The sequence below is a fragment of the Brachybacterium phenoliresistens genome (genome assembly GCF_000576425.1).
Classification (GTDB): Bacteria; Actinomycetota; Actinomycetes; order Actinomycetales; family Dermabacteraceae; genus Brachybacterium; species Brachybacterium phenoliresistens.
Genome location: NZ_KK070000.1, coordinates 1 through 56,988, shown reverse-complemented (window position 1 = coordinate 56,988; position 56,988 = coordinate 1). Strand labels below are relative to the sequence as shown.

The window sequence follows — 56,988 nt, the reverse complement described above, 5'->3', positions numbered from 1 at the left end:
CCCAGACGGCCGCATCGGGCCGGAGCGCGGTGACCTCGGCGAGCAGCCGGCGGCCGATGCCGCGGCGCCGGTGCGGGGGATCGACCATCCCCTGCACGGTGCCGTCGGCGAGCACGCTGGCATAGCCCAGCACAGCGCCGGGGTCCTCTGCCTCGGCGCCCTCGGCGGGGACCAGCAGGTGGCGCGGGCCGGCGGAGGGGTCGGCGGGGGCGGCGGCCAGGGCGAGGCGGGCGGCCTCGTCCAGGGGGCTCACGCCGTCGGCCTGGGCGCAGGCGTCCAGCAGACGCCCGATCCCGCGCCGAGCGGCAGGAGTCAGCCGGTCCGTGGTGATCATCCCGAGGGGTCCTTCCGAGGCGGTCGAGCGGGCGCGGGGCGGGGCGCGCTGCGCCGAAGGACGCGCAACGGCTCGTAGACTGCCCACTGTAGCGCTCGCGCAGGCCCCTTCGGACGCCGTGCCCGAGCTGTCCGCCCGCGACCCCCTGGAGGCCCTATGACCGCGCCGGAGCGGGCTCCCCTGGGGGCCGCCCTGGCCCTGCTGCTGACCGTGACGTCCCTCGCGGGCCCCCATGCGCCGGGGCTGATCGCGGTCGCGGTCGGCGCCATGGCGATCATGGTCGCCGCGGGGTGGACGGAGCTGCTCGAGCTGCCCGACGCCCTCGGCTCACGGGTGGTGATCGCGGCCACGGGAGTGGTCGGCGCCGCGCTGACGCTGCTGGGCACCGACCGCCCCAGCCCCCTGCAGGGGGTGGCGGTGGTCGCCGCCGTCGGCCTGCTCGCGGCGTTCGTGCAGCAGATGCTGCGCCGCGAGCGGCGGGCGCTGACCCTCTCGCTCACCGGGACCGTCAGCGGCTCCCTTCTCGTCGCGCTGTCGTGCTGCTGGACCCTGGCCTCCTCCGAATCGGCGGGCGCCCCGGCGGCGGGCCTGGTCACGGCTGCGGGCGCGGGCCTGGCCGTCGCCCTGCTGATCGAGGAGACCCCGCTGCCCGGCCTGCTGCGCCTGCCGCTGTCGATGCTGGCATCGGCCGCGGTCACCGGCGTGGTCGCGGCGGAGCTGGGCGCGAGCGTCCTGCCCGTGGGGGCGGCCCTCGGGCTGCTGGTCGCCTTCGGCGCCGGCGGCGTGCACCAGCTGCTGGGATCGATCCTCGTCGCCCGGGAGCCCACCGCCTCCCTCGCCGTCGCCGCCGCACCCGTGGCCACCACCGGCGTGGTGGTGCTGATGGCGGTGCGGATCCTCGGCTGAGACCCCGCCGGGCCCCTGCCGCGGCGCCGCCCGCGGCACGCCCGCCGGGCCTGCCGCGTCTGTAGACTGGCGGCCATGACTGCACTCTCGCTGTTCTTCCTGACCCTGGTGGTCCTCGTCGGCCTCGGCACCGCCGCCTTCGCTGTCCTGGTCCTCGCCCGCCTGTTCGATCGCTGATCGGGAGGCCGCGCCTGTGCCCATCGTCCTGGACCCCTCCCTCCCGGAGCCGCTCTACCCCCTGGCCTGGCTGGTCGGCCGGTGGCAGGGCTTCGGCGCCATCCAGCTGAGCGAGGAGGACGGCACCCCCGGCTCCCGCCGCATCGAGCAGGAGCTTCGGGCCGAGCCGACCCCCGAGGGCACCCTCTCCTGGACCGCCCGCACGGAGATGGTCGACACCGCTGCCCCCCTGCCGCCGACGAGCGCCTTCTCCCGGGAGGACGCCCCGGCCCCCGCGGCGCCGACCGGCACCGGGCAGCGCACCCTGCTGGCGAAGGAGCGCGGGATCTGGCGCGTCCTGGATCCGCTGCCCGGGCAGGATCTCGAGGCCGCGCGCGCGGCCAAGCCCGGAGACCCGGCCGGGATCATCTCCTACGGCCTCGAGGCGAGCATCGAGCGCGAGGACGGCCACGAGGTCTGGATCGGCGAGCTGCGCGGCCCGCGCATCCAGCTGGCCCTGCGCACCTCCCCCGATGCCCGCGCGGCGGACGGCTCGATCGCGGCCACCCGCATGTTCGGCTACGTCGGCGGGCGCCTCATGTGGCTGTGGGAGCGGGCCACGGACCCGGCCGCCCCCACCGAGCTCGCGCCCTACCTCTCGGTGGAGCTCGATCGTGTCTGAGCGCGCCCCGCTGCTGCGCCACGGCGCGATCCTCGCCGACGGGGCCGATGCCGCCGTCCCCGCCCACTACGGCGAGCTGCTGCGCGAGCAGCGGCGCCTGCTGGGGGGCCGCGCCGTGGTGGACCTCGGCCAGCTCGAGCTGCTGGAGATCTCCGGGCCCGACGCCATGACCTGGCTGACCACCGTCACCTCGCAGGTCCTCACCGGCCGCGAGGTCGGCGAGAGCACCGCCCTCGCCGTGCTGTCCCCGCAGGGCCGCGTCGAGCACCTGGCATCGGCCGCGATCACCGGGCCGGACGCCGCGCTGCTGATCACCGACCCCGGGCATCGCGCCGGGCTGCGCCGCTACCTGGAGATGATGCGCTTCGCCGCCCGGGTGGAGATCACCGACCGGGACGACCTGCGGGTCCTCGGCGGGGTGCGCCGCGCCGACGAGATCCCGGCCCTGGTCGAGCTGGGCCTGCCCGAGGCCGCGGCCGTGTGGACGGACCCGTGGCCCGCCGTCGCCCCCGGCGGCGTCGCCTATGGCCCCGACCCGGAGGACCCGGCCGGCTGGGTGCTCACGGTCCTCCCGGCCGAGGCGCTCGCCGCTCTTCCCTGGCACCGGGACGTCCTGGCCGGGATGCATGCGGCCGAGGCGCTGCGCATCGCGGACCATCGGCCGCGCCATGCCACCGAGGTCGACGAGCGCAGCATCCCCCACGAGCTCGACCTGCTGCGCACCGCCGTGCACACCGCGAAGGGCTGCTACCGCGGCCAGGAGACGGTCGCGAAGGTCCTCAACCTGGGCCAGCCCCCGCGCCGCCTGGTCATGCTGCACCTGGACGGCTCGCAGGACGTCCCTGCCGCCGCCGGCGGCCCGGTGCATCTCGGCGGCCCCGAGGGCAAGCTCGTGGGCACCGTCACCAGCGCCGCCGTGCACGTGGACCTGGGCCCCATCGCCCTGGCCGTGGTGCGCCGCGCCGTGCCGGTGGACGCCCCGCTGAGCGTGGGCGTCACCGTCGGCGACGAGCACGGCCAGCAGCAGCTCTGGCTCGACGCCTCCCAGGAGCCGATCGTGCTCGAGCGCGAGCACGGCGCCCGCCCGCAGACGCCCCGCCTCTGACCGCCCCCTCGCGCCGCCGCCGCAGGTCCTCCGCATCTGCACAGGGCGTGCACGGGCCTCGCGCGTCCTCGCCACCCCGAGCGCGCCGGCGCCTGCCAGAATGGAGTCATGACGGCGAGCGCAGGACAGGGCAGGGCATGGAGCGAGCAGCGCGCGGAGGTGCTCGCCACCCAGGAGCGCGCCCTGGCCGCCGCCCGCCGCGAGGAGCATGAGAAGGCCACCGCCCTGATCCGCGAGGCCATCGGCCGCTTCCGGGCCGCCGGGATCGATCCGGTGCCTCTGCGGGCCCTGCCCTACAAGGGCGGCGGCAGCATCCGCACGCAGCTGCAGGGCTGGTACCTCAAGCACGACCGCTCCGTCGCGGTGGACACCGAGGCCCGCTACTACATCCTGCGCGTGGACGGCGGGCTCCGCTCCCGCCTGCGCGGCGCGACTCCGGATCCCGTGGACGCGCCGATGGTCGTGGGCCGCGGCGGCCGCGACGGCGAGTCCTTCGATCTTCCCGAGCTGCTGCAGATGCGGCTCGAGGACCCGGTGCGCCCGTGAGCACCGGCCCGATCCCCGCCGATCGCCCCTCGCTGCCCCGCCGGGCCGCCGATGCGCTGGCCGGGCGGGTGCGCGCCGGCGTGGGCCGCGGCCGCAAGGACTGGCTGATCATCCTGCGCGCCGCCTTCGCCGCCTCGATCGCCTACATGGTCGCCGGGCTGCTGTGGGGCCACCAGTTCCCGTTCTTCGCCTCCATCGCCGCGTTCGTGATCATCGGCTTCTCGGCCGATGCGAAGATCCGCAAGGTGATGGAGATGTCCTGCGGCGTGATGATGGGCGTGCTCCTGGGCGAGCTCGCCCACGTCACCATCGGCGCCGGCACCTGGCAGATCTTCGTGGTCATCTTCTGCGCCGGGATGCTGGCCCGACTGCTGGACTCCGGGGTCATGTTCGGCATCCAGACCTCGATCCAGTCGCTGCTGGTAATGATCATGCCCGCGACGCCGACGATGACCCCCGGCGGGCGGATCCTCGACGCGATCACGGGCGTGAGCATCGCGATCCTCGTGCATCTGCTGCTGTCGGGGGACCCGCGGCGTATCCAGCGCCGCGCCGCGGAGGTCTTCTTCCAGGAGCTCGACGACGCCCTGGTCGCCCTGGCCCTGGCCGCGCGCACCGGCAGCGCCGAGGTGGCCCGCGCGGCACTGGTCAGCGTGCGCAAGAACTCCCAGAAGCACACCGACGAGTGGCGCCTGGCCAACGACGCCGCCAACGAGATGGCGACCTTCTCCCCCACCGGTCTGCGCCATGCGGCCGATGTCCGACGCATGCAGCAGCTGCTGGTCGGCTCGGACCGCGCCATGCGCAACGTCCGCGTGATCGCCCGGCGGGAGGTCGAGTTCCTCTCGGTGGTCGACGGCGCCCCGCATGCCCGGCTGGCCGATGCCCTGCTCGCGGGGCGCGACGCCGTGACCGCGATCCGCGACGGGATCGAGTCGGACGTCGACTTCACCGCCGCCCGCCGCCGGCTGCGCCTGTTCACCTCGTACCTGACCCCCGAGACGCTGCTGCTCAGCGACGAGGGCGTGCGGCCGGGCCGCGCCGGGCACTTCGAGGGCGTGACCCTGGTGATCCAGCTGCGCTCGCTGGCGATCGACCTGCTCGAGGCGACGGGGCTGCCGCACAAGGACGCCAAGCAGTTCCTGCCCAGCCTGCTGGTGGCCGCCGACGGCGACACCGTCGGCCCCCGCCCGATGACCCGGGAGATGCAGGCGGTCGAGCCGCCGGCCACCACCGAGGCCCTCGAGCTGCTGATCGCCGACCGCTCCGACCCCGACCGCCGCCGCTGAGGGCCGCGCGGTCCTCGCGCAGACCCAGCAGGCCCGCGAGCCGCCCCGGCCGGCAGGTCCAGGAGGTGCCCCGGCGGGCCGGTGCGGGCGGTGCCCCGCCGGGCCGGTCCAGGAGCCGCCCGGACGCGAGGACTATCCTGAGTCGCATGATCTTCGCCGTGCAGCAGTGGATTTTCGCCGTGCTGGCCCTCGCCCTGTTCGTGGCGGAGCTGTGGGCCTTCGTCAACGCGGTGCGATACCGGCCCGATGCGTATCTCGCCGCGAGCAAGCGCACCAAGAACTTCTGGATGCTGCTGACCGGGCTGGCGGTGCTGCTGGGCTTCCTCTCCCTGCCCTGGCCCATCGGGGGCGGCGGCGGGACCATGCTGTTCATGATCGGCGGGATCGTCATCGCCGGGGTGTTCCTCGCCGACGTGCTGCCGGCCCTGCGCGCCGTGATGGGCCGCGCCCGCAACAACCGCTACTGACCCCGGCCCTCCCGCCGAGGCGCCGCCGGCGCCCCATCGGGACGCCGCCGGACGGCCGAAGGGCCCCGCCGGGATCGCGGACGATCCGGGCGGGGCCCTTCGGGGGTCGCGGCCGCGTCAGGACGGGCCGTGCCGGGAGAGCAGGTCTCAGGCCTTGGTGCCGGCCGAGCGCAGGTTCTCGCAGGCCTCGACGACGCGCTTCGCCATGCCGGCCTCGGCGAGCTTGCCCCAGGCGCGGGGGTCGTAGGCCTTCTTGTTGCCCACCTCGCCGTCGACCTTGAGGACGCCGTCGTAGTTGGTGAAGAAGTGGCCGGCCGCCGGACGCGAGAACGCGTACTGGGTGTCGGTGTCGATGTTCATCTTGATGACGCCGTTGTCGACGGCCTCGCGGATCTCCTCGAGGGTCGAGCCGGAGCCGCCGTGCATGACGAGGTCGAACGGCATGTCCTTGCCGTACTTCTCGCCGACGGTCTTCTGGATGTCGAGCAGGATCGACGGGGTGAGCTTCACGTTGCCCGGCTTGTAGACGCCGTGCACGTTGCCGAAGGTGAGAGCCGTGATGTAGCGGCCCTTCTCGCCCAGGCCGAGCTTCTCGGCGGTCTTCAGGCCGTCCTCGGGGGTCGAGAAGAGCTTGTCCTCGTCGACGTCCGCCTCGTAGCCGTCCTCCTCGCCGCCGACGACGCCGACCTCGATCTCGAGGATCTTCTTGGCGGCGACGGACTTCTCGAGCAGCTTCTCGGCGATCTCGAGGTTCTCGTCGACCGGAACGGCGGAGCCGTCCCACATGTGGGACTGGAACAGCGGGTCCAGGCCCTTCTTCACGCGGTTCTCGAGGTCCCACTCGATGAGGGGCTCGACCCAGCTGGCCAGGTTCTCCTTGGCGCAGTGGTCGGTGTGCAGCGCGATGGTGACGCCGTAGTCCTTGGCGACCTCGGTGACGAACTGCGCCAGGGCGATCGAACCGGAGACGCGGTTCTTCACGGTCGAGCCGGAGAGGTACTCGGCGCCGCCCACGGAGACCTGGATGATTCCGTCGGACTCCGCCTCGGCGAAGCCGCGCAGCGCCGCGATGGCGGTCTGCGACGACGACACGTTCACCGCGGGGTAGGCGAACTTGCCGGCCTTCGCGCGGTCGATCATCTCGCCGTACTGATCAGGGGTTGCGATGGGCATGGATGCTCCTTGCACGCAGGGTCACGGTCTGTGGGCGCTCGGGAGCTCCCACGCGAGCCCGATTCTCTCATGGTCCGGGCCGAGGGCAGCGAGGCGTCCCCGCCCTCGGGACGCCGCCCCGGCCCGGCCGCGCGATGCCTCCCTGACCTGCACGGATTCTGCCGGGGCCGGGGCTCTGCTCAGGGCCGCGGTCCGGACCCGTGGGCGAGGACCCAGGTGTGCATGGCGATCGCGGCCGCGGCCGCGACGTTCAGGGAGCGGGTCGAGCCGTACTGGGTGATGGCCAGGACGTCGCGGCAGGCGTCCAGCAGGGCCGGGCTGATGCCGGGGCCCTCCTGGCCGAACACGAGCACGGCCCGCTGCGGCAGCACCGCCGTCTCCAGGGGGACCGAGCCGGGCACGTTGTCGATGCCGATCAGCACCCGGTCCTCGGCTCGCGCCCAGGCGACGAGATCGGCGACGTCGGGGTGGTGCATCTCGTGCTGGTAGCGGTCGGTGACCATGGCTCCGCGCCGGTTCCAGCGGCGCCGCCCGACGATGTGGAAGGCCTCCACCGCGAAGGCGTTCGCGGTGCGGACGATGGAGCCGATGTTCGCGTCGTGCTCGAGGTTCTCGATGGCCACGTGCAGGCCGTGCCGGCTGCGGTCGAGGTCCGCGATGATCGCCTCGCGCCGCCAGTACCGGTAGCGGTCCACCACGTTGCGGTGATCGCCCGCCGCGAGCAGGGCGGGGTCCAGCCGCGGGTCCTCGGGCCAGGGCTCCGGGTGCGGGCCGACGCCGACGGGACGGCCGTGCCGCGCCTCGGGCCCGTCGGGCGCGCTCGCCGCCGCATCATCGTTCGCGGTCATGGTCCGTCATCGCCTCCAGCTCGTCGGCATCGGGGTCGGGCAGTCCGGCGGCGCGGCGGCGCCGCTCCCGGCGCAGCAGCTGCACGAACCACCACCCGACCAGCAGCGCCACGATCGCGTAGACGACCGTGGAGACCGCGTCGGTGTACGGCTCGATGACGTGCCAGTTGCTGCCCAGGGTGTACCCGAGGGTGAGGAACAGAGTGTTCCAGAGGGAGCTCCCGGCCGCGGTGAGCAGGGTGAAGCGGCCGATGGGCATCGCGTACAGGCCCGCGGGGATCGACACCAGCGAGCGCACGCCCGGCACCATGCGGCCGAAGAAGATCCCCTTGGTCCCGTGCCGGTCCATCCAGCCGACCGTCCGGTCGTAATCCTCGACGTGCACCAGCGGGAGGCGGACGACGAGGCGGCGCAGCCGCACCGGGCCGAGCGCGCGGCCCAGCCCGTACAGCAGCCATGCCCCGCTCACGGAGCCCAGCAGGGAGAAGGCCAGCATCCCGAGGAAGGAATGGTGCGGCCCGGCGGCCGCGACCCCGGCCAGCGGCAGGATCACCTCGGACGGGATCGGGGGGAAGACGTTCTCGAGGAAGATCAGCAGCGCCACCCCGAGCCCGCCGAAGCGCTCCATCGTGCTGACCGCCCAGTCGACGATGTTCATCGGCCCCTTCCCGCCGATCCTTCCGAGAACCCGCGTCGCAGCACATCGTAGGGCGGGCCCCTCCGAGGAGCCTCCAGGCACGCCCTGTGCCCCTGCCGGGGCGGCGCTACTGTGTGGCCATGACCTTCAACCCGAATGCGGAGATCCGCTCCGACAACGTCTCGAGCTCGGGCGGCGGGGGCGGGATGCTGGGCGGGGGCCGCGGCCCCCGCGGGAGGATCGCGCTGGGCGGCGGCGGAGGCTGCCTGCTGCTGATCATCGTGATCATCTACGCGCTCGCGGGCGGGAACCCGCTGGAGCTGCTGGGCGGCACCACCACGGGGCAGGAGCAGCCGGTGACGGGCGAGGCGCTCGCGGGCTGCGAGACCGGCGAGGACGCCAACCGGCGCGACGACTGCCTGGTCCAGGCGACCATCGAGTCCGCGGACTCGTTCTGGTCCCAGGCCGCGCCCGCGGCGGGGATCGACTTCTCGGAGCCGCGCGGCACGCTGTACCCCGGCCAGGTGCAGACGGGCTGCGGTCCCGCCACCAGCGCGGTGGGGCCCTTCTACTGCCCGGCCGATGCGACCATCTACATCGACGCCAGCTTCTTCGAGGAGCTGGAGTCCCGGTACGGGGCCTCGGGCGGCCAGCTGTCCAAGATGTACGTGGTCGCCCACGAGTACGGGCACCACATCCAGAACCTCGACGGCACCATGTCCCGCATCGACCGCAGCGGCACCGGCCCGCAGTCCGACGGGGTGCGCCTGGAGCTGCAGGCCGACTGCTACGCGGGCCTGTGGACGCGGCACGCCACCAGCACCGTGGACGAGAACGGCACCGCCATGCTCGCCCCGCTCACGCGCCAGGACATCGAGGACGCCCTGTCCGGGGCGAGCGCGGTGGGCGACGACCACATCCAGGGGGAGGTCGCCGGCGGCGAGGTCAACCCCGACTCCTGGACCCACGGCTCCTCCGAGCAGCGCCGCACCTGGTTCCTGCGGGGCTACGAGGAGGGCACCTACCAGGCCTGCGACACCTTCTCGGAGGCGGAGGTCTGAGGCCCCAGGGCTCCGCGCGCCCGAGGCGCCGCGCGGCGATCCCGGTCGACCCGCGGCGCGGCGCCTTCCCGGGCACGGTGCCCGGGCGCGCGGCTCAGAGGCCCAGCTCGTCCAGCTCGTAGGCGTACAGGTAGCGCAGCCCCGCGCTCTCGACGGCCTCGCGGGAGGCCTCGGAGCGGTGGACGATCACGGCGACCGCGTCGATCCGGGCGCCCGCCTCGCGCAGCGCCTCGACGGCGGTCAGCACGCTGCCGCCGGTGGTGGAGGTGTCCTCGACGGCGACCACGCGGCGGCCGGTGACGTCCGGGCCCTCGATGCGGCGCTGCAGTCCGTGCGCCTTCTGCTCCTTGCGCACGACGAAGGCGTCGATCCCCAGACCGGCGGCGGCGCTCGCATGCATCACGGCGGTGGCGACCGGGTCCGCGCCGAGGGTCAGGCCGCCGACGGCCTCGACCCCGGGGACCAGGCCCGCCTCGCGCAGCACGTCCAGCATGACCGTGCCCACCAGCGGCGAGGCCTCGTGGTGGAGGGTGATGCGGCGCAGGTCGACGTAGTAGTCGGCCTCCGCGCCGGAGGAGAGTGTGACCTTCCCGCGCACGACGGCGAGGTCACGGATGAGCTGGAGCAGGCGGTCGCGAGCGGCGGTGTCGGTCATGGCCCCAGGGTAGCGGCCATGCCCCGCCTCGGCCTCCTGCGCCCGCGGCCGCCGGCTCACTCCTCGCTCTGCTGCCAGGGGGCGTGCAGATCGCGCCGGGAGGCGCGGCGGCGGGCCCGGGAGACCTTCTTCTCGATCAGCCGCTGCTGCCAGCGCGGCGAGGCCAGGCGCCGCATCAGGCTGCGCGGCGCGATGCGGGAGAACTCCCCGGCGGTGCGGTACTTCACCGAGGGGATCGAGATGACCTGGCCCTTCGCCGTGTCCTTGAGCGCCTGCTCGACGACATAGGGCGCCTTCAGCCAGGTCACGCGCGGCAGCCCTTCGACGTTCATGCAGGCCCGTTCGTGGAACTCGGTCTGGACGAACCCGGGCAGCAGCGCGGTCGCGGTCACGCCCGTGCCCTTGAGCTCGGTCGCGAGGGACTCGGTGAACACGGTCACCCAGCTCTTCGAGGCGGCATAGGGGCCGGTGGCCGTGTAACCGGCGAGCGAGGACACGTTGAGGATCGCCCCGCGGCGTCGCTGGACCATGACCCGGGCCGCCGCATGGGAGAGCACCAGCACGGCGCGCATGAGCGTGTCCATCTGCCGCTCGTGGTCCTCGACCGGGACCTCGAGGAAGGTGCCGCGCAGCCCGTAGCCGGCGTTGTTCACCAGCAGGTCGATGGGGTCGACGGGATCGGTCAGGCGCCGGGCCACGGCGTCCAGGCGGCGCCGGTCGGAGAGATCGGCCGCGAGCACGTCGACCTCCACGGAGTGGACGTCGCGGATCTGCGCCGCGATCGCGTGCAGGCGGCCCTCGTTGCGCGCCACGAGGACGAGGTCGTGGCCGGTCCCGGCGAGCTGCCAGGCGAACTCCAGGCCCAGGCCTGCGGTGGAGCCGGTGACCAATGCGCGCGTCATAGGCCGATCGTACGGCGAGCCGGGCATCTGCGCAGGTGCCCTTCACGGACCCTTCACCCGGGGCCGGCGTCGGTGCGCGCCGTTAGGATCGGGAGCATGCGAATCGCCACGTGGAACATCAACTCCCTGCGCGCCCGGACCGAACGCGTCGTCGCGTTCCTGGATCGCCACCAGGTCGACGTCCTGGCCCTGCAGGAGATCAAGGCGAAGCCGGCGCAGCTGGTCCTGGATCCCCTCCTCGAGGCCGGGTACGAGGTCGCCGCCCATGGCCTGAACCAGTGGAACGGGGTCGCGCTCATCTCCCGGGTCGGGCTGGCCGACGTGCGCCGGGAGCTGCCGGCGGTGCCGACCTGGCCGGAGGAGCCCGGAGGCGTGGTCGAGGCCCGCGCGATCAGCGCGGTGGTGGGCGACGGCCTGCGGATCTGGTCGCTGTACGTGCCCAACGGCCGGGAGATCGATCACCCCCACTACGCCTACAAGCTGCGCTGGCTGGAGGCCCTGCGCGCGGAGGGCGCGCGGGAGCTCGCGCAGGACCCCGCCGCGCGGGCGGTCCTGTGCGGCGACTTCAACGTGGCCCCGCAGGACGAGGACGTCTGGTCGATGGAGTTCTTCGAGGGCCGGACCCACGTCACCGAGCCCGAGCGCGCGGCCTTCCGCGCCGTGGTCGAGGCCGGCTACGCCGATCTGGTGCGCCCGGAGCACCCCGGCCCCGGCGTCTACACCTACTGGGACTACCAGGCGCTGCGCTTCCCCAAGAAGGAGGGCATGCGCATCGACTTCCTGCTGGGCTCCCCGGCCGTGCAGGCCGCGACGACCGGGTCGTTCATCGACCGCGAGGAGCGCAAGGGCAAGGGCGCCTCCGACCACGCGCCGGTCGTCGTCGACGTCGACCTCTGAGGACCTTCCCGCGCACAGGTGCGGCCCGCTCTCCGCGACGTGCGGGGGCGGGCCGTCCGCGTCCGGCGCCACCTCGCCGGGCTCCGGCGCCGCGGTCCTCCCACGGCGCCGCCTCGACGCGGTCGGGACCCGGGATCAGGCGTGCACCTGTTCTGCTGTCGAGGAGCTGTCGGCTCCCCGCAGCGGGTCCGTGTCGTGGACCGTCCGCACGTGGGTTCCGAGCCCCTTCCGCGTCGATGTGAGGTACACCATACTCCCGGCGTCGGCCGTCGACAAGAGCCTCTGACCTGCACGGACGCCCCGTCGATCCGCAGCGGCCGGGGCGGCTGGGCCGCTGTTCCTCCCCAGCGCCGACTTCTCCCCAGAACGGCCGCGGCCGATGCGCCGGCACGCGTCCCGCGCCCACGATGTGGCGCATGGCAGCTCCTCCCGCAGACCTCCGCACCCCCGATGTCCGGCGCCCGCCCTCCCGCTTCCCCGCCGTGCGCGGCCCCGCCGTGCCGGCCCCGGCTCCGGCCCCCGCGGACGGCGCCGACCCGGTCCGCGCGCCCGCCGTCCCGTCGGCCGCGGGGGCGGCGAGGACGACGGGGGGCTCGAGGGCCGAGGCCGAGGCGACCGCCCCGCGCGACCGCGCCCGGTCCGCGCCGCGGGTGCTGTGGTGCGGGGACGACCAGGGGCTGCGCGGCCTCGTGGGCGATCACGTGGCCGCCGCCGGCGGCATCCTCGCACCGCAGACGGAGGCCGACGCTCCCCCGGCACCCGGCTCGGGCAGGGCGGACCTCGTCATCGGCACCGTCCCGGGGCTCGCCCGGCGCTCCCCTGCCGCGTCCCGGTCCCGCGAGAGCGCCCCGACGCTGATCGCGGTCACCGGCGAGGCCCCGCTGGACGACGAGGAGTGGCGCCTCTGCCTCCGTCTCGGCGTGGAGGCGGTGGTGCGGCTGCCGCAGGAGTCGGGACAGCTGCTGGACCTGCTGGGGCAGGCGCTGCGCCCGCGCGGCGGCGCGCTCGTGCTGGGCGTGGCCGGAGGCTGCGGCGGCGCCGGCGCCAGCTCCCTGGCGGCCCGCCTCGCCGGAGCCTGGGCGCGGCGCGGCACGCCGACCGTGCTGGTGGATGCCGATCCCCTGGGCGGCGGCCTGGATCTGCTGGTGGAGGCGCCGGCCTCGCGCGGCGGCGCCTGGGAGGACGTGGGCCGCCTGGACGCCCAGGACGGAGCCCAGCTGCGCGAGGGCCTGCCGGTGGTCGACGGCGTGCACCTGCTCACCGCCCGGGCCGGGGGCGCTCCGAGCCCGGAACGGACCGCGGCCGCGCTGGCCGCCCTGGCCCCGCTGGACGGCGTCGTGGTCGCCGATCTCGCCCCCGGCCACGTGCCGGCCGCCCTCGCGCACCTGGACCGCCTCGCGCTGGTCGTCCCTGCCGCGGAGCACGCGGTGCGGGCCGCCGCCCGGCGCCTGGCCGGCTGGGACGGCGCCCGCGGCCGCTGCGAGCTGGTGGTGCGCCGATCGCGCGGGCCGCTGCGCCCCGGGGACGTCTCCGCCGACCTCGGGCTGCCGCTGGCCGGGCATTTCGCCGACTCCTCCCCGCAGCTGGTCCCGCTGCTGGACGTGCGCCGCCGTGGCGCCGACAAGCTGTGCGCGCAGCTGGCGCGGCGCTGGCAGGAGACGTCGCGATGGACGAGCTGATCCGGCGGGTCCGCGACGATCTGGTGCGCTCGCCGGGGCCCGTGGACGTGCCGCGCGTGGCGCGGCTGCTGCGCGACGCCGGGCAGGTCGTCGGGGCCGCCGAGCTGCTGCGCACCACCGCGATGCTGCGCGACCACGTGCACGGCCTCGGCCCCCTGCAGGGTCTGCTCGGCCCCGGGGTCACGGACATCCTCGTCAACGGCGACGGCAGCGCCTGGGTCGACGCGGGCGAGGGCCTGCAGCGCAGCGAGATCGTGCTGAGCCCCGCGCAGGCCCGGGACGTGGCGGTGCGCCTGGCCACCCTCGGGGGCCGCCGCCTGGACGACGCGGTGCCGTTCGTGGACGCGCACCTTCCCGGCGGCGCGCGCCTGCACGCTGTGCTGCCGCCGCTGTCGACCGCCGGGACGCTCATCTCGCTGCGCCTCCCCGCGGCCCGCGCCTTCGACCTCGAGGGCCTCGAGCGCGCCGGGGCCTTCGATGCCCTGGGCCGGGAGGTCCTCGAGGCCGTGGTCGCGGCCAAGGTGGCGTTCGTCGTCTCGGGCGGCACGGGCAGCGGCAAGAGCACCGTCCTGGCGGCGATGCTCGCCCGCGTGCCCGCCCAGGAGCGGATCGTCATCGTCGAGGACGCGCAGGAGCTCGAGGTCGATCACCCGCATGCCGTGTCGCTGCAGTCCCGCCATCCCAACAGCGAGGGCGCGGGCGGGGTGGACCTGTCGGTGCTGGTGCGCCAGTGCCTGCGCATGCGCCCGGATCGGATCGTCCTGGGCGAGTGCCGCGGCGCCGAGGTGCGGGACCTGCTGCAGGCCCTGAACACGGGGCACGAGGGCGGCTGCGGGACGCTGCATGCGAACACCGCGGCGGACGTCCCTGCCCGGCTGGAGTCCCTCGGCGCCCTCGGCGGCCTGGACCCGCGGGCGCTCGCCGCGCAGGCCGCGAGCGCCCTGGACGTGGTCATCCACCTGGGGCGGCACGACGGGAGGCGTCGCCTCGAGCACATCGCCCTGCTGCATCGGGCCCGCGGCGGCGAGCTCACCACCACGCCGGCCCTGGACCTCGCCGGGGAGGCGCCGGCCGCCGGACCGGGCTGGGAGGAGCTGTCCGCCCGCCTGGCCCTGCCCGAGACGCTCACGACGGCGCGCAGCGCGGGACGGAGGGCCGCCCCGTGATCCCCGCTCTCGTGCTCGCCGCCCTCCTGGTGCTCCTGCTGTGGGTGTGCGCCGCCGCCCCCGCTCCGGTCGTGGCGCCGACGGCGGGGACCGCGCCGCCGCCGGGCCGGCGGGGCAGGTCCCGGCCGGATGCGCTGGACGTGGCCCGCATGGTCGAGCGCCTGGCGACGGTGCTCGGCAGCGGCGTCAGCATGTCCGAGGCCTGGTCGAGCGTCGCGCGGTCCCTCCCGCCCGGTGAGCTCGCGGAGTTCTCCCGCCGCCTCGCAGCGGGCTCCACCCCGCGCGCCGCAGCCGGTCCGGCGCTGCGCGGGCTCGGGGAGGTGGCCTCCCTGCAGGCGGCGCTCGACGTCTGCGCCCGCACCGGCGCGCCCGCCTCCGGGGTGCTGCTCTCCCTCGCCCAGGCGCTGCGCGACCTCCACGATGCCCAGCTGGCCCGGGGCTCCGCCTTCGCCGGGCCGCGCAGCACCGCCCGGATCCTGCTGGTGCTGCCGCTGGCGGGGATCGCCCTGGGCACGCTGATCGGGGTGGATCCCGTCGGCGTGCTGCTGGGGACCCCCTCCGGGAGGGCGCTGCTGGTGATCGGTTGCGCCCTGACGGCCGCGGGCTGGTGGTGGATGCACCGCCTGCTGCGGTCCGCCTCGGGACGTCCGCGGGTCGAGGTCGACCCCTCGGTCGTGCTCGAGCTGATCGCCGGGCCGCTGGTCGCCGGGGTCCCGCTGGCCGGTGCGGTCCGTGCCGTCGGCGAGGCGATCCACCCGACGGCCGCGGGCGCGCGCCTGTGCGCCTTCGCCGCGGCGCTGACCGCCGGGGTCGGCCCCGAGGCCGCCACCCGGGAGCTCGGGCCGAGCCTGGCGCCGCTGCGGGAGGCGGCGCTGCTGTCCCATGGATCCGGCGCGGACCTCGCACAGATCCTGCGCTCGAGCGCCGCCGACTCCCGCCGGATGCTCGCCCGCGGCGCCGAGGCCGCGGCCGCGCGGCTCGCCGTGCGCCTGGTGCTGCCCACCGGGCTCACCCTGCTGCCCGCCTTCGTGGTGCTCGGCATCATCCCCACGCTCAGCTCCCTGCTCGGCGGGGCCTTCGAGGGCGGGACGCTGCTCTCCGCCGGGCCCTGACCCGCACCCGAGACTCCCGGAGAGCTCTCCGGGCCGGGCGGCCGCTCCGGTCGCCCACCCCGCGGCGCTCGCGCCGCCCGACGAAAGGAACACCATGTCCATCACCCTCACCACCGTGCCGGAGCTCTCCTCCCCCGCGGACGAGCTCTCGCACTCCCTCGCCCCGGTCCCCGGCGAGAGCCCCGCAGCCCGCGGCTCCGAGGTTCCCGCGGGCCACGACGTCGACGGCCCCGCGGCCCGAGGCCCCGAGGCGACCACCGCCCAGGACGAGATCGAGGAGCCGTGGCTCCTGGACGCCCTGGCCGATGAGACCGGCGCCTCGACCGCGGAGTACGCCATCACCGTCCTGGCCGCCTGCGGCTTCGCCGCGGTGCTGGTCGTGCTGCTGAAGTCGGGAGAGGTCCGCGGCATGCTGATGAGCATCATCACCACCGCGCTCTCCCTGGGGCAGTGACCGGAACACCCCGGTCCGGCCGGCCCCGGTCCTCCTCGCTGCGGGAGGACCGGGGCTCCGCCACCGCCGAGACCGCGATCGTGCTCCCCGTGATCGTGGCGCTCGTCCTGGTCATCGCCGTGGCCGGGGTCGGACTGTCGCTGCAGGTGCGGCTCGAGGCAGCGGCACGGGCCGGGGCCCGCGAGCTGGCCCGCGGCGAGAGCCCCGGATCGGCCCGGGAGGCGGCGCAGCGGGTCGGCGGCGCGGACACGCAGGTGTCCATCGGCGGGGACGGGACGTGGGTGCGCGTCGAGACCAGCCGGACCCTGCACGGCCCAGCCGGCCTCCTGTCCGGGGCGCGCTGGACCCTGCGCGCCGATGCGGAGGCGCGCCGTGAGCCGCATCTGCTGGACGGCGCCGCGTTCGCGGTCGCCGGGTTCCCGGCGCGGCGACGGAGGGGACCGTGAGCGCGGAACGGCGCGGCGCCCGGGCCGCGATCGTCTCGGATCGCGGGTCGGCGCCCGCGGCCGTGATCGCCTGGGTCGGGATGGCCGTGACGATGCTCGGGGCGCTGTCGCTGCTGGGCCTGGGGGCGGCCGCGCAGGCGAGGGCGGACACCGCCGCGGACCTCGCCGCCCTGGCCGGGGCCGATGCGCTGGCCGCAGGATCGGGGGATCCGTGCCCGATCGCCGGCGAGGTCGCCCGGCGCAACGGCGCGCAGCTCGCGTCCTGCACCGTCGCCGGGAGGGACGTGATCATCGCGGTCGCGGTCGATGCCGGCGCCCTGCCGGCGGTCTCCGGCCGGGCCCGGGCCGGCCCCGCCCCGTCGTCGGGCCTGCCCCGATGAGCTGCGCAGCCGCCCGGGGGCGGCGGGCCGCGGTCAGTCCGTCCCGGCGGGCCGCAGCAGGTCCAGCAGCAGCGCGGCCCCCGCCTTGCTCAGGGGCTCGTTGCCGTTGCCGCACTTGGGCGAGACGACGCAGGCCGGGCAGCCGGATGCGCAGGGGCACTCCGCGATCATGTCGGCGGTGGCGCGCACCCAGGCCGCAGCGTCCTCGAAGCCGCGCTGGGCGAAGCCCGCCCCGCCCGGGGCGCCGTCGTAGACGAAGATCGTCGGCTCCCCGGTGTCCTCGTGCAGGGCCGTGGACACCCCGCCGATGTCCCATCGGTCGCAGGTCGCCAGCAGCGGGAGCATCGAGATCGCAGCGTGCTCGGCGGCGTGCAGCGCGCCGGGCAGCATCTCGCCGGAGAGCTCGTGGGCATCGGTCAGCGTCTGCGGCACCACCCACCACACGGCGCGGGTGGTCAGGGTCCGCGGCGGCAGGTCCAGGGGGTGCTGGGCGAGCACCGCCTGGGTGAACACGTCCCGCACCTGGTACCCGGTGACGTGGTCGGTGACGTCGACCGTGCCGAAGCACAGCGAGATGCCGCCGGCCCAGGGGATCTGCTGCTCGACCTGCCGCACCCGGATGCTGGAGGTCGACTGCGGGTGCGTGGAGTGGAGGGGGTCCTCGCGGTGGACGAAGGCGACGGCCTTCTCCACGTCGAGGTGGTCGACCACGAAGGTCCGCCCCTGGTGGAGGTAGACGGCGCCGTCGTGGACCTGGGTGTGCGCGCTCGCGGCATCGACCGTCCCCAGCAGCACCCCGCTGCCGGCGTCGACGATCCGGACCGGCTCGCCTCCGCTGCCGCGCAGGTCGGTGAGGTCGTGGGCGCTCTCGGTGAGGGTCCAGTACCAGCCTGCGGTCCGGTGCCGCAGCACGCCGCGCTGGGAGAGGGTCAGCAGCAGGTCCCGCGCCGTGGGCCCGAAGATGCCCTCGGTGCCGTCCCGGATGGGCAGCTCGGAGGCCGCGGCGCACAGGTGCGGGGTCATCACGTACGGGTTGGCGGGGTCGAACACGGCGGCCTCCACCTCCGTGCCGAACAGCGCCTCGGGATGGTGCACGACGTAGGTGTCCAGCGGGTCCTCCCGGGCGATCAGCACCGCCAGGGCGCCGCCGTCACCGTCCTGGCGCCGTCCGGCGCGCCCGGCTTGCTGCCACACCGAGGCCCGGGTCCCCGGCCAGCCGGCGATCATCACGGCGTCCAGTCCCGCCACGTCGATGCCCAGCTCGAGGGCGTTGGTGGAGGCCAGCGCCCGCAGCGCGCCCGAGCGCAGGGACTCCTCCAGGGCGCGCCGCTCGGAGGCGAGGTACCCGCCGCGGTAGGCGGCGATCCGTCCGGCCCGGTCGGCGAGCTCGGCCGAGGAGCGCTGCTGGGCCTGCTCGCCGAGCATCCGGCGCGCCCCGTCGGCGACGAGCTCCGCGCCGCGCCGGGACCGGGCGAACACGAGGGTCTGCACATCCCGCGCGACCAGGTCCGCCAGCAGCGACGCCGCCTCCGTGGTCGCCGAGCGGCGCAGCATCTCCTCCCGGTCGGCGTCCGCCTCCTCCCCATCCTGTGGATCGGGCTCCGCAGAGCCGGTCGCCGCGCCCGGGGATGCGGAGGCCCCGGCCGCGCCGGAGGGCTCGCCGGCCGGGTCGGTGCCCCGGCGGGCGCCGGGGGTGCGGGTGCCGGGCTCCCACAGCGCGAACGTGAGGCCCGCCCGGGGAGAGCCGTCCTCGGTGACGGCCTCGACGTCCGCGCCGATCAGCCGGGAGGCCGACAGCTCGGGGTTCGCGGTGGTCGCCGAGGCGAGGATGAAGGTCGGGTCCGCGCGGTAGTGCGCCGCGATGCGGCGCAGGCGGCGCATCACCATCGCCACGTGCGAGCCGAACACGCCGCGGTAGCTGTGGCACTCGTCGATCACCACGTAGCGCAGGGCGCGGAAGAAGTGCGCCCACTGCTCGTGGCCGGGGAGGATCCCGAAGTGGAGCATGTCGGGGTTGGTCAGCACGAAGGAGCCGTGGCGGCGGATCCATCGGCGCATCTCGGTGGGCGTGTCCCCGTCGAAGACCGCCACCCGGGCGTCGCGGATGCCCGCGCCGTCGGCCAGGGCGACGATGTTGGTCATCTGGTCCGCCGCGAGCGCCTTGGTCGGCGAGAGGTAGAGCACGCTCGCCCGGCGCTGCTCCGGATCGAGCTCGCGGGCGCCGATGGCGGTGAGCGCGGGCAGCAGGTACGCCAGCGACTTCCCCGAGGCGGTGGCGGTGGACAGCACCACGTGCCGGCCCTCGTGCGCGAGCCGCGCCGCCTGCTCCTGGTGGATCCACGGGGCATGGATGCCCTGGTCCGCGAGATGCTCGAGCAGCCGGGGGTCGGTCCAGTCGGGGAACCGGCCGGTGCGTCCCTCCCGCCGCGGAAGGTCCTCGACGTGGGTGATGCAGGAGCGGCGGGTCAGCGGCTCGGACAGATCGCGCAGCAGATCATGGGCCCTGCCTCGGCGCACCGTGTTCCTCGCTTCCCCGACGGATCCGCGCAGTCCCCTCACAGGGCCTCCCCGGGCGCCCCTCGGGCGCTGGGGCACAATCGTAGCCATGCCCACACCGCCGCCTGCGGCCCCGCCCCGCCCGCTCCCCCACCTGCTGCCCGCGCTGCGCTCCGACCTCCGCGCGGCCGACTACTCGGTGGCCCGTGCCGAGGAGGTCCTCGGGCCTGTCGCGGTGGGCGCCCTGCGCCGGGAGGACCCGGCGCCGGCGCGCCGCGTGCTCGCGGCGCGCACCGATGCGTTCTCGGTGCTCTATGCGCTGTTCACCCTCGGTGCCCGGCCTCCGCGGCCCGCGCTCGAGCAGGCGCTGCCCGCCCTCACGGTCGACGGGGCGATCGCCCTGGGCCTGGTGCGCGAGGAGGCGGACGGGACCGTCGCCGCGCAGGTGGACCTCTCCCCGTACGCCGCCTCCGACGACCTCGGCGAGATCCGCTGGTGGATCGCCTCGGACCTGTCCGAGCTCGCGACCGGTGCCCCGCTGCACCCCGACCATGTCCTCGGCGTCGGCGGCGCGTCCCTGACCCTGGCCCGGATCACCCCGCGACGCCGGGTCGACAGCGTGCTGGACCTGGGCTGCGGCGGAGGGATCCAGGCGATGCACGCCTCCCGGCACGCCCGCCGGGTGGTGGCCACCGACCTGTCCGCGCGCGCCCTCGCCTTCGCAGGATTCACCGCCGCGCTGAACGGGATCGAGATCGAGCTGCGCGAGGGCTCCCTGCTCGACCCCGTGGCCGGGGAGACCTTCGACCTCGTCGTCTCCAACCCGCCGTTCGTCATCACCCCGCGCGGCGAGGAGTCGGCGTACACCTACCGCGACGGGGGCCGTGCCGGGGACACGCTGCTCGCCGCCCTCCTGGAGGAGCTGCCCGCGCACCTGGCTCCCGGCGGCACCGCCGTCATGCTCGGCAACTGGGAGATCTCGACCGGCGCCGCCTGGGACGAGCACCCCCGCGCCTGGTTCGCCCCGGCGATCGCCGACGGCGTCCACGCCTGGGTCGTCCAGCGCGATCGCGAGGATCCCGCGGCCTACGCGGCCACCTGGGCCCGCGACGGCGGCGTGACCACCCGCGATGCCCGGTGGGAGCCGCTGATCGGTGCATGGCTGGACGACTTCGAGGCCCGGGACGTGGAGGGCATCGGCTTCGGCTACCTGCTGCTGCGCCGCCCGGCCCGGCCGACGACCGCCCGGCTGGTCGCCGAGGAGGTGCACGGCACCGGCAGCGGGACCCTCGGCGCGCACATGGGCGAGAGCCTGGACGCCCTGGAGCATCTGGCGGACCTCGGCGACGAGGAGCTCCTGGCCTCCCGTCCGGTGCGCGCCGAGGACGTCGTCGAGCGCCGCCACCTCACCCCCGGGGCCTGGGACCCGATGCTCATCGAGCTGGTCCAGGGCGGCGGGCTCGCCCGGGCGGTGCCCCTGTCGCAGACGCTCGCCGCGACGGTCGGCGCCTGCGACGGCACCCTCACCCTGGGCCAGATCATCTCCGCCGTGTGCGCGCTGACCGATGCCGACGAGGCGCAGGTGCGCGCGGAGGAGACCGGCCGGCTGCGCGAGCTGGTCCGCACCGGGATGCTGCAGCTGTGAGCGCCGTCCCGCCCTCGCCGGCCACGCCCGAGCTGCCGCCCTCGCCCTCCCCCGCCCCGGCCGACGCCCCGGCACCGGTCCCAGCCCCAGCCCCAGCCCCAGCCCCGGCCCCGGCCGACGCTCCCCCGCAGCCCGGACCGCCGTCGCCCGCCGCGCGCACCGGACGCGCCGGGCACGTCGTGCGGGCGGTGAGCGCGCTGCTGGCCGCCGTCGTCTGCGGGCTCGGGACCTGGCAGCTGGTCCGCTTCGCCGTCGGCACCGCGCGCGGGCAGCGCCTGGACCAGCTGATCCTCAGCGCCGCGCAGGCCGACGGCTCCTTCGTCGCGCAGCTCGTGTTCCCGGCGATCTCCACCGTGACCGTCCCGGTGATCATCGCGATCCTGCTGGCCGCGGGGGTGCTGTGCATCGCCCGGCGGCGGGTGGGGCTGCTCGCGCAGATCGCCGCGATGGTGATCGGCGCGAACCTCACCACCCAGGTCGTCAAGCATCTGCTGGTGCCCCGCGACGTCCTCGCCGAGGGCATCGAGGTCACCCCCAACTCCTTCCCCTCGGGGCACACCACCCTCGCCATGGCGGCGGCGGTCGCGATCGTGCTCGCCGTACCGGACCGGCTGCGGTCCCTGGCGGCCGTGCTCGCGGCGGGCTGGGCCGTCGGCGCCGGCGTGGGGACGATGGCCGAGGGCTGGCATCGGCCCAGCGACGTGGCCGGGGCCGTGCTCGTGGTGGGGGCATGGACCTTCCTCATGCTGGCGCTCGACGCCGCGGCCGCGGCGGCCGGCGGCCCCGCGGCCCCCGCGCGTCCGAGGGCGCGGGAGGGCGCCCCGGCCCGCCGCTCCGGAGCGGCCGGAGCCGTGCTGCTGATCGCCGTGGCGATCGTCGCCGTCGCCGGTGCGCTGCTGGCCGGCGCCGCGATCCCCACCCCGCTGCAGCTGGAGGACATCGCCCACCAGCGGACGGCCTATGCCGCCTCGATCCTCGCGATCCTCGCGGGCACCAGCGCTTTGGTCGGAACGGTGCTGGTGCTTCGGGTAGACCACACTTCTCGGTGAGGCCCGGCCCGGACCGTGTACCGTGATGGATCGCCGGGGCGATGGGCCCCGATCTTCCGGGGGATCCGCCGTGCGGCGCGAAGAACACCCCCGGTCCTGCCCTGGAAGGAAGTGTGATCGTGACTGGCGCACGGCATCTGGTGATCGTCGAGTCCCCCGCGAAGGCGAAGACCATCGGGCGGTATCTCGGGGATGACTTCGTCGTGGAGGCATCCGTCGGCCACATCCGGGACATCCCCGTCCCCCGGGACCTCCCGGCGGAGATGAAGAAGGGCCCCTTCGGCAAGTTCGGCGTCAACGTCGAGGAGGGGTTCGAGCCGTACTACGTCGTGGACCCCGACAAGAAGAAGAAGGTCGCCGAGCTCAAGAAGCTCCTCAAGGACGCCGACGCCCTCTACCTCGCCACCGATGAGGACCGCGAGGGCGAGGCCATCGCCTGGCATCTGCTGGAGACCCTCAAGCCGAAGAAGTCCCTGCCGGTGCACCGGATGGTCTTCCACGAGATCACCAAGGACGCGATCCAGCAGGCGCTGACGAACACGCGCGAGCTGGACACGAACCTCGTCGACGCGCAGGAGACCCGCCGCATCCTGGACCGCCTGGTGGGCTTCGAGCTCTCGCCGGTGCTGTGGCGCAAGATCCGTCCGAGCCTGTCCGCGGGCCGCGTGCAGTCCGTCGCCACCCGCCTGGTCGTCCAGCGCGAGCGCGAGCGCATGGCCTTCGTCGCCGCCGGCTACTGGGACGTGACCGGCACCTTCGCGACCGAGGAGGCCGAGGGCTCCGCCTTCACCGCCAAGATCACCACGGCCGACGGCGCACGGGTGGCCAGCGGATCGGACTTCGAGGACGACGGCACGCTGAAGACCCGCGCCAAGAACGCCGTCGTGCTCACCGAGGAGAGCACCCGCGAGCTCGTCGCGGCGCTCGAGGACTCCCCCGCGACCGTCACCTCGCTCGAGTCCAAGCCGTACACCCGCCGTCCGGCCCCGCCGTTCACGACCTCCTCGCTGCAGCAGGAGGCCTCGCGCAAGCTGCGCCTGGGCGCCCGTCAGGCGATGCGCGTGGCGCAGGGCCTGTACGAGAACGGCTACATCACCTATATGCGAACGGACTCGGTCGCCCTCTCGGGCGAGGCGATCCGGGCCTCCCGCGCCCAGGCCTCCGAGCTGTACGGGTCGCAGTTCGTGCCCGACAAGCCCCGCTACTACCAGAACAAGTCCCAGGGAGCGCAGGAGGCGCACGAGGCGATCCGCCCCGCGGGCGACACCTTCCGCACCCCGGCGGAGGTCGCCGGGCGCCTGACCGGCGACGAGTTCCGTCTGTACGAGCTGATCTGGAAGCGCACCGTCGCCTCGCAGATGGCCGATGCCAAGGGCACCACCTCCACCGTCGAGCTGGAGGTCCAGGGCTCCGGGCGCTCGGCGACGTTCCGCGCCGCCGGCACCGTGATCACCTTCCGCGGCTTCCTCGCCGCGTACGAGGAGGGCCGCGACGCCAGCCGCTACGACGACGAGGGCGGCGACAAGCGCCTGCCGCAGATGGAGGAGGGCCAGCAGCTCGACGTGCGCGAGCTCGTGCCCGACGGCCACACGACCACCCCGCCGCCCCGCTACACGGAGGCCTCGCTGGTGCGTGCCCTCGAGGAGCGCGGCATCGGCCGCCCCTCGACCTACGCCTCGACCGTCACCACGATCCAGGACCGCGGCTACGTGCTGCGCCGCGGCAGCGCGCTGGTGCCCAGCTGGACGGCGTTCGCCGTCGTCCGCCTGCTCGAGGACCACTTCGGCACGTTCATCGACTACGACTTCACCGCGCAGATGGAGCAGCAGCTCGACCTGATGGCGCGCGGCGAGCTCGATCGCGGCGACTACCTGCGCGACTTCTACACCTCGGACGGATCGAGCGGGCCCATCGGCCTGCGCCCGATGGTCGAGAACCAGGGCGACATCGACGCCCGGGAGATCAACAGCATCCCCATCGGCGAGGGCATCACCCTGCGCGTGGGCCGCTACGGCGCCTACGTGGAGCGTGCGGCCCGCGGCGAGGACGGCGAGATCATCGAGGGCGCGGATCCGCAGCGCGCCTCGGTCGGCGATGACATCGCCCCCGACGAGCTCACCGTGGAGAAGGCCCGCGAGCTGCTCGAGCGGCAGAAGGACGACGGCCGCGTGCTGGGCACCGATCCGGAGTCGGGCCACGAGATCATCGTCAAGGACGGCCGCTTCGGGCCGTACGTCACCGAGGTGCTGCCGGAGGATCCCGAGGACAAGACCCCGAAGTCGAAGCGGCCCAAGCCCCGCACCGCCAGCCTGCTGCAGTCGATGGACCTGGCGACCGTCGGGCTCGAGGACGCGCTGAAGCTGCTGAGCCTGCCGCGCGTGGTCGGCACCACCGAGGACGGCACCGAGATCACCGCCCAGAACGGCCGCTACGGGCCGTATCTGAAGAAGGGCACCGACTCCCGCTCGCTGGAGTCGGAGGAGCAGCTGTTCACCATCACCCTCGAGCAGGCCGAGGCGATCTACGCCCAGCCCAAGACCCGGGGGCGCGCGGCCGCGAAGCCGCCGCTGAAGGAGCTCGGCACCGACCCGACGAGCGAGAAGCCGATCGTCGTCAAGGACGGCCGCTTCGGTCCCTACATCACCGACGGCACCACCAACGTGACGCTGCGCAAGGACGACGCCCTCGAGTCGCTGACCCACGAGGTCGCCGTCGAGCGCCTCGCCGAGAAGCGCGCCAAGGGCCCGGCGAAGAAGAGCACCACGCGCCGCACCACGACCCCGCGGAAGAAGTCCTCCACCGCGAAGAAGTGATCCCGTCCCTCGCCCGAGGGATGCAGGGCCCGGTCTCCTCGGGGAGGCCGGGCCCTCGCGCGTCCCCGGCAAGGCGCCGGGAGCCTCGCAGCGCTTGACCGAAGCGCGTCATTGCCGCCGATGGAACGGTCAGGATCGCGCGCCAGGGTTACCGTGCGGACACGGGACGTGCCAGGACCCCCGGGACGAGTGCCGGGCAGGCCGGAACGCCATAGAGTGACCCTCAGCACACCAGCCCGTCCACGAAGGAGTGACCATGATTCGACGTCCGGGCAGGCGCACGGTCCTGGCAGGGGCTGCCGCGACGGCGGCCGCGGGCCTCTCCGGCTGCCTGCAGAACCCCGATCCGAACAACGGCGGAGGAGGCGGCGGCGCGCAGAAGTACACCGAGGGCGACACCCCCGGCACCGGCACCGTGACCATCCTCGGCGCCTTCGGCGGGCAGGAGCAGTCCGCGTTCGAGGAGTCCCTCGCAGATTTCCAGAGCGAGCACGACATCACGATCCAGTACACACCGGACCAGGACTTCACCACCACCATCCAGCAGCGGGTCGGGGCCGGCGACGCCCCCGACATCGCCCTGTTCCCCCAGCCGGGCGGCATGTTCGACCTCGCCGCCCAGGGGCACATCACCCCCATCGACGTCTATCTCGACTACGACGCCCTGGCCGGCACGCTGATCCCCGGCTTCCTCGACTCCGCGCGCCTGCAGGGCCGCGTCTACGGGGCACCGATGCGCATGGCGTGCAAGTCGCTCATCTGGTACCCGAAGAAGGCCTACGAGGCCGCGGGCTACCCGAACGACCCGGCCACGATGCAGGAGCTCTACGCGATCGCCGACCAGATCAAGGGCTCAGGCATCGCCCCATGGTCCGACGCCTGGGGCGCCGACCAGGCGACCGGCTGGGTGGGGACCGACTGGATCGAGGAGTTCATGCTCCGCGTCCACGGTCCGGAGATCTACGACGACTGGATCTACCACCGGATGCCGTTCAACGCCCCCGAGGTGGTCGAGGTCTTCGGCCTGGTCGGCGAGCTCCTCAAGGGCGAGGGGAACGTGCTCGGCGGCACCGCCACGATCCTGAACACCCCGTTCTCCGAGGCTCCGCTGCCGCTGTTCGCGGAGCCGCCGCAGGCGATGTACGTGCGTCAGGGCAACTTCGTCACGGGCTTCCTGCCGGCCGATATCCTCGAGAACCTCGACGAGGAGGTCGGGGTGTTCGCGATGCCCACCTGGGAGGGCGGGTTCGAGGGCCAGCCCATCCTGGGCGGCGGCGACCTCGCCGCCCTGTTCACGCTCAACGACGACACGGTCGAGGTCATGAAGTTCCTGACCTCCCCCGAGTTCGGAGGCCCGTGGGCGCAGGCCGGCGGCTGGCTGAGCCCGCACAAGACCTTCGACGCCTCGCAGTACGCGGACGAGACCACCCGGCGGGTGTTCGACATCGCCGCCAATGCCCAGGTGTTCCGCTACGACGGCTCGGACGTCATGCCCAATGCCGTCGGCGGCGGCTCCTTCTGGACGGGCATGGTCGAGTGGCTGCAGGGCGCCAAGGACGCACAGACCGTGTGCGACGAGATCGAGGCCGGGTGGCCGTCGTGACCACCACACCCAGCACCTCCCCCGGCGCGGCCGCGGCCGCGCCGGAGCCGGAGCGTCGCGCCGGCTCCCCGGCGCGCCCCGTGCGGCTGCTCATCGGCGCGGTGGGGATGGTCGTCACGGCCTGGCTCGTGTGCAACATCTTCCTCGCCTTCGCCTACTACCCGCAGTGGTTCGCCGGGTCCGGGATCCTCATCGGCCTGCTCGGCCTGATCGTCGGCATCGGCGGCTCGGTCGTGTTCTTCTACTTCCTGAACCTCTGCATCGAGGGGTTCCCGTCCCGCTTCTCCGAAGGGCTGATCCCCTACGCCTTCCTGCTGCCGGGATTCAGCCTCATCGCGATCCTGCTGCTGTACCCCACGGTGCAGACCATCGTGTACTCCTTCGCGAACAAGGACTCCACCGCCTGGGTGGGGCTCGAGAACTACCAGGCGATCTTCGGCGACGCGGGCTTCTGGTCCGCCCTGCTGAACAACCTGCTCTGGATCCTCATCGTCCCGATCCTCACCGTCGCGTTCGGCCTGGCCGTCGCGGTGCTGGCGGACAAGCTCTCCGCCACCGGGGAGCGGATCGCGAAGTCCTTCATCTTCCTGCCGATGTCGATCAGCTTCGTCGGCGCGGCGACGATCTGGGGTCTGATCTACGCCTACAACACCCCCGGCAGCCCGCAGACCGGCCTTCTCAACGCCATCGTGGTCGCGCTCGGCGGCGAGCCCCACGCCTGGTACCAGATCGACACCGCCCGGCTCAACTCGCTGCTGCTCATGGTCATCCTCATCTGGCTGCAGACGGGCTTCGCCATGGTGCTGCTGAGCTCGGCCATCAAGGGCGTGCCGGAGGACACCATCGAGGCCGGCCGCATGGACGGGGCCAGCGAGGGCCGCATCTTCTGGCAGATCGTGTTCCCCCAGGTCCGCCCCACCATGCTGGCGGTCTTCATCACCGTGCTGATCCTGGTGCTGAAGGTCTTCGACATCATCTACGTGACCACCAACGGCCGTGACAGCACCGACGTGATCGCGAACCTGTTCTTCCGGAAGCTGTTCGTCGAGCAGCAGGCCGGGCAGGCCTCCGCCGTCGTGGTGGTGCTTCTGATCCTCGTGCTCCCGATCCTGGTGTACCAGGTGCGGAGCTTCCGTCAGCAGGAGGCGAACCGATGAGCGGCACGATGAAGGACGGGCGGCGGCGCTCGCCCCTGGCCATGATCGCCATGCCCCTCATGGTGATCCTGTGGACCATCCCCACCGTGGGCCTGCTGGTCACGAGCTTCCGCACCCGTGAGGAAGCCGCCACCAGCGGCTGGTGGAGCTCGATCTTCGGAGGCGGGTGGACCCTCGACAACTACCGCGGCCTGTTCGAGAACACCAGCATGGGCAGCTCGCTGGTGAACTCGATCGTGGTCGCCGTGCCCGCCACGGTGCTCCCCATCATGTTCGCGGCCTTCGCCGCCTACGCCTTCACGTTCATGCGCTTCCCCGGCAAGGATGTGCTCTTCATCGTGATCGTGGCCGTGATGGTGGTGCCCATCCAGGTGGCCTTCCAGCCGATGCTGGACCTCCTGGGGCCCCGCGGCCTGGGCATCAACGGCCAGTTCGTGGCCGTGTGGCTCCTGCACACCGGCTTCGGCATGCCGCTGGCCGTCTACACCCTGCGCAACTACATGGCGACGCTCCCGAACTCGGTCGTGGAGAGCGCGAAGATCGACGGCGCCTCCCACTTCCAGACCTTCTGGAAGCTCGTGGCGCCGATGTCCTCGCCCGCGATCGCGGCCTTCGCCACCCTGCAGTTCCTGTGGGTGTGGAACGACCTGCTCATCGCGAAGCTGTTCATCGGCGGCGGAGCGAACAAGACCGTCATCGTCGACCTCCAGCAGATGCTGGGCACCCAGGGGCAGGGCGCGGAGCTGCTCACGGCGGGCGCGTTCCTGTCGATGGTCATCCCGATGATCGTCTTCTTCAGCCTGCAGCAGTTCCTGGTGCGCGGCATGACCTCCGGCGCCGTCAAGGGCTGATCCGCCGCTGCGGCATGCGGCGCACGACGGACCCATCGGCTGTCCACATCGGACAGCCGGTGGGCCTCGTCCGTCGGCGCAGCCGATAGATTGGTGCCATGACTTCCCGCCATGCCGAGGGCGACCTCGCGCTGCCGCCGTCCCAGGTCCCCGACCCCCGCGAGGCGCCCGCGCTGCGCTGGGGCGTCGTCTCCCCCGGCCACATCGCCACGCAGTTCACCGAGACCCTGCACCGCGCCTCCGCCTCCCGCGTCGTCGCCGTGACCTCCCGCTCCCTCGAGCGCGCACAGGCCTTCGCGGCGGCCCACGACGTCGAGGGCGCCCACGACGACCTGGGCGCCATGCTCGCCGCCGGCGGGCTGGACGCGGTCTACATCGCCTCGCCGATGGCGCAGCACCACGCCATGGCCCGCCAGGCCCTCGAGGCCGGCGTGCCCGTCCTGCTCGAGAAGGCCTTCACCCTCAACGCCGCCGAGGCCGAGGATCTCGTCGCCCTCGCCCGGGAGCGCGGAGTGTTCCTCATGGAGGCGCTGTGGGCGCGCTTCCTGCCGCAGTTCGACGTCCTGCGCCAGGTCCTCGCGCAGGGGCTGATCGGCGAGACCGTCCTGGTCCAGGCCGACCACGGCCAGTCCTTCCCGGAGGACCCTGCGCACCGGCTGCACGCCCCCGAGCTGGGCGGCGGCGCCCTGCTGGACCTCGGCGTCTACCCGATCAGCTTCGCCCAGATGGTGCTGGGCGACCTGCAGGATCTCGCCGCGCTCGGCGAGCAGACCTCCCTGGGCGTGGACGCCACCGTCGCGATGGTCGCCCGCGGTGCCCGCGGCGGGCATGCGACGCTGTCGACCACGCTGCGCTCCCTCACCCCCATCGAGGCCGTCATCAGCGGCACCGAGGGCCGCGTGCGCCTGGACGGCGCCTTCTTCGCCCCGGGGACCCTGCGCGTCGAGCTGCGCGACGGGCGCTCCGCCTCGTTCTCCCATCCCGGCGATCCGGCCGACGGCCTGGTCTACGAGGCCGCCGAGGCCGCCCGGTGCATCGCCGCGGGGCTCCTCGAGTCCCCGCTGATGACCTGGGAGGACAGCATCTCCGTGATGCGCTCGATGGACCAGGCCCGCGCCGCGCTGGGCGTGGTCTACCCCTCGGAGGCCCGCGCGTGAGCCACGATTCCCCGGCCCCGCCGCCCGTCCCCGGCCTCGCCCCGCCGTTCCTGCGCATCCCCACCCCGCACCGCCCCCGTCGCGGGCTGCTCATCTCCTTCGAGGGCGGCGACGGCGCGGGCAAGACCACGCAGATCTCCCTGCTGCAGCAGTACCTCGTCTCCGAGCGCACCGTCGACGAGGACCTCGTGCTGGTCACGCGGGAGCCCGGCGGCACTCCGCTCGGGGAGCGGATCCGCGAGCTCGTCCTGCACGGCGACCATGTCGAGGACAAGGCGGAGGCCCTCCTCTACGCGGCGGACCGCGCCCACCACATCGCGTCCGTGGTGCGCCCGCACCTCGCCCGCGGGGGCCTGGTGCTCACCGACCGCTACCTCGACTCCTCGATCGCCTACCAGGGCGCGGGACGGGACCTGGACGGCGACGAGATCGCCGCCCTGTCGCTGTGGGCCGTGGGCGGCATCATCCCCGATCGGACGATCCTGCTGGACCTGCCCCCGGAGGCTCTCGCCGAGCGCCGTGAGGCCGGCACCCTGGACCGTCTCGAGCAGGAGGGCCAGGAGTTCCACGGGCAGGTGCGCGAGAAGTTCCTCGAGCTCGCGGCGGCGGAACCGGAGCGCTTCGAGGTCATCAACGCCACGCTGCCGCGCGAGGAGATCCATCGCCGCGTCCTCGACGCGATCGCCGAGGACCTCTCGCGCTTCGACCCGACCTTCGAGCCCGCGCCCCCGCCGTCGCGCCGCGACGAGGAGTGAACGCCCCGATGCCCTGCAGCACCCCGAGAGGACGGCACGCATGAGCGTGTGGGACGACGTCGTCGGCCAGGAGAACGCCGTCGCCGGCTTCCGCCGCGCCGCCGCGCCCGGCGGCTCCCTCGCCCAGGCCTGGCTGATCGCAGGCCCGCCCGGCTCCGGGAGGTCCACCGCCGCGCGGGCCTTCGCCGCGACCCTCCAGTGCGAGGACGGCACCGGATGCGGCTCCTGCCTGGCCTGCCGCACGGTGCTCGCCGGCACCCACCCCGACGTGACCGTCGTGGCGACGGACAAGCTCTCCATCGCCAAGGAGGAGATCCGCTCCCTGGTCCAGACGGCGCAGCGTGCCCCCGCCACCGGGCGTCACCGCGTGATCGTCATCGAGGACGCGGACCGCATGAGCGCGGGGACCTTCAACGTGCTGCTGAAGTCCATCGAGGAGCCGCCGCCGGCCACGGTCTGGATGCTGTGCGCCCCCTCCCCGCAGGATCTCGCGCCGACGATCCGCTCCCGCTGCCGGGTCGTCACCCTCACCGTGCCGGCGGCCGATGTGGTCGCCGAGCTGCTCGTCCGCCGCGACGGCGTGGAGCCGGAGCTCGCGGCGCGGGCCGCCCGCGCCGCCCAGGGGCACATCGGCCTGGCGCTGCGCTACGCCACGCAGGACGGCGTCCTCGCGGCACGGGAGGACGCCGCCCGCACCCTGCTGGGCCTGCGCTCCAGCGGCGAGGCGGTGCTCGCCGCCGCGGCGCTGGTGGAGCGGGCGACGGCGGAGGCGAAGGAGCACGCGGACCAGGTCGCCGCCGAGGAGCGCAGCCGGTTCCTGCATTCGGCGGGGATCGACGACGGCAAGGTGCCTCCGGCGCTGCGCAGCCAGGTCAAGCAGCTCGAGGACGATGCCAAGCGCCGCCAGACCCGCCTGGTGCGCGACGTGCTGGACCGCTACCTGCTGGATGCCCATTCCGTGCTGCGCGACGTGCTGACCCTGCAGATCCGCACCGGCAGCGACCTGGTCAACCCCGGCGTCGAGACGGAGATCCGCGTCGCCGCCGAGGCCGGGGACGGCCGCACCACGCTCGCGCTGCTGGACGCCGTCCAGCGCACCCGGGCCCGCATCGCCGGCAACGTGCCGCCGCTGCTCGCGATCGAGGCGCTCCTCTCGCGCATCGCCGTCACCCTGCGCTGACCCCGCCCGAGCACCGCGCCGCGCGCGGCCCGAGCACGCGTCGCGCACCGCATCGCCCGGCACGGACCTGCACCTCGTGCCGGGTGACGTCCGCGCCGTCTCCGGCACCACCTTTTCCCGGGCCCCTGGGCCGGCGTCACGAGACCGTCCTGGAGGCGCGGAGGGGCGCCGGTGATGACACGCCGGGCGGAGTCCGTCGGAATCGAGCGGAGTGACGTCGTCGCTACGAGAACGAGCGGAGTCATCCCGTCGCTTCCCGTGAAGGAAGCGACGACATGACTCCGCTCGATGTCCCGGCCCGCCCCGCGCACGCGCGAAGCGGGGAGGGATCAGTTCTCGGTCGGTTCCTCGGAGGAGTCCGCGGCGCCGCCGTCAGTCGCGGCCTTATCGGTCGCGGCCTTATCGGTCGCGGCCTTGTCGGTCGCGGCCTTGTCGGTCGCAGTGTTGTCGGTCGAGCCGTCAGCGTCGGCCGAGGCGTCGGCGTCGGTCGCGGTGTCGTCGCCCGAGGTCGGGATCAGCTCGTAGTCGACCTGCAGCTCGTCGACGACCACGGACTCGGCGATCGCGAACTCGCTCGCGGCGGCCTCCTCCTTGCCCGTCTCCGAGTGCGCGCCGCAGCCGTACTGGAGATGGACGACGCGGCCATCAGCCGGGGACCACTCGTTCGTGCAGACGCCGAACTCGCCGCGCAGGGCGCCGGACAGCTGCGAGAGGAAGCCGCAGCTCGAGCAGTTGGCCGTGACCGTGCCCTTGCGCCCCCGGGAGGACGTCTCGCGCGGCCCGAACTCCCCGCCGACCCATCGCTCGGCGGCCTCGGCGCGCCCCTGCGGGGACAGCACGCGGGGGCGGCCCAGGCCGAGCTCCCACAGCGCGACGCGGTCGGCCTCCTCGTCGTCGGTCTGCTCGTAGCCGAACTCGAGGCGCTCGTCCTCGTCGCGGTAGGGCAGGAGGTCGTCGGCGCCGACGTCGGAGGGACGCAGACGCTCGGACCAGGGCTCCCAGTCGGGCGCGAGCAGCGCGCCCTCGCCGGGCAGGAGCGCCGTCTCCGCGACGGTCGCGACCTTGGCGCGGGACGCGCGCACCACCGTGACGTGCCAGGACCATCCCCGGTAGCCGGGCATGGCGCAGGCGAAGACGTGGTCGACGATCCGGTCGCCGGTGGCCTCCACCCGCAGATGCTCACCGACCTGGCCCGGCTCGGTGACCTCCTCGAGCGCCGCGCGCGCCATCTCGACGGCATCGGCGGCGATCGCGTCGAGCTTCGGCTTCGCCTTCCCGGAACGGGTGCGGGCGGGCCGGCCCGCGGAGGGGGCGGTGGCAGCTGTCATTCTCAGGCCTCGAAGTTCTCGGCGACGGCGCGCAGGACGGTGGCGATCTTCTGGGAGTGCCCGCGATCGGGGTAGCGGCCGTGATGCAGCCCGGTCGAGGCGTCGTCGAGCAGACGGATCAGGTCCTCGACCATGACCGCCATCTCCTCGGGCTTCGTGCGGCGCGCCCGGGACACGGACGGCGCGGACTCGAGCAGACGCAGGGAGAGCACCTGCGGACCCCGGCGGCCGTCGGCGACGTCGAAGTCGACCTTGGCGCCAGGACGCAGCGTCTCCACGCCCTCCGGGAGCGTGGTGGCGTGCACGTACACGCTCTCGCCGCTCTCCTCGTCGAGGACGAAGCCGAAGCCCTTCTCGGCGTCGTAGAACTTCACCTTGCCACGTGGCACCGCGGATCCCGTTCCTTGCTGGTTCATCGGTCTGCCCGGGGGCCGGTCGGCCCGCGGACGGAGACGGCGCAGAGCCGCCTCGCGACCTGTGAGTCTACCGCGCGCGCAGGGCTGCGGGCAGAGCCGTCTGCTCGAACGTGGGACCGCTCACGCCACCGCCGCCGCGGCGGTCCTCAGGAGCCTCCGGGGTGCGGTCCGCGCGGGCGGGTCGAGCCCTCCATCCGGCGCAGCGGAGGGATCTCGGTGCGAGGTCCCTGCGGCCCGGGGACCTCGACCACGTGGCGCAGCACGGCCTCGAGGAGGTAGGCGGTGAAGCCCCAGACGAAGGCGTCCTCCGGCAGGTCGTAGGCGGTGCCCACATCGCGGCCGTCCAGCAGGGCGGTGCGGCGCACGGCGGGGTCGCTCAGCGAGCCGGGGCCGATCAGCGGCGCCCAGACGACGCGCTCGACCTCGCGCGGCTGCGCGGCGTGCAGATCGGGCACGTGCGGGGACCAGGCCAGGACGGGACGGACCTCGTACTCGCGCCACGGCATGGGGATCGGGGCGAAGGAGCCGATCACGTGGACCTCCTCCGGGTCCAGCCCCACCTCCTCCTCGGCCTCGCGCAGCGCGGCCGCGGCGTCGTCGGCATCGGCCTGCTCGACCCCGCCGCCGGGCAGGGAGAACTGGCCCGGCTGGGAGCGCAGGCCGTGGCCGCGCTCCTCGACGACGATCCGGGCGCCGTCGAGGGTGTCCCCGGCGATGAGCAGCAGCACCGCTCCGCGCCGCGGGGACCACGCGGCGGGGACCGGGGTGCCCAGGTCGATGAGCTCGGCGTCGCCGGTGGACGCCCGGGCGGCGAGGGCGCGGAGGAAGCCGGGGATCCGCGGGGCGTCCGGGGCGCTCATGCGATGCCCGCCGACGGGCACAGCGGGGCGAGGACGCAGTCGTCGCATCGCGGCGACCGGGCCGTGCACACGCGGCGCCCGTGCAGGATCAGCAGCAGCGAGAGGGAGGTCAGGTCGACGGCCCCGCTCTCTTCCGGCCCGGGCGCGGCCCGCCCCGACGGGCGCGGTGCGGTGCGCTCGACCAGGTCGACCACGTCCTCCTCCACCCGGCGGGGATCGCTGTGCCCGGTCCAGCCCAGACGGCGCGCCAGGCGGCCCACGTGCGTGTCCACGGCCAGCGCGCTGCGCCCGAACCAGGTCCCGCGCACCACGTGGGCGGTCTTGCGCCCCACCCCGGGCAGCCGTTCGAGGGCGTCGTGGTCCTCCGGGACCTCCCCGCCGTGGTCCTCGCACAGGCCGGCGGCCAGGCCGATGATCCGCCGGGCGCGCGTGGCGCCCATGCCCAGGGGCCGCACGACGGCCTCCACCTGCGCGGGGTCGGCGCCGGCGAGGGCGGCCGCATCGGGCCAGCGGGAGAACAGCTCCGGGGTCACGGCGTTGACCCGCACGTCGGTCGTCTGCGCCGACAGGACGGTGGCGACCAGCAGCTCGAAGGCATCGCGATGATCCAGCTCCGTGCGAGCCGGCCCGTGCAGGGTCTGCAGACGGCGGTGGACCTCGGCCGGATCGGCCATCGGCCGGCCCGACGGGCCCGGGGCGGCAGCCCCGGATGGGGCGGCGTCCCCGGGGGCGGAGCGGGGCGGGGCGGGACGTCCGGGCACGTCTCTCCTTCCCGATGGCACTGGTCCGAGGCCATGATGTGTAGCATCATCGGGTCCCGACGACGCGCGAGCTGTGACCGCAACCACGCGGCACGAGGCTCTTTCGGTCACAATGGGAGTCGACATCGTTGGTCCCGCACCCACGGGACCCAGTAATCAGGAGGTTCCGTGGACGAGAACATCGTACGGTCGTCACCGCTGTTCGCCGCACTCGACGACAACGGCAAGCAGGCAGTCCTCGCGTCGATGACGCAGGAGGACTTCCACCGCAGCGCCGTGATCTTCCGGGAGGGGGAGCCCGGCGACCGGCTCTTCATCATCGGCACCGGCAAGGTCAAGGTGGGCCACGCCTCCGGCGACGGCCGCGAGAACCTGCTGGCCGTCCTCGGGCCGGGCGAGACGCTGGGCGAGCTGTCGCTGTTCGACCCGGCGCCGCGCAACGCCACGGCCACCGCCGTGGCGGAGACGACCCTCTACTCCCTCACGCAGCAGGACCTGTACCGCGTGCTGGCGCAGCGTCCGGAGGTGGCCCGTCACCTCCTGGCGAGCCTCGCCCGTCGCCTGCGCAAGACCAACGAGTCCCTGGCCGACCTCGTCTTCGCCGACGTCCCCGGCCGTGTCGCCAAGAACCTCCTCGACCTCGCCCAGCGCTTCGGTCGGCAGACCGATGACGGCGTGATGGTCGCCCACGGCCTCACCCAGGAGGAGCTCGCCCAGCTGGTGGGCGCCTCCCGCGAGACCGTCAACAAGGCCCTCGCCGATTTCGCCTCGCGCGGGTGGATCCGCCTCGAGGCGCGCGCCGTGCTGCTGCAGGACGTCGAGCGCCTGCGCCGCCGCTCGCGCTGACGCGGCCCCGAAGACGCCCGAGGGCGGCTCCCGGTCGGGAGCCGCCCTCGTCTGCGTGCGCTGCGGGTCAGCGATCCGTGCGGGCCAGGTGCTCCAGCGCGGCGCGCAGGTTCCAGCTCGCCGCCTCGCGCAGCCGGCCCTCGAGCTCGTCGCCGTAGATCTCCCGGATCAGGCGGTCCAGGGTCAGGACCCCGGCGGCGCGCGCCGCCCGCACCTGCTCGATGCGCTGCTCGCGATGGGCGATCGCCTCCTCGATGGCCGCGAGGGCCGCGGTCGGGGAGTCGATCGGCTCGCCGTGCCCGGGATGGATGCTGGAGATCCGGCCGTCCAGCGCCATCGCCCGCAGGATCGCCAGGGACTGCAGGTAGTCCGTGAGGCTGCCGTCCGGCGGCGCGATCACCGTCGAGGAGCCGCCCAGCAGGGTGTCGCCGGTCAGCAGGCGGCCGCCCTGGACGAGCAGCGCGATCGAGTCAGCGGTGTGGCCCGGCAGGGAGATCACGTCGGCGACCAGGCCGGAGTCGCCCTCGAGCGCGACCGGCGGGGGCTGGGCCCCGGGCAGGGCCTGCGGGTCCGCCGCCCACAGGGCGACCGTGCGACCGCTGCGGGCCTCGAGCTGCCGGCGCAGCGTCCCGGCGCCGTCGGCATGGTCCTCGTGGCGATGGGTGACGATCACGCCCATCGGGCGACGGTCCTCCCCCGCCGAGAGGCGGATCAGCTCGGCGAGATGGTCGGCCCGGCGCGGGCCCGGATCGACCACCCAGCACTGGCGCCCGTCGCGCAGCACGTACGCGTTGGTGCCGGTGAGGGTCATCGGCCCGGGGTTGTCGGCCCGGCGCCGCAGCACCTCGACGCTCGCGGCCTCGGGGTCGCGGCGCGGGGACTGCTCGGTCATCGGGGCCCGCCGATGGTGACCGCGGCGGGCACCTCAGGCCTCCGCAGCCGCCGGGTCGAACTCGACCACGAGGTCCAGCTCGACCGGAGCGTCCAGCGGCAGCACGGCCACGCCGACGGCGCTGCGGGCGTGCGCCCCGGCCTCGCCGAAGATCTGCCCCAGCAGGTCGCTGGCGCCGTTGATCACGGCGGGCTGCCCGCTGAAGGAGGGGTCCGAGGCGACGTAGCCGGTCAGCTTGACGACGCGGGTGACCCGGTCGAGGGAGCCGATCTGCGCCTGCACGGCGGCGAGGGCGTTGAGGCAGCAGGTGCGCGCGAGGTCCTGGGCGAGCTGCGGATCCACCGCGGCGCCGACCTTGCCCGTGGCCGGCAGCGCGCCGTCCACCAGGGGCAGCTGGCCGGAGGTGTGGACCCACGAGCCGCTGACGACGGCCGGGACGTAGCTGGCGACGGGGGCCGCCACCGGCGGGAGGGCGAGGCCGAGCTCCTGGAGCCGGGCCGTCACCGATCCGGCCGGGGCCATCAGGCCTGCTCCAGCGGCCGCTTGAGGTAGGCGACCAGGGACTCGGGGTTCGGCCCGGGCACCACCTGGACGAGCTCCCAGCCCTCGGAGCCGTAGTTGTCCAGGATCTGCTTGGTCGCGTGGATGAGCAGGGGCACGGTCAGGTATTCCCAGCGGATGCGTTCGGTCATGGCGCGAGCCTACCGGCCGCGCCTCCGGGACGCGGTCGCGGTCTCGCAGCGCAGGAGGCGCTCACTGCCCCGCGGCCCGCTGCGCCACGCGCGTGAGCACGGCGTACCAGTCGCGGATCCCCGGGTGCTGGCGCAGCAGGCGGCGCCGCTCGCGCTCGGTCATCCCTCCCCACACCCCGAACTCGACGCGGTTGTCGAGCGCGTCGGCAAGACATTCCGTGCGGACCGGACAGCTCAGGCAGGTGATCTTCACCTTCTGCTGATCCGCACCCTGGACGAAGAACCCGTCGGGGTCCTGATCCGTGCACGCACCGCGGGCGGCCCAGCCTTCCCGCTCGGTGACGGCACTCCTGGTCACGCTGATGGTCACAGGTGTCCCCTTTCGAATCATCGTCGACTCGTGGAGGCCCATAGTAGGGATTCCCAGCGAACATGCAAAATGCGCCATGGCCGCAGGTCCTGCGCACGAGCCCGGTGACCCCGGTCCCGGGACGTGGAAGCGCCCAGCCGTCCGACGTACTGTAGGACCATGGCGGACCACGACTCTCGTTCACCCCAGGCCGGCGCCACCGCGGCGGGCACCTTCCTGCAGACGGTGTACCTGCTGGTGGGCCTGCTGGCCGTATCCGGCATCGCCGGCGTGCTGATGGCGGGGTTCTTCCTCCCGATGGTGTCGCTGACCTCCACGGCCACCGAGGACGGGGTCGAGCTGTTCGAGTCCCTGCCCTCGGAGCTCGAGGTGCAGCCGCTGAACGAGTCCAGCCGCATCGAGGCGTCGGACGGCTCGCTGCTGGCCACCTTCTACTACCAGAACCGCATCATGGTCCCGCTCGAGGACATCTCGCCGTACATGCAGCACGCGGTCGTGGCCCAGGAGGACCGGCGCTTCTACGAGCACGGCGGCATCGACATCCGCGGCACCGCCCGCGCCCTGCTGAGCAACGCCGGCGGCGGCTCCACGCAGGGCGGCTCGACCCTGACCCAGCAGTACGTGAAGAACGCGCTGCTCATGGACGCCGTGCAGCGCGGCGACGACGAGGCCAAGGCGGAGGCGACCGAGCAGACCTACGGCCGCAAGGCCCGCGAGGCCAAGCTGGCGATCTCCCTCGAGAAGAACTGGTCCAAGGAGGAGATCCTCAACGGGTATCTCAACGTGGCCCAGTTCGGCCCCTCCCAGTACGGCGTGGAGACCGCCGCGCAGCACTACTTCTCCAAGTCGGCCAAGGACCTCAACCCCGGCGAGGCCGCGCTGCTCGCCGGGATCACGAACGGCCCGGCGATCTATGACCCGGTCAAGCACCCCGAGAACGGCGAGCGGCGGCGCAACGACGTGCTGCGCGCCATGCTCCGCGACGGCTACGTCACCCAGGAGGAGTACGACCAGTACTCCGCCCAGCCCGTCGGGGAGATGCTGAACGTCAAGAACGTCTCCGCCGGCTGCGCCACCGCCGGGCGCTCGGGCTTCTTCTGCGACTACGTCACGCGGTCGCTGATGAACGATCCCGCCTTCGGCGAGACCTCCGAGGAGCGCGCCAAGAAGCTCTACGGCGGCGGCCTCACGATCCGCACCACCCTGGATCCGGCCAAGCAGAAGGTCGCCGAGGATCTGCTGGAGTCCCGCCTGAGCGCGACCGACGACTCCGGCTTCGGCCACTCGATCGTGACGGTGGAGCCCGGCACCGGCAACATCCTCGTGATGGCCCAGAACCGCACCTACAACCCCTACGAGGACGCGGGTCCGGGCGAGACGGCCATCAACTACAACGTTCCCAAGGCGCTCGGCGGCGGCAGCGGATTCCCCGTCGGCTCGACGTTCAAGCCCTTCGTGCTCACCGAATGGCTGGTCACCGGGCACACGCTGTGGGACACCGTGGGCACGGCCCGCAAGACGATGACGAACTTCCCGGGCAAGTGCCTGCCCGGCGGCGCCTGGCGCGAGCGCGCGGGCTACAACCCGGACAACGCCGTCTCCGTGGCGCTGGCTCCGATGGAGCCCGCGCTGAACGCGACGAAGTTCTCCGTGAACACGTCCTACGCCAACATGGCCCAGCAGATGGACCTGTGCGACATCGCCAACCGCGCCCGCACGATGGGCGTGGTCCCGGCGACCTACAACCCCTTCGACCCGGACACCTACTCGATGCCGGTCGAGGACCTCTACGGCCAGGAGCTCGCTCCCGCCGTCGTCGTCCTGGGCGAGCTGCGGATCTCCGCGCTGGACATGGCCGCCGCCTACGCGACGTTCGCCACCAGCGGCACCTACTGCCGGCCCACCGCCATCGCCTCGGTCACCGACCGCGACGGGGAGGACGTCGCCTTCACCGGCAACAGCTGCAAGCAGGTCCTCGAGCCCGAGGTCGCCGACGCGGTCGCCTGGACCCTCGAGCAGGACCTCGTGGACCCGCGCGCCACCGGCAAGGGGAAGGTCATCCCCGGCCATGACGCGGGCGGCAAGACGGGCACCTCGGGCAGCCAGTTCCACACCTGGTACGTGGGCTTCACGAAGCAGATGAGCACCGCCGTGTGGTTCGGCAACCCGACCACGAACGTGAAGCCCGGCGGCTTCCGGGTGGGCGAGACGAACCTCCGCTACGGCAAGGTGTGGGGCAACACCGTCTCCCTGCCCACCTGGCAGGAGTACATGACCCGGGTCCATGAGGGCCTGCCCAACGAGCCGTTCCCCGCCCAGCCGGCCCGAGCGGTCTCGACCGCGCCGCAGAGCAACGGCACCGTGCCCGACGTGAGCGGGATGGTCCTCAGCGAGGCCACCTCGACCCTCGAGGGCGCCGGCTACCGCGTCGAGGTCCGGCGGGAGAACTCCGACGTCGAGCGCTGGCGGGTGATCGGCAGCTCCCCCGGCGCCGGCACCCGTCTGGCCCAGGGCGAGACCGTCACCATCCGCCAATCCGTCGGACGGGGCTGAGGTGGCACGGAGGACCAGGGCCCTCGCGCTCGGCGCCGGGGCCCTCGCCCTCGGTGCCGCCGGCGCCCACGTCTGGGCCCGTCATATCGAGATCCACCGGTACACGCTGCGCGAGCACACGCTGCCGATCCTCCCCGCGGGGGCCCGGACGGTGCGCCTGCTGCACATCAGCGACATCCATCTGATGCCGGACCAGGACCGCAAGCTCGCCTTCCTGCGCCATCTCGCGGCCCTGCGCCCGCATCTGGTCATCGACACCGGCGACAACATCGCCTCCGCCGCCGCGATCGGGCCGCTGGGCCGCGCCCTGGACCCGCTGCTGCACCGTCCCGGCGCCTTCGTGATGGGCTCGAACGACATGTACGCGCCGTCCCCGAAGAACCCGCTGCGCTACTTCCTGCCCGACCCGCGGCCGGAGGGGTTCACGGACTCCGCCCGGGATCCGGATCTTCCCACGCAGGCGCTGCGGGAGGTGCTGGGGGCGCACGGCTGGGCCGACCTCACCAACGCCCGCGCCACGATCCGCCTGCCCGGACTGGACGTGGAGCTGACCGGCGTGGACGACCCGCACCTCGAGCGCGACGAGTTCCCTCGGCCCGTCCCCGCGGGCGCGGGCGACGTGCCGGTGCTGCGCCTGGGCGTCGCCCACGCCCCGTACCGCAGGGTGCTGGACGCCTTCGCGGCCGATGGCACGGACCTGGCCCTGGCCGGCCACACGCACGGCGGCCAGCTGCGCCTGCCCGGGATCGGGGCGCTGGTGACCAACTGCGACCTGCCGCGCTCCCAGGCCCGCGGGGTCTCCGCCTGGGACGGCATGGCGCTGCACGTGAGCGGCGGCCTGGGCGCGAGCCCCTTCGCGAACTTCCGGACCTTCAACCCGCCGGAGGCGACCTTGCTCACGTTGCGCGCCCAGGACCGGACCTGAGTTCGCACCACGCCCCTGGTCGGGGTAGAGTTTCACGTCGGTGAGGCACTTCGGTGGATCACCAGGCGGGGTGTGGCGCAGCTTGGTAGCGCGCCTCGTTCGGGACGAGGAGGTCGCAGGTTCAAATCCTGTCACCCCGACCGCCGGCCGGGAACGCGGCATCATCCACGGATGGTGCCGCGTTTCCGCTTCCGTGGACGGTTTCTGTGGACGACCGCGTGCGATCACCGCTATCGTCCTGCTCGACGGGGACCGCGGCGCACTGCGGTGATCGCCCCCGGGGCGGGGGCGGATCGGGGATCTGCGAGGACGGCAGGGTCGTCGCGCGCCGGGAGCAGGGGCGATGAGGGGCTCGCGCCGATGCGGCACCGGGGAGGACCGGGGAGCCAGGGGGACGTGACATCGGGGAATAACAGCCGTGTAACTAACACAGAGGTTCGAAAAGAGCACGGAACAACACCCCGCACATCCCTCATTCTTGGTAAAAGTTGGGCAAAGCTGCCCGCAAGCCCGCGTAAAGCCAGGCGACAGGCGCACAGGCCAGAACCCTAGAGTGTCGGTGGTGCCGCCAGGACTGGGGCGCCGTCCGGTGTGGTCGCCGCTCCGTCCCCATTCCGGTCACTTCCTCACTTTCCCCTGGGGACGGGCGCTGTGCGCGAGGCGGGAGATCCGTCTCCCGTGCGAGCCTCCGGCGAGGCGAGGAGAAAGAGACGACCGCCATGTTCCAAGCTCCTTCACGTGCCACGCACAGGGCCCCGGGCCGAGCGGTGGTGAACTACCGGGGGATCGCGGCGCCCGTGGGCCGCGGGGTCGGCGGCGTCGCCGTCCTCGGCGCGGTCACCGCCACCGGCTCGCTCGTGGCCATCCCGGAGGCCGAGGCGCTCGCCCCGGTCGAGCTCTCGGCCCTCGCGCCGGGCGCCCCGATCGCGCCCACCGAGTTCTCCCCCGAGGTCCAGCGGGAGATCGACACGTACACCGCGCTCGTGCTGCGCCCGGGTGCCCGCGGCGACGCGATCACCTACCTGCAGAACCGCCTGAACGACCGCGGCGCCGGTCTCCCCGTGGACGGCTACTACAACGTGGCCACCCGCAAGGCGGTCGAGGCCGTGCAGACCAACGGCGGCGTGACCGTCGACGGCGCCGTCGGCCCCTCCACCTGGGACCTCCTGGTCAACACCTCGGCCGAGGAGGTGCCGGCCGTGCTGCCCGAGGCGGCGCCCGCCCCGCGCACCACCGAGCCCGCGGCCGCCTCGACCTCCTCCGTCGGCTCCGACGAGGCGCGCTACGCCCCTCAGGTGCTGCGCTACGGCTCCCGCGGCGAGGCCGTCTCCTTCCTGCAGGCGCGGCTGAACGACCGCGGCGCCGGGATCCCGGTGGACGGGAGGTTCGGCCCCGCCACGCGCAGCGCCGTGCGCACCCTCCAGAGCAACGGCGGGGTCGGCGTGGACGGGGTCGTCGGGCCCGTCACCTGGGACATCCTGTTCAACACCGGGGCGGACGAGGTCCCGGCGAAGGCGAAGAGCTCCGCTCCCGCGACCTCGCCGGACTCCGGCGGCTCGTCCTATGTCGGCACCGTGCTGCGCTACGGCGACCGCGGCGCCGCCGTGACGTACCTGCAGGCCCGCCTCAACGACCGCGGGGCCGACATCCCCGAGGACGGGCGCTTCGGCCCGGCGACGCGGGCGTCGGTGCGTGCCCTGCAGTCCAACGCCGGCATCTCGCGCGACGGCGTCGTCGGCCCCCGCACCTGGGACGTCCTGGTCAACTCCAGCGCCGAGGACGTCCCCGCGCGGTCCACCGGCAGCACGCAGGCCTCCGGGTTCAACAGCAAGACCATGGTCGCGCAGGCCAAGTCCTACCTCGGCACGCCCTACGTGTGGGGCGGCGCGTCGTCCTCGGGCATGGACTGCTCGGGCCTGGTCAAGCTGGTCTACAACGCCCACGGCATCGAGGTGCCCCGGGTGGCCCGCAACCAGGTCTACGGCGGCCGCATCATCCCCAAGTCGGAGGCCAAGCCCGGCGATCTCGTCGCGTTCTCCTCGGGCAACTGGGGCCACATCGGCATCTACATCGGCAACGGCCAGATCATCGATGCCGGCAACTCGAAGGGTCGCGTCGTCCAGCGCGACATCTGGAACTCCCCGCACGTGTACGTGACCTACCGCTGACGCGGAGCACGCACGCAGGACCACGGCCCCTGCTCGATGCGACAGCATCACCGGGAAGGAGCAGGACCCGTGGACGAGGGCCCGATCGGCGGATGCCGGTCGGGCCCTCGTCATGTCCGCGCCCGGGCCTTCCGAGCCTTCCGTGCCGTGCGGCCCGGCGCCGCCGCCGGCCCCGGCCCGACCTGCGACACCGTCCTCACCGGCGGCGGGAGTGTGGAAGGATGGTCGGCGACCCAGATCACAGCGGCGTCCTCCAGGAGTGATGACATGTCGGCACCTCTGAGCCTCGTGCCCCTTCCCCAGCACGTCAGCTGGTCCTCCGGCGTCTGGGACCCGGCGGATCCGTGGGAGGAGCTCTCGGTGGGCCTGTCCGAGGACCTCCCCCGCACCGAGTACACCCTCGCGATCTCCCCTCAGGGCGCGGCCCTCACCGCCGGCAGCGAGGCCGCCCTTGCCGACGGTCGCAACACCTTCGCGCAGATCGTCGCGGGCAGCGACGGCCCGATCCCCTGCGTGAGCATCCACGACTTCCCGCGCCATGCCTGGCGCGGCCTGCACCTGGACGTCGCCCGGCACTTCTTCGGGATCCCCCAGCTCGAGAAGATGATCGACGCCCTCGCCCTGCACCGCCTGAACGTCCTGCATCTGCACCTCACCGACGACCAGGGCTGGCGCGTCGAGATCAAGGGCTACCCGCGCCTGACCGAGGTCGGCGCTCGGCGCGAGCGGACGCTGCAGGGGCACATGTCCGGCGATCCCGAGGAGTTCACCTTCGACGAGACCCCGCACGAGGGCTTCTACACCCAGGAGGAGCTGCGCGGTCTGGTCGAGTACGCCCGCCGCCGCGGCGTGATGATCGTGCCCGAGATCGACCTCCCCGGGCACATGCAGGCCGCGATCGCCGCCTACCCGGAGCTCGGCAACACCCCCTCCGTCCAGGTCGGCGTGCGGGAGGTCTGGGGCATCTCCGACCACGTCCTCGGGGTCTCCGACGAGGTCTTCGCCTTCGTGCGCGACGTCCTCCTGCAGGTCGCCGAGATCTTCCCCGCCCCCTACGTGCACATCGGCGGCGACGAGTGCCCGCGCACCGAATGGGAGCGCTCCACGGCGGCCCGCACCCGCATGACCGAGTGGGGACTGACCCGCGTCTCCGAGATCCAGGGGCGCTTCACCGCCTTCGCGGCCGAGGTCCTCGCCGAGCGCGGCAAGCGGATCATCGGCTGGGACGAGGTCCTCGAGTCCCATCTGCCCGACGACACCGTGGTCATGAACTGGCGCCGGCCCCGCGGCGTGGTCGAGTCCGTGGGCCGCGGCTTCCAGACGATCGTGGCGACCTCCGACGTCCTCTACTTCGACCACTACCAGGACGACCCGGACCTGGAGCCGCTCGCCATCGGCGGCAGGACCACCGTCGAGGACGTCTACGAGGCCGAGCTCGTCCCGGAGAAGGCGCAGGCCGACGGCGCCTCGCTGGTGCTCGGCATCCAGGGGCAGCTGTGGACGGAGTACATCTCCACCCCCGAGCACCTGGAGTACATGGCCTTCCCGCGGGTGTGCGCCCTCGCCGAGCGCGCCTGGGGCTCCCCCCGCCAGAGCTACGAGGAGTTCGAGGAGCGGCTGCGCGGGCACCTGCCGCGCCTGGACGCCTTCGGCATCGCCTACCGCCCGCTGGACTGAGCATGTCGAACCATCACGACGCCCACCCCTACGGCCGCTCCGGCCAGGACGTCCGCCGTCGCACCCTGCGGGAGAAGCGGCTGCGACGCGTGCGGATCACCCAGCTCGTCACCTTCTCGCTGCTGGTCATCCTGCTGGTCGGCTCGGTGGCCTTCGCCCTGATGCAGCTGCGCGGGCCCGAGGAGCCGACCGTCGCCGCGACCTCCGCGGCGCCGGAGGGCTGCCCCGCCCCCGGCGCCGCCCCCGCCGCGCCCGCCGATGTGCAGGTGACGGTGCTCAACGGGACGGACACCCGGGGCCTGGCCGGCACCGTGACCGATGAGCTCGCCGCGCGCGGCTACGTCACCGGCACCGCCGGGAACACCTCCGATGCCGAGGGCCCGGCGACGGTCCAGTACGGCCCGGAGGGCTACCTCGCGGCCGCCTCGGTCGCCGCGCAGGTCGACGGCGCGGTGCTGCAGGAGGCGGACCTCTCCGGCACGGAGGTGCGTCTGCTCATCGGCGAGGGATGGGCGGGCCTGCGCCCGGCCGACGCCGCCACCGCCGCCCTGGCCGAGCCGGTCACGCCGCCCGAGGGATGCGCCTGAGCGACGCGCCGTGAGCGCCGGCGGCACGGCCCTGCACGACCCGCGCGCGGCTCCGGCAGGCGGGGTCAGTCCTTCCAGGTCCGGCGGTCGATCTCCATGCGGGTGCCGATCCAGAGCATGGTCCCGCCCGCGAACAGGGTCAGCCCGACCACCGCGCCGAAGACGACGGCGGTGGACGCGGCACCGGGGAGCAGCCCCGCCAGGACCGTGTTGATCCCGGCGGTGTCCTGCGGGGTGGCCGCGCCGGACTCGGCCTCGGGATCGACCTCGACGGCGAAGGTGCCGCGGGAGACGACGCCCGCCGAATCGGTGACGAGGTAGTCGATGCGGGGCGTCGTCCCCACGAAGCCCGCGGCCGGCTGGAAGCTCAGCACGCCGTCGTTCCCGATCGTGAAGACGCCCTCGTCGGGGATCTCCAGGCGGCTGCCCGTCCAGTTCTCCAGCTCCTCGAGGTTGACGGCGTCCAGGGAGCGCAGCCGCAGCGAGGCGGGGTCCAGGGGCTGCCCCACGGCGCCCGGCGTGTCGTTGGCCAGGACGTCCGCGGTGACAGGGGTGCCGGGGGGCGTGCGGGCGTCGTCGGCGCGGATCGTCGGCACGCTGCTCGCGTACTGCACGGTCAGGGTCGAGGTCGTGGCGTTGTCGGAGTAGACGCTCGGCGACTCGATCGTGACCGGCGTGACCACCAGCCCCGGCTCGGCGGTCGCCGGGGTGAACGTGACCGTCTTCGCGTCGACGTCGTAGGCCCAGGTCCCCTCCCCCGGCACCCGCAGGCTCCGGGCGTCCGCGGCGAGCGTCGCGCCCTCGGGGATCGGCGCCGTGAAGGTGATCGCATCGGCCCGCACATCGCGCCCGGGCTGGTCGGCCAGATCGAAGACGACGGGCGAGCCGTGGACCCCGGCCGCGGTGAGATCGGCCATGACCGGATAGCCCGGGTCCAGCAGGGCGCGCGAGGAGGTCGCCCCCTCGCCGTCGCCTCCGATGACCCCCATCGGGGCGGCGACGGTCACCTCGCGGCTGTCCGGGGTGAAGGTCACCGTCCCCGCGCTCCGGTCCAGGCGCCACACGCCCTGGTCGGGGACGACGGCCTCGGTGCGGTCCTCGGAGAGCTCGATGGCGCCGGGCTCGTCCGTCGGGAGCGCGAGCTCGAGGGTCGAGGCGCTGACGTTCTGCATCCCCTCGGCGAGGTTGAAGACGATCGGATCGCCGAACGGCGCCGAACGATACGTGTCCGGGATGACCGGGGTCATCACCGTGACCGTCCCGGCGCGGGCCGGCTGGCCGCTCTCGTCGTAGGAGGCGTAGCGCACCGGGGTGGGCTGGCTCCCCAGCTTCGAGCGCACCGGCGTGAAGGTGAGCGAGAGGCGGTCCTCCGACAGCTGCCAGCTGCCCTGCTGGGGCACCACCAGCCGGGTGCCGTCGCTGGTGACGGTCGACCCGTTCGGCAGGCCCTCCAGCAGCAGCTCCTGCTGTCCGGCGACGAGCTGCGGGTCCTGCTCGAGGAGATGGACGGTCACGGACTGGCCGGCGCTGGCGCGCACCCGCTGGACCACGGAGTCGGGGGCGGCGACGGTCAGCTCGGCCGGCTCGGACCGGGTCTCGTGCACCGAACCGATGGTGAGGGCGACCGGTGTCGCCGCGCCGGGCGAGCCGGGGGCGGGGAGGTAGACGATCTGGGTGCCCTGGATGCTCCAGGTCCCCTCGCCGGCGATCTCCAGACGCCGCCCGTCCTCGGACAGGGTCATGCGCTCGCGGGCATCGGCCGGGGCGTCCTGCGGGATCTCGAGCCGGGTCGAGCCGAGGTCGAGCTCGGGCTCCGCGGAGTCCTCCACGAAGGCGGCGATGTCCACCCGGGTCTCCGTGGCCGGGGCGACGGTGATCTCGGACGTGGTCAGGGGGAGCTCGAAGGGGCCGTCCTCGCCGAGCGCCGCCGCCGGGGCGGCGATCATCATCGGGCCCAGGGCGAGCCCTGCCGCGAAGGTGGCCGCGGCCGCGCGCGTCCTGCGCCGGCCGCCGCTCCGGGGGGTCTCACGAGGGGCGTACGGCACGCCGTCACAGTACCAGGGGGCCTCGGCAGGAGCCGGGCGCGGACCTCCCGGGCATCGCGCGCGCGGTGTGCCCCAGACCACTATCCTGGGCCGATGGACGCGACCACTCCCCCACCGGCGGCCGGCGCCGATCCCTCGGTCCCTGCGCGCGCCGCGGGCACGGGCGGGGCGCCGTCCGCGCACCGCGGCCCCGATCCGATCGCCGGGATCCTCGAGGCGCTGCTTCCCGATCTGGCCGCCTGGCTCCCGCAGCGCCGCTGGTACGTGCGCGAGGGCGAGGACGTGCCGCGCCTCGAGATCCGCGCCTGGTCCCTGCTCGTGCCCGATGCCGAGCGGGACGCCCTGGCCGATCCCCTGGCCCTGATGGTCGTGCTGCGCAGCCGGGCGGAGGGATCCGGCGGCGCACGGGACTACCAGGTGCCGATCCTGCTGCGGGACCGCGACGCCGCGGAGACGGCCGGGGACGAGGCCGACGCCGTCATCGGCGAGGTGCCGTGGGAGGGACGCACCGTGCGCGCGGTCGATGCGACCTGCGAGGACGCGGGCCGCCGCGCCCTGCTGGCGCTGCTGACGCGCCCCGGCCCCGCCGGCGCCGGCGGCCTGCTCCTGCGCCCCGAGGCGGTGCGCGAGGACCGGATCGGCGGCGCGGTCCAGTCCTCCCGCCTGCTGGGCGGGGAGCAGTCCAACACGTCGATGATCTTCGACGTCGAGGGCTCTGCCGCGCTGATCCTCAAGCTCTTCCGCGTGCTGCAGGACGGCGCGAACCCCGATGTGGAGGTGCAGGGGGCGCTGGACGCCGCCGGCAGCGCACGCATCGCTCCCATGGTCGGGGCGGTGCGTGCGGACCTCGCGCCGGGGGCCGATCCGGCGGCCGGCCGGGAGGACGCACCGGCCGGGGCCGTCCCGGGCCCCGCCGCCGGGACGGCGCACTCCCTGTTCGCCCAGCAGTTCCTGCCCGGGGTGCAGGACGCCTGGCGGGTCGCGCTGGAGCAGGCCCGCCGCGGGGAGGACTTCTCCGCCGCCGCGCGGGAGCTCGGCGAGGCGACCGCCGAGGTGCATCGGGATCTGGCCCGCGAGCTGCCCACGGCTCCGGCCGATGACGCGGCGCGCGCGGCGGTCCTGCAGGCCATGCGCGAGCGGCTGCGCACGGTGGCGGCCGCCGTGGCGCAGGTGGCCCGCTACGAGGCGGAGCTGCAGCGCATCATCGACCGGGCCGGGAGCGGCGACTGGCCGCTGCTGCAGCGCATCCACGGGGACTACCACCTGGGCCAGGTCCTCGCGGTCCCCGACCGCGGGTGGATCCTGCTGGACTTCGAGGGCGAGCCGCTGCGCTCCCTCGAGGAGCGCTGCGCCGTGGACAGCCCTCTGCGCGACGTCGCCGGCATGCTGCGCAGCGTCGACTACGTGAGCGCGACGGTGCGGCGGGAGCACGATGCGGACGCCTCCGCCTGGAGCGGCCGGGCGCGCGAGGCGTTCTGGGACGGGTACTGCGCCCGGGCCGGCTGGGATGCCGAGGCCGTGCACGACCAGCTCACGGCCTTCGAGGCGGACAAGGCGGTCTACGAGGCGCTGTACGAGCTGCGGCATCGGCCCGGGTGGATCGACATCCCGCTCGCGGCGATCGCCCGGATCGCCGCCGACGCCCGCTGACCCGCGCGCCCCTGCTGACCTGCCCGCCGCTGCTGACCTGCCCGCCCCTGCGCAGCGGGGGCACGGCGGCCGCCGGCCGCGGTCAGGGGACGGGCCGCGGCGGCGGGGTGATCGGCGAGGTGCTGCTGAGCGGCTGCACGGAGCCGGGCAGGAACGCGCCGCTGATCACCCGCACCGCGAGCCGCCCGGCGCCGATCAGTTCCGCCGTCAGCCCGTCCTCGTCGCGCCATCGCGCCTGCGGCAGGCTCGTCCCGGGCGGCGCCTCGACCCGGTGCAGGGCGAATCCGCGCAGGGGGCCGTCCAGGCCCGATGCCGCCGCCTCGAGCTCGGCGACGGTGCACAGCTCCTCAGCAGGGCGCGCAGACCCGGCGCGGTGCAGGGGCGCCTGCGAGACGAGCAGGCTCGAGACGTGGACCATGGTCCCCAGCCCTTGCCAGCTCCCGCCGGAGGAGCGGTCCCGGAAGGGCCGCGCCTCCTCGAAGCCCTCGATCTCGGGGTGCTGGTCCAGCAGTGCACGGGTCATCTCCGCGAGGAGGGCGCGGACCCGCCCGTGGGTCTCGTCCTGCGTGGGGACGGACGGCTCCGGGGAGGCCGGGACGGACGACATGCTCCGGCTCCTTCCCTGCACGCGCGGATCCCGGCACGGCTGCGGGCGCAGCTCCGGGGGCGACCAGGATATGCGCGGCCGCGGCACGCCGCCGATGGGGAGAAGTCCCCATGGACGCCGGCGCCGCGATGTGCCGATGCGCCGCGAGACGGCGCGGGCCGGACGCCAGGGCGCGCCGAGCACGCCCCTGACCAGGGTGGATGCTCGCCCCGCCGGCCGCCGGGTCAGTCGGGGACGGGCACGAACTCGATCGGGCTGACCGAGGAGTAGCGGTCCTCGCGGATCGAGACCACGCCCACGCCGCCGATGAACGGCGCCAGCGCCTGCGGGTTCTTGCCGGGGTTGGCCAGGACGACCTGGAAGCCGAAGTGCCGGAAGGACTCCATGGCGGCGGTGATGAACTTGCCGGCCCCCTTGGAGAACGCCTCGTCGATGATGATCGGCGCATAGCGGGGCACGTCCACCCCTGTCCCGGCGAGCTGGTACCGCAGCGCGGCGGCGAGGCAGAAGGTCGCCAGGCGCTCGTTCTGCCCGCCGGACAGCGGCCCGCCGGATTCGTGGGCGTGCACGACCGTGCCCTCGGCGTCGACCTCCTCGGCGTGGAAGTGCACGTGGCGGCGCACGTCCAGGATCACGCGGGAGACCGGGTCGTCCTGGGTGCGGGCGTCGGAGATGATGCCCATCAGGTGGCGCAGGGAGACGAAGCGCTCCTCGGCCTTCTCGCGGTCGCGGGTGATGTCGTTCTCGACGGTGTCGGCGACGGCGTCCTCGAGGGCTTTGCGGAACTCGTCGAGGGCGGCCAGGTGCACGGGGCGCATCGACAGCTGCAGGTAGCGCCCGGAGTGGAACTCCACCTGGGCCAGCAGCGAGTTGATCCGCTGCAGGCGCTTGCGCACCTCGGCCGGCTCCCGGGCGATCGCGGTGGCCAGGGCCTGCACGTCCCCGAGGGTGTTGCCGGTGAAGAACTCGAAGAAGCGGTCCTCCACCTCGGGCAGCTTCTCCTCCTGGATCCGCTGGTGGATCGCGAGGTAGTCCGGGGCGGCGTCCAGGGAGGTGTCGGTGTCCCCGGCATCGGCCGGCCAGCGGCGGGCGAACTCGCGCATGGCCGTGCGCATGTCCTCCTCGGCGCGGGAGGTGCGGCGGGTGAGGTCCATCAGCTCCGCGTCCAGCGTCGCCGAGGCGTCCTTGGTGACCCGGTCGATGTTGCCCAGCACGAGGTTCTTCGCGATCGCCCGGAAGCGCTCGTCCAGCTCCTCGCGGACCTCCTCGGACAGCTCGCGCTCGGCGATGCGGCCGCGGGCCTCGGCGAGGCGCTCCGCGGTGCGCTCGGCCTGCTCGGTGAGCTTCCCGGCGCTGCGCACCACCTCGAGCAGCTCCTCGTCGGAGTCCTTGATCGCCTGCTCGACGTCGTCGATCTGGCGGGCCAGCTCGGCGAGGGCCTCCGAGCCGTTCTCCGCCGCACGGACCATGTCGCCGAGGTTGGCGATGCGCCGCGCGATCGAGGCGGCGTCGATGTCGTCCCAGGTCACGGCGGAGAGCGCCTGCAGGGCGAAGAGCCGTTCCCGGCGCCGCTCGGCGTCGCTCTCGACGTCCTTGCGCCGGGCCTGCGCCTCGAACAGCTCCTGCTCGGCGCGCACCCGCTCGTTCTCGAACACGGTCCGCTTGGCGCGGTTGTCGAAGCCCAGCACCCACTGGGAGCGGTCGTTGATGGAGCGGTCGGCGTTCTTCTCGTGCCGGGAGGCGGAATGCTTGATCTGGCCCGAGCGCAGCACCGCGCGGGGCAGGCGCGTGAACTCCTCGAGCCCCTCGGCGCACACGTAGTCCATGCGGGCGGCGATCTCGCCGACCAGCCAGCCGTGGAACTCGCCGTCCTTGACCTCGAGCTTCGCGGCGAGCGTGCGCTCGTCGATGCTCCGCACGGGGCGGTGGAGGTCGGTGTTGACGCGGTTGTAGGAGATGCGGCGGCGCAGCTTGGTGCGGTCGATCGCGGCCGCCACGTCCCGGTAGACCCGATCGGGGACCAGGATCGAGCGGGCGAGGCCGCGCAGCGCCTGCTCGGCGGCGGCGGTCCACTCCTCCTCGCCGGCGCGCACCTGCAGCAGCTCCGCCGCGAACGGCAGATCGGTGGGGGCGACGCCCACCTCCCGGGCGATGTGGTCGCGCAGCGCCACGTCCTCGGAATGGAGGTTGGAGGCGCGGGTGGTGAGGGACTTGAGCTCCTGCGTGGTCCGCTGCAGCGCCTCCTGCCATTCGCGGACCTTCGCCTCCGCGTCCCAGCGGGCGCGGTCCGCGCCGCGCTCCTCCTCCTCGAGGGAGGTGCGCAGGGCGGCGACCTCGCGCTGGGTCGCCAGGAACAGGTCCTCGCTGATCGGGGTGCGCAGGTCGACGGTGGCCAGCTGGGCCGCGAACTCCGTCGCCCGCTCCTTGCGGCGCGTGCGCTCGACCTCGAGACCGGCGATCTGCTGCTTCCAGTCGTCGATCTCCCCGCCGCCGGCGCGGCGGCGCTGCTCCTTGAGCTGGGCGAGGTCGGCGCGGGCCTCGCCGACGTCCTGGGTCAGCCGGCGCTGGTGCGCCTCGAGCCGCTCCTTCTCCAGGCCCAGCCGGTCCTGGTCCTCCCCGAGCAGGCGCACCAGGTGCTGGGCGGCGAAGAGGTCGATGTCCGCGCGCCGGTCCACGAGCTCCGCGCCGCGGGCGCGCATCGCGGTCCACGACTCGTGGGCCTCCTTCAGGCCCGCCAGCAGGTCCCGCTGCTCGCGCGCGGTGACGAGGGCCTCGTACACCTCGGAGAGGTTGTGGAAGTTGGCGAGGGCCTGGTCGGCCAGCTCGAAGGTGCGCGGCTCGTCGAGCATGTAGTCGCGCAGCAGGGCGTTGACGTCGCCCAGCTCCTTGGCGGACTGGATCTTGTGCAGCAGCGCGAGCGCCTTCTCGTCGGGGATGCCGAGGATCTGGCTGAACTTGGCGCGGTACTCGCGGAACTGGCGGAAGGTCTCGGTGCCCGGGTGGGCGGCCTCGAGCGCCTTGCCCTCGATGCTGCTGGCGACGAACTTGCGCAGGTCCGAGACGTCCAGCGGGGTGCGAGCGATGACGTAGAGGCTCTTCACGTCGGAGTCGGCGGTGTGGCCGGCGTGCAGCAGCAGCAGGCGCGTGAGCTGCACCGTGCCGCCCGTCCCGTCGGAGTAGCGCAGCGTGATCACCGACAGGGTGCTCTTCTCGCGCAGCACCTCCTGGCTGAACTCGCCGGTGGCGGCGTCATAGTGCATCGCCCAGGCGCCGCGGACATAGCTCGCCACGGTGCGGCGGTACTTCGAGCGGGCCGGGCCCGCGTCCGATGCCGCCGCGTTGAAGTGCAGCGTGCGCGGGGGCGTGAGCAGGGCGCTGATGGCGTCCAGCAGGGTGGACTTGCCGGTGCCCGGTCCCCCCGTGAGGAAGAAGCCCTTGGGCGAGATCTCCAGGTCATGGGTGCCGTGGAAGGTGCCCCAGTTCGACAGCTGGACGTGCGTCAGCCGCCACTGGCCGGGGTGGGGATGCTCCGCGTCGCGCACGGCGCCGTCGTCGGCGGGGCGCTCCTCGGGAGCCATCCCGGGCAGGTCGAGGGTCTCGGTCACGGAAGCCACCGCACAAGGGTACCGGTGCGGGGATCCGCTCAGATCCCGCGGCGCAGGATCCGCGGCACGGCCCAGGCCGAGAGGGCCGGCAGCGCCGCCAGCAGCAGCCAGGGCAGCCCCGCCGCCTCGGGACGGGCGGCGCCCACGTCCAGCAGCCGGCCCACCGCCGTGTTGCCCAGCAGCACCGCCGCTCCCCCGCAGGAGGCGAGCAGGCCGAAGTACGATCCCGTCGGCCCGCCCGCGGCGAAGCGCGGCACGAGGCCGAGGGCGGTGGGCGAGGCCGCCAGGTGCCCGATGATCAGCAGGGTCGCCGCGCCCAGCACCGCCGCCGTCCCCGGGCCGCCGGCGCCTCCGTCCGCCGCCCCGCCGGCTCCCCCGGCATCGGCCGCAGGACCGGCGAGGGTGGCGAGCAGCAGCACCACGAAACCGCCGGCGGTCAGCAGATACCCGGTCCGCAGCGCCGCCGGCGCCCCGACGCGCACGCTCCAGCGGGAGACCGGGATCTGCAGGGCGAGGGTCAGCACGGAGACCCAGGCGAACAGGAGGCCGACCGCCTGCGGGCCCTGCCCGCTGCGGGTCAGCGCGAGCGGCAGCGTGAGGTACAGCTGGTTGTAGGCCAGCAGGTCGCTCGCATGGAAGCCGGCCAGGGCGAGGAAGCGCCGATCGCGCAGCGCGGCCCACGAGCTCCCCCGGGCCGCAGGGCGGGGCCGGTCCGGCGCGCGGTCCGCCGGCGCTCCCGGGGCGGTGCCGGTCGGCGCCGCCCCGGGGGCGGGGACGGGGCGGGCACCTCCCGCCGCCGGCGGGCGCCGCGGCAGCGCCCACGCCAGGAACAGGCCGATGCCCGTGAAGAGCGCCGCTCCCCCGGCGGCGACGGCCGCGAAGCCCCATCCCAGCATGGCCGCGCCGAGCAGCGGTCCGACCACGGCGCCGATCTCCCCGCTCACCGCCAGCCACGCGAACAGGGTCGCGCGCCCGGGCGATCCGGTCCAGGGGCGCCGGGACTCCGCCTCGGCGACCAGGACGTTCAGGCCCGGGGAGAACAGCGCCCCGCCCAGCCCGGTGAGGATCGTGCCCACCACGAACAGGGCCAGCAGCGCGGGCCGCGCCTGCACCGACGCGGCCAGGGTGAGGAAGCCGGCGATCCGCACCCCGCACCCCAGGAGGATGACCGCCCGCGCGCCGCAGCGGTCGGCCAGCGCGCCGCCGAGCAGGAACATGCCCTGCTGGGCGAAGGTCCGCACGCCCAGCACGATGCCGACCGCGGCGCCGCCGAGGGCGAAGTCCTCGCTGAGGACGACGGCGATGAAGGGGACGACGGCGAAGAAGCCGACGTTGAACAGGGCCTGGGTGCCCAGCAGCGTGCCCGCGCGCCCCCGGATCCGCGGCGGGCGCGGTCCTGCGGGCCGGGGCGGCTCAGACGTGAGCCTCCTCGGCGGGCTGCGGCGACCCGTCCCCGGCGTCGCCGTCCTCGACGTCCTCCGCATCGGCCGGGTCCTCGAGGGTGTCCGCGCCGGCCAGACGGTACAGGCCGATGAACTCCCGGGCGGTGTCCGGGCCGATCATCAGGCGCAGCACCGGGGAGACCTCGTAGGAGTCGCCCTGCTCGTCCAGCAGACCGGCGCGCTGGACCTTGGCGATCGAGGCGCGCACGTCCTTGGCGAACCCGGCCTCGTCGGTGGAGGTCGAGCGGCGGTACGCGGCGAGCGCCTGCTGGATCTCCGCCTCGGAGACGACGGCGCGCTGCCCCCGGGAGGACTGCGTGAGCAGCATCTGCCGCAGCACCAGCAGCAGCACCGAGTCCAGCCGGTTCAGGCCGGTCAGTCGGCGCAGCAGCTTGGGGGCGTCGGCATCCTCCTCGCTCTGGCGGACGAAGGCGACCTGGGCGTCGTCGTCGACGACCAGCTCGAGGAACAGGTCCGCCAGCCGCGCCTCGATCGCAGCGCGGTCCCGCAGCAGCTGGGAGTAGCGCACCGCGTCCTTGCGTCCGTCCAGGAAGGGGCCCTGCAGCAGGGCCACCAGCACGCGCCGCGACTCGTCGACCAGGCGGTGCAGGATGACCGAGCGGCCCGCGGCGCGGTCATCGGCCTCGTTCGGCGTGGAGGGGGAGATCGTCACGGGTCACGAGGGTACCGGTTCGCGCGGCCCGAGCCGGCCTGGGGCACGCACCGGCAGGTGCGGCCGAGCCGGCCCGGGGCACGCACCGGCAGGAGGCCGTCCCGGGGAGCACGGCCCGGAGGATCACAGCTCCGGATGCTCGGCGAAGGACCGTTCGGCCGCCCGGCGCAGCTCCCGCAGATCCGCGCCGGCCTCCCGCAGGCTGCAGCCGCGGCCGTTCGGCTTCACCCGGATGCCCTCGGCGTCCCAGTGCGGTCGCGCCCGCGCCAGCAGCGGGGCCGGCAGATCCCCGGACGCGTTGGTCACGCGCCACCACGTCACCGAGCCGCCCCAGTCGCGCATGATGCGGCCCACCAGGCGCGGGCCCACTCCGCAGATCTCCCCGATCTGCCCGTACGCGGCGACGCGGCCGGGCGGGATCGCCTCGACCGTGCGCAGCACCCGCTCCACGGTGACGTCGTCCAGGCGAGGGCGGGCAGGTGCATCGGACATGACGCCAGTGTCCCACCGCCGACCGATCGGGAGGAGATCCGGGCCGCGCCACGACCTGCATCGACGTCGCGATCCCCGCACCGGTTCGTGACCGGACCGTGACGTGGGCCTCAGGACGTGGTGTGATCGAGGGGTCCGCAGGATCCTCTCCGCCTGCTCGGCGAAGAGGCCGACGACAAGGAGCTGATCATGAACGACCTGCCCATCTCCACCCCTGTCATCATCGCCATCGTCATCCTCCTGGCGCTCCTGGTGATCGTCCTGATCGTCGCCGGGGTGGTCGCCTCGCGCCGGCGGCGCGCCGCCCAGCTCGAGGCCGACAGGGCTCGCGCGGCCCAGCTGCGCGAGCAGGCGCAGCGTGAGCAGCAGGAGGTCCGGGAACGCGATCTGTCGGCCCGCGCGACGGAGCTCGAGGCGGAGCGGTCCCGTCTGGACGCCGAGCAGAAGGCCACGGAGGCCGAGCAGGAGCGCCTCGCCGCCGAGCGCCGGGCCGCCGAGGCGGAGCACGAGCGCGCCGATGTCGAGAGCTCCCGCGAGGCGGTCGCCGAGCGCCTCGCCGAGGCGGACCGCCTCGACCCCGGCCCCGGCGAGGACGACCGGACCGCGGCCGGCCGCTCCCCGCGGCCCGACGACGTCCACGACGACGTCGACCGCGAGTCCGTCGACCGCGATTCCGTCGACCGTGAGGCCGTCGACCGCGACGATGCCGACCGCGACGATGCCGGGAACCCGCGCCGCGGCGAGGTCCGTCCGACGGCGGCCGCCGTCGCCGCCGGCGGCGGAGCCGGCGTGGGCGTC

51 protein-coding genes, 1 tRNA gene and 1 pseudogene (1 of these 53 only partly in view) are annotated in these 56,988 nt (G+C 74.0%); 32 read left to right on the top strand and 21 right to left on the bottom strand.

The features are described 5' to 3' along the window. Window positions 1–334: the beginning of a mycothiol synthase gene (gene mshD, locus BF93_RS14670; protein ID WP_038373659.1), read on the bottom strand. Its footprint begins 575 nt before the window's first position; the window shows 334 of its 909 coding nt (coding positions 1–334); it begins with the start codon at window positions 332–334; its stop codon lies beyond the left edge, outside the window. A 156-nt stretch (window positions 335–490) separates the two neighbouring features. On the opposite strand from mshD, the gene BF93_RS14665 reads away from it, so the two are divergent. The 6 genes from BF93_RS14665 (at window position 491) to BF93_RS14640 (ending at window position 5,485) form a co-directional block, all read left to right on the top strand. Beyond that, window positions 491–1,240: a hypothetical protein gene (locus BF93_RS14665; RefSeq protein WP_038373658.1), complete on the top strand. Its 750-nt coding sequence runs from the start codon at window positions 491–493 to the stop codon at window positions 1,238–1,240. A gap of 193 nt (window positions 1,241–1,433) precedes the next feature. Then, on the top strand, window positions 1,434–2,078 hold the full coding sequence (locus BF93_RS14660) for a heme-binding beta-barrel domain-containing protein (protein WP_038373657.1): 645 nt from the start codon (window positions 1,434–1,436) through the stop codon (window positions 2,076–2,078). Next, window positions 2,071–3,183 carry a CAF17-like 4Fe-4S cluster assembly/insertion protein YgfZ gene (gene ygfZ, locus BF93_RS14655; protein WP_038373656.1) on the top strand — a complete coding sequence of 371 codons (1,113 nt, stop codon included), beginning with the start codon at window positions 2,071–2,073 and terminating at the stop codon, window positions 3,181–3,183. Before BF93_RS14660 ends, ygfZ begins: the two co-directional genes overlap by 8 nt. Window positions 3,184–3,291: 108 nt before the next feature. Continuing rightward, window positions 3,292–3,729, top strand: a complete 438-nt coding sequence (locus tag BF93_RS14650; protein WP_038373654.1) for a hypothetical protein — start codon at window positions 3,292–3,294, stop codon at window positions 3,727–3,729. Next, window positions 3,726–5,018: an FUSC family protein gene (locus BF93_RS14645; protein WP_038373653.1), complete on the top strand. Its 1,293-nt coding sequence runs from the start codon at window positions 3,726–3,728 to the stop codon at window positions 5,016–5,018. Before BF93_RS14650 ends, BF93_RS14645 begins: the two co-directional genes overlap by 4 nt. 146 nt (window positions 5,019–5,164) lie before the next feature. Beyond that, window positions 5,165–5,485, top strand: coding sequence for a DUF2516 family protein (locus BF93_RS14640; protein WP_038373652.1), 321 nt, complete (start codon window positions 5,165–5,167; stop codon window positions 5,483–5,485). A gap of 147 nt (window positions 5,486–5,632) precedes the next feature. On the opposite strand, the gene fbaA is transcribed toward BF93_RS14640, so the two are convergent. The 3 genes from fbaA to BF93_RS14625 all read right to left on the bottom strand — a co-directional run bounded on the left by fbaA (window position 5,633) and on the right by BF93_RS14625 (window position 8,164). Then, a complete protein-coding gene (gene fbaA, locus BF93_RS14635; protein ID WP_038373651.1) occupies window positions 5,633–6,658 on the bottom strand; it encodes a class II fructose-bisphosphate aldolase in 1,026 nt (341 codons plus the stop codon). Window positions 6,659–6,837: 179 nt separating this feature from the next. Beyond that, window positions 6,838–7,506, bottom strand: coding sequence for a TrmH family RNA methyltransferase (locus BF93_RS14630; RefSeq protein ID WP_038373649.1), 669 nt, complete (start codon window positions 7,504–7,506; stop codon window positions 6,838–6,840). Continuing rightward, window positions 7,490–8,164, bottom strand: a complete 675-nt coding sequence (locus BF93_RS14625; protein ID WP_038373647.1) for a DedA family protein — start codon at window positions 8,162–8,164, stop codon at window positions 7,490–7,492. Before BF93_RS14625 ends, BF93_RS14630 begins: the two co-directional genes overlap by 17 nt. Window positions 8,165–8,283: 119 nt before the next feature. Here BF93_RS14625 and ypfJ point away from each other — a divergent pair, with 119 nt between their 5' ends. Next, a complete protein-coding gene (gene ypfJ / locus BF93_RS14620) occupies window positions 8,284–9,204 on the top strand; it encodes a KPN_02809 family neutral zinc metallopeptidase (protein WP_038373646.1) in 921 nt (306 codons plus the stop codon). A 94-nt stretch (window positions 9,205–9,298) separates the two neighbouring features. Here ypfJ and pyrE read toward each other — a convergent pair whose 3' ends face one another. Both pyrE and BF93_RS14610 read right to left on the bottom strand, forming a co-directional pair. Next, entirely contained in the window at window positions 9,299–9,859 is a 561-nt protein-coding gene (gene pyrE, locus BF93_RS14615) for an orotate phosphoribosyltransferase (protein ID WP_038373645.1), read from the bottom strand. 56 nt (window positions 9,860–9,915) lie between these two features. Next, window positions 9,916–10,761 (bottom strand): SDR family NAD(P)-dependent oxidoreductase, encoded by an 846-nt coding sequence (locus BF93_RS14610; RefSeq protein ID WP_038373643.1) that lies wholly within the window; start codon window positions 10,759–10,761, stop codon window positions 9,916–9,918. 96 nt (window positions 10,762–10,857) lie between these two features. Here BF93_RS14610 and BF93_RS14605 point away from each other — a divergent pair, with 96 nt between their 5' ends. From BF93_RS14605 to BF93_RS14575, 7 genes are all read left to right on the top strand, one after another. Further along, entirely contained in the window at window positions 10,858–11,658 is an 801-nt protein-coding gene (locus BF93_RS14605) for an exodeoxyribonuclease III (RefSeq protein ID WP_038373642.1), read from the top strand. A gap of 416 nt (window positions 11,659–12,074) precedes the next feature. After that, window positions 12,075–13,337, top strand: a complete 1,263-nt coding sequence (locus tag BF93_RS19105; protein ID WP_051487006.1) for a CpaE-like family protein — start codon at window positions 12,075–12,077, stop codon at window positions 13,335–13,337. Further along, on the top strand, window positions 13,325–14,503 hold the full coding sequence (locus tag BF93_RS14595; protein WP_038373641.1) for a TadA family conjugal transfer-associated ATPase: 1,179 nt from the start codon (window positions 13,325–13,327) through the stop codon (window positions 14,501–14,503). The genes BF93_RS19105 and BF93_RS14595 overlap by 13 nt, the downstream gene beginning before the upstream one ends. Continuing rightward, a complete protein-coding gene (locus BF93_RS14590) occupies window positions 14,500–15,615 on the top strand; it encodes a type II secretion system F family protein (protein ID WP_051487005.1) in 1,116 nt (371 codons plus the stop codon). Before BF93_RS14595 ends, BF93_RS14590 begins: the two co-directional genes overlap by 4 nt. A gap of 94 nt (window positions 15,616–15,709) precedes the next feature. After that, window positions 15,710–16,069, top strand: a complete 360-nt coding sequence (locus tag BF93_RS20110; RefSeq protein WP_232226450.1) for a DUF4244 domain-containing protein — start codon at window positions 15,710–15,712, stop codon at window positions 16,067–16,069. After that, window positions 16,066–16,515, top strand: coding sequence for a TadE family type IV pilus minor pilin (locus BF93_RS14580; protein ID WP_051487004.1), 450 nt, complete (start codon window positions 16,066–16,068; stop codon window positions 16,513–16,515). Before BF93_RS20110 ends, BF93_RS14580 begins: the two co-directional genes overlap by 4 nt. Then, window positions 16,512–16,895, top strand: coding sequence for an Rv3654c family TadE-like protein (locus BF93_RS14575; RefSeq protein ID WP_038373639.1), 384 nt, complete (start codon window positions 16,512–16,514; stop codon window positions 16,893–16,895). Before BF93_RS14580 ends, BF93_RS14575 begins: the two co-directional genes overlap by 4 nt. Window positions 16,896–16,928: 33 nt before the next feature. Here BF93_RS14575 and BF93_RS14570 read toward each other — a convergent pair whose 3' ends face one another. Continuing rightward, window positions 16,929–19,412 carry a DEAD/DEAH box helicase gene (locus BF93_RS14570; protein ID WP_038373638.1) on the bottom strand — a complete coding sequence of 828 codons (2,484 nt, stop codon included), beginning with the start codon at window positions 19,410–19,412 and terminating at the stop codon, window positions 16,929–16,931. 88 nt (window positions 19,413–19,500) lie between these two features. On the opposite strand from BF93_RS14570, the gene BF93_RS14565 reads away from it, so the two are divergent. The 9 genes from BF93_RS14565 to BF93_RS14525 all read left to right on the top strand — a co-directional run bounded on the left by BF93_RS14565 (window position 19,501) and on the right by BF93_RS14525 (window position 31,601). Beyond that, window positions 19,501–21,036, top strand: a complete 1,536-nt coding sequence (locus tag BF93_RS14565) for a DUF7059 domain-containing protein (protein WP_038373637.1) — start codon at window positions 19,501–19,503, stop codon at window positions 21,034–21,036. Window positions 21,037–21,224: 188 nt separating this feature from the next. Next, window positions 21,225–22,085 (top strand): phosphatase PAP2 family protein, encoded by an 861-nt coding sequence (locus BF93_RS14560; RefSeq protein ID WP_232226449.1) that lies wholly within the window; start codon window positions 21,225–21,227, stop codon window positions 22,083–22,085. Between the two features lie 119 nt (window positions 22,086–22,204). Then, on the top strand, window positions 22,205–24,898 hold the full coding sequence (gene topA / locus BF93_RS14555; protein ID WP_038373706.1) for a type I DNA topoisomerase: 2,694 nt from the start codon (window positions 22,205–22,207) through the stop codon (window positions 24,896–24,898). A gap of 256 nt (window positions 24,899–25,154) precedes the next feature. Continuing rightward, a complete protein-coding gene (locus BF93_RS14550) occupies window positions 25,155–26,501 on the top strand; it encodes an ABC transporter substrate-binding protein (RefSeq protein WP_038373633.1) in 1,347 nt (448 codons plus the stop codon). After that, complete coding sequence (locus BF93_RS14545) at window positions 26,489–27,658, top strand: carbohydrate ABC transporter permease (RefSeq protein ID WP_038373631.1); 1,170 nt, start codon at window positions 26,489–26,491, stop codon at window positions 27,656–27,658. The genes BF93_RS14550 and BF93_RS14545 overlap by 13 nt, the downstream gene beginning before the upstream one ends. Next, window positions 27,655–28,509, top strand: a complete 855-nt coding sequence (locus tag BF93_RS14540) for a carbohydrate ABC transporter permease (protein WP_038373629.1) — start codon at window positions 27,655–27,657, stop codon at window positions 28,507–28,509. Before BF93_RS14545 ends, BF93_RS14540 begins: the two co-directional genes overlap by 4 nt. 98 nt (window positions 28,510–28,607) lie before the next feature. Next, on the top strand, window positions 28,608–29,666 hold the full coding sequence (locus tag BF93_RS14535; protein ID WP_051487003.1) for a Gfo/Idh/MocA family protein: 1,059 nt from the start codon (window positions 28,608–28,610) through the stop codon (window positions 29,664–29,666). Further along, a complete protein-coding gene (gene tmk / locus BF93_RS14530) occupies window positions 29,663–30,421 on the top strand; it encodes a dTMP kinase (RefSeq protein WP_084148580.1) in 759 nt (252 codons plus the stop codon). Before BF93_RS14535 ends, tmk begins: the two co-directional genes overlap by 4 nt. A gap of 40 nt (window positions 30,422–30,461) precedes the next feature. After that, complete coding sequence (locus tag BF93_RS14525; RefSeq protein WP_038373628.1) at window positions 30,462–31,601, top strand: DNA polymerase III subunit delta'; 1,140 nt, start codon at window positions 30,462–30,464, stop codon at window positions 31,599–31,601. A gap of 329 nt (window positions 31,602–31,930) precedes the next feature. On the opposite strand, the gene BF93_RS14520 is transcribed toward BF93_RS14525, so the two are convergent. The 4 genes from BF93_RS14520 to BF93_RS14505 all read right to left on the bottom strand — a co-directional run bounded on the left by BF93_RS14520 (window position 31,931) and on the right by BF93_RS14505 (window position 34,879). Then, complete coding sequence (locus BF93_RS14520) at window positions 31,931–32,929, bottom strand: DUF3027 domain-containing protein (RefSeq protein ID WP_038373627.1); 999 nt, start codon at window positions 32,927–32,929, stop codon at window positions 31,931–31,933. Window positions 32,930–32,931: 2 nt separating this feature from the next. Next, a complete protein-coding gene (locus BF93_RS14515) occupies window positions 32,932–33,318 on the bottom strand; it encodes a cold-shock protein (protein ID WP_038373626.1) in 387 nt (128 codons plus the stop codon). A gap of 173 nt (window positions 33,319–33,491) precedes the next feature. Then, entirely contained in the window at window positions 33,492–34,205 is a 714-nt protein-coding gene (locus BF93_RS14510; RefSeq protein ID WP_051487014.1) for an NUDIX domain-containing protein, read from the bottom strand. After that, window positions 34,202–34,879, bottom strand: a complete 678-nt coding sequence (locus BF93_RS14505; protein WP_051487013.1) for an endonuclease III domain-containing protein — start codon at window positions 34,877–34,879, stop codon at window positions 34,202–34,204. The genes BF93_RS14510 and BF93_RS14505 overlap by 4 nt, the downstream gene beginning before the upstream one ends. A gap of 255 nt (window positions 34,880–35,134) precedes the next feature. Here BF93_RS14505 and BF93_RS14500 point away from each other — a divergent pair, with 255 nt between their 5' ends. Continuing rightward, entirely contained in the window at window positions 35,135–35,812 is a 678-nt protein-coding gene (locus tag BF93_RS14500) for a Crp/Fnr family transcriptional regulator (RefSeq protein WP_038373625.1), read from the top strand. Window positions 35,813–35,879: 67 nt separating this feature from the next. Here BF93_RS14500 and BF93_RS14495 read toward each other — a convergent pair whose 3' ends face one another. The 4 genes from BF93_RS14495 to BF93_RS14485 all read right to left on the bottom strand — a co-directional run bounded on the left by BF93_RS14495 (window position 35,880) and on the right by BF93_RS14485 (window position 37,760). Continuing rightward, window positions 35,880–36,704 carry an MBL fold metallo-hydrolase gene (locus BF93_RS14495; protein WP_038373624.1) on the bottom strand — a complete coding sequence of 275 codons (825 nt, stop codon included), beginning with the start codon at window positions 36,702–36,704 and terminating at the stop codon, window positions 35,880–35,882. A 33-nt stretch (window positions 36,705–36,737) separates the two neighbouring features. Then, window positions 36,738–37,226, bottom strand: coding sequence for a RidA family protein (locus BF93_RS14490; protein WP_038373623.1), 489 nt, complete (start codon window positions 37,224–37,226; stop codon window positions 36,738–36,740). Continuing rightward, complete coding sequence (locus BF93_RS19640; protein ID WP_156954159.1) at window positions 37,226–37,396, bottom strand: DUF4177 domain-containing protein; 171 nt, start codon at window positions 37,394–37,396, stop codon at window positions 37,226–37,228. Before BF93_RS19640 ends, BF93_RS14490 begins: the two co-directional genes overlap by 1 nt. Before the next feature lie 61 nt (window positions 37,397–37,457). Beyond that, on the bottom strand, window positions 37,458–37,760 hold the full coding sequence (locus BF93_RS14485; RefSeq protein ID WP_051487012.1) for a WhiB family transcriptional regulator: 303 nt from the start codon (window positions 37,758–37,760) through the stop codon (window positions 37,458–37,460). Window positions 37,761–37,925: 165 nt separating this feature from the next. On the opposite strand from BF93_RS14485, the gene BF93_RS14480 reads away from it, so the two are divergent. The 6 genes from BF93_RS14480 (at window position 37,926) to BF93_RS14455 (ending at window position 45,676) form a co-directional block, all read left to right on the top strand. Continuing rightward, window positions 37,926–40,319 carry a penicillin-binding protein gene (locus BF93_RS14480; protein ID WP_038373622.1) on the top strand — a complete coding sequence of 798 codons (2,394 nt, stop codon included), beginning with the start codon at window positions 37,926–37,928 and terminating at the stop codon, window positions 40,317–40,319. A gap of 1 nt (window position 40,320) precedes the next feature. Next, window positions 40,321–41,244 (top strand): metallophosphoesterase, encoded by a 924-nt coding sequence (locus BF93_RS14475; RefSeq protein WP_038373621.1) that lies wholly within the window; start codon window positions 40,321–40,323, stop codon window positions 41,242–41,244. A gap of 66 nt (window positions 41,245–41,310) precedes the next feature. Beyond that, window positions 41,311–41,384 (top strand) — tRNA-Pro (locus BF93_RS14470). 630 nt (window positions 41,385–42,014) lie between these two features. Then, window positions 42,015–43,412, top strand: a complete 1,398-nt coding sequence (locus tag BF93_RS14465; protein ID WP_051487002.1) for a C40 family peptidase — start codon at window positions 42,015–42,017, stop codon at window positions 43,410–43,412. Between the two features lie 267 nt (window positions 43,413–43,679). Beyond that, window positions 43,680–45,089, top strand: a complete 1,410-nt coding sequence (locus tag BF93_RS14460) for a beta-N-acetylhexosaminidase (protein WP_038373619.1) — start codon at window positions 43,680–43,682, stop codon at window positions 45,087–45,089. A 2-nt stretch (window positions 45,090–45,091) separates the two neighbouring features. Then, window positions 45,092–45,676, top strand: a complete 585-nt coding sequence (locus tag BF93_RS14455; RefSeq protein WP_038373617.1) for a LytR C-terminal domain-containing protein — start codon at window positions 45,092–45,094, stop codon at window positions 45,674–45,676. A gap of 65 nt (window positions 45,677–45,741) precedes the next feature. Here the strand turns inward: BF93_RS14455 and BF93_RS14450 are convergent, their stop codons facing one another. Then, window positions 45,742–47,721, bottom strand: a complete 1,980-nt coding sequence (locus BF93_RS14450) for an Ig-like domain-containing protein (RefSeq protein ID WP_038373616.1) — start codon at window positions 47,719–47,721, stop codon at window positions 45,742–45,744. Between the two features lie 93 nt (window positions 47,722–47,814). Here BF93_RS14450 and BF93_RS14445 point away from each other — a divergent pair, with 93 nt between their 5' ends. After that, a complete protein-coding gene (locus tag BF93_RS14445; RefSeq protein WP_156954158.1) occupies window positions 47,815–49,371 on the top strand; it encodes a maltokinase N-terminal cap-like domain-containing protein in 1,557 nt (518 codons plus the stop codon). An 82-nt stretch (window positions 49,372–49,453) separates the two neighbouring features. On the opposite strand, the gene BF93_RS14440 is transcribed toward BF93_RS14445, so the two are convergent. The 5 genes from BF93_RS14440 to BF93_RS14420 form a co-directional block, all read right to left on the bottom strand. Further along, window positions 49,454–49,978: a hypothetical protein gene (locus BF93_RS14440; RefSeq protein WP_038373615.1), complete on the bottom strand. Its 525-nt coding sequence runs from the start codon at window positions 49,976–49,978 to the stop codon at window positions 49,454–49,456. A gap of 224 nt (window positions 49,979–50,202) precedes the next feature. Beyond that, on the bottom strand, window positions 50,203–53,592 hold the full coding sequence (locus BF93_RS14435) for an ATP-binding protein (protein ID WP_038373614.1): 3,390 nt from the start codon (window positions 53,590–53,592) through the stop codon (window positions 50,203–50,205). Window positions 53,593–53,621: 29 nt separating this feature from the next. Then, entirely contained in the window at window positions 53,622–55,067 is a 1,446-nt protein-coding gene (locus BF93_RS14430; RefSeq protein WP_051487001.1) for an MFS transporter, read from the bottom strand. Continuing rightward, window positions 54,997–55,698, bottom strand: a complete 702-nt coding sequence (locus tag BF93_RS14425) for a DUF4194 domain-containing protein (RefSeq protein WP_084148578.1) — start codon at window positions 55,696–55,698, stop codon at window positions 54,997–54,999. Before BF93_RS14425 ends, BF93_RS14430 begins: the two co-directional genes overlap by 71 nt. 123 nt (window positions 55,699–55,821) lie before the next feature. Next, window positions 55,822–56,190 (bottom strand): MGMT family protein, encoded by a 369-nt coding sequence (locus BF93_RS14420; RefSeq protein WP_084148577.1) that lies wholly within the window; start codon window positions 56,188–56,190, stop codon window positions 55,822–55,824. A 189-nt stretch (window positions 56,191–56,379) separates the two neighbouring features. Between BF93_RS14420 and BF93_RS14415 the strand changes: the two are divergent. Further along, window positions 56,380–56,988 (top strand): annotated as a pseudogene (locus BF93_RS14415) (hypothetical protein); the annotation flags it as partial.

Coding starts and splice junctions, on each gene's coding strand:
- BF93_RS19105 (WP_051487006.1), top strand. CDS start 12,075: ATGGCAGCTCCTCCCGCAGACCTCCGCACCCCCGATGTCCGGCGCCCG.
- BF93_RS14445 (WP_156954158.1), top strand. CDS start 47,815: ATGGACGCGACCACTCCCCCACCGGCGGCCGGCGCCGATCCCTCGGTC.
- BF93_RS14440 (WP_038373615.1), bottom strand. CDS start 49,978: ATGTCGTCCGTCCCGGCCTCCCCGGAGCCGTCCGTCCCCACGCAGGAC.
- pyrE (WP_038373645.1), bottom strand. CDS start 9,859: ATGACCGACACCGCCGCTCGCGACCGCCTGCTCCAGCTCATCCGTGAC.
- BF93_RS14480 (WP_038373622.1), top strand. CDS start 37,926: ATGGCGGACCACGACTCTCGTTCACCCCAGGCCGGCGCCACCGCGGCG.
- BF93_RS14510 (WP_051487014.1), bottom strand. CDS start 34,205: ATGAGCGCCCCGGACGCCCCGCGGATCCCCGGCTTCCTCCGCGCCCTC.
- BF93_RS19640 (WP_156954159.1), bottom strand. CDS start 37,396: ATGACCGAACGCATCCGCTGGGAATACCTGACCGTGCCCCTGCTCATC.
- BF93_RS14605 (WP_038373642.1), top strand. CDS start 10,858: ATGCGAATCGCCACGTGGAACATCAACTCCCTGCGCGCCCGGACCGAA.
- BF93_RS14490 (WP_038373623.1), bottom strand. CDS start 37,226: ATGGCCCCGGCCGGATCGGTGACGGCCCGGCTCCAGGAGCTCGGCCTC.
- BF93_RS14610 (WP_038373643.1), bottom strand. CDS start 10,761: ATGACGCGCGCATTGGTCACCGGCTCCACCGCAGGCCTGGGCCTGGAG.
- BF93_RS14550 (WP_038373633.1), top strand. CDS start 25,155: ATGATTCGACGTCCGGGCAGGCGCACGGTCCTGGCAGGGGCTGCCGCG.
- BF93_RS14650 (WP_038373654.1), top strand. CDS start 3,292: ATGACGGCGAGCGCAGGACAGGGCAGGGCATGGAGCGAGCAGCGCGCG.
- BF93_RS14505 (WP_051487013.1), bottom strand. CDS start 34,879: ATGGCCGATCCGGCCGAGGTCCACCGCCGTCTGCAGACCCTGCACGGG.
- fbaA (WP_038373651.1), bottom strand. CDS start 6,658: ATGCCCATCGCAACCCCTGATCAGTACGGCGAGATGATCGACCGCGCG.
- BF93_RS14520 (WP_038373627.1), bottom strand. CDS start 32,929: ATGACAGCTGCCACCGCCCCCTCCGCGGGCCGGCCCGCCCGCACCCGT.
- BF93_RS14665 (WP_038373658.1), top strand. CDS start 491: ATGACCGCGCCGGAGCGGGCTCCCCTGGGGGCCGCCCTGGCCCTGCTG.
- BF93_RS14595 (WP_038373641.1), top strand. CDS start 13,325: ATGGACGAGCTGATCCGGCGGGTCCGCGACGATCTGGTGCGCTCGCCG.
- ypfJ (WP_038373646.1), top strand. CDS start 8,284: ATGACCTTCAACCCGAATGCGGAGATCCGCTCCGACAACGTCTCGAGC.
- BF93_RS14495 (WP_038373624.1), bottom strand. CDS start 36,704: ATGACCGAGCAGTCCCCGCGCCGCGACCCCGAGGCCGCGAGCGTCGAG.
- BF93_RS14460 (WP_038373619.1), top strand. CDS start 43,680: ATGTCGGCACCTCTGAGCCTCGTGCCCCTTCCCCAGCACGTCAGCTGG.
- BF93_RS14640 (WP_038373652.1), top strand. CDS start 5,165: ATGATCTTCGCCGTGCAGCAGTGGATTTTCGCCGTGCTGGCCCTCGCC.
- BF93_RS14525 (WP_038373628.1), top strand. CDS start 30,462: ATGAGCGTGTGGGACGACGTCGTCGGCCAGGAGAACGCCGTCGCCGGC.
- BF93_RS14540 (WP_038373629.1), top strand. CDS start 27,655: ATGAGCGGCACGATGAAGGACGGGCGGCGGCGCTCGCCCCTGGCCATG.
- BF93_RS14535 (WP_051487003.1), top strand. CDS start 28,608: ATGACTTCCCGCCATGCCGAGGGCGACCTCGCGCTGCCGCCGTCCCAG.
- BF93_RS14565 (WP_038373637.1), top strand. CDS start 19,501: ATGCCCACACCGCCGCCTGCGGCCCCGCCCCGCCCGCTCCCCCACCTG.
- BF93_RS14625 (WP_038373647.1), bottom strand. CDS start 8,164: ATGAACATCGTCGACTGGGCGGTCAGCACGATGGAGCGCTTCGGCGGG.
- BF93_RS14420 (WP_084148577.1), bottom strand. CDS start 56,190: ATGTCCGATGCACCTGCCCGCCCTCGCCTGGACGACGTCACCGTGGAG.
- BF93_RS14455 (WP_038373617.1), top strand. CDS start 45,092: ATGTCGAACCATCACGACGCCCACCCCTACGGCCGCTCCGGCCAGGAC.
- BF93_RS14630 (WP_038373649.1), bottom strand. CDS start 7,506: ATGACCGCGAACGATGATGCGGCGGCGAGCGCGCCCGACGGGCCCGAG.
- BF93_RS14430 (WP_051487001.1), bottom strand. CDS start 55,067: ATGCGGAGGACGTCGAGGACGGCGACGCCGGGGACGGGTCGCCGCAGC.
- BF93_RS20110 (WP_232226450.1), top strand. CDS start 15,710: ATGTCCATCACCCTCACCACCGTGCCGGAGCTCTCCTCCCCCGCGGAC.